General features: G+C 52.9%; 56 protein-coding genes (1 of these 56 running past the window's edge). 17 read left to right on the plus strand and 39 right to left on the minus strand.

The genetic code is table 11. The features are described 5' to 3' along the window. Positions 1–32 precede the first annotated feature (32 nt). From KO508_RS10420 to KO508_RS10435, 4 genes are all read right to left on the minus strand, one after another. Positions 33–2,063 carry a methyl-accepting chemotaxis protein gene (locus KO508_RS10420; protein ID WP_216008253.1) on the minus strand — a complete coding sequence of 677 codons (2,031 nt, stop codon included), beginning with the start codon at positions 2,061–2,063 and terminating at the stop codon, positions 33–35. 103 nt (positions 2,064–2,166) lie between these two features. Continuing rightward, positions 2,167–3,054, minus strand: coding sequence for a regulatory signaling modulator protein AmpE (gene ampE / locus KO508_RS10425; RefSeq protein ID WP_216008254.1), 888 nt, complete (start codon positions 3,052–3,054; stop codon positions 2,167–2,169). Continuing rightward, positions 3,055–3,705: a 1,6-anhydro-N-acetylmuramyl-L-alanine amidase AmpD gene (gene ampD / locus KO508_RS10430; protein ID WP_216008255.1), complete on the minus strand. Its 651-nt coding sequence runs from the start codon at positions 3,703–3,705 to the stop codon at positions 3,055–3,057. A gap of 72 nt (positions 3,706–3,777) precedes the next feature. Further along, positions 3,778–6,132 (minus strand): DUF1631 domain-containing protein, encoded by a 2,355-nt coding sequence (locus tag KO508_RS10435; protein WP_216008256.1) that lies wholly within the window; start codon positions 6,130–6,132, stop codon positions 3,778–3,780. 218 nt (positions 6,133–6,350) lie between these two features. Here KO508_RS10435 and nadC point away from each other — a divergent pair, with 218 nt between their 5' ends. Beyond that, entirely contained in the window at positions 6,351–7,190 is an 840-nt protein-coding gene (nadC, locus tag KO508_RS10440) for a carboxylating nicotinate-nucleotide diphosphorylase (RefSeq protein WP_216008257.1), read from the plus strand. A gap of 29 nt (positions 7,191–7,219) precedes the next feature. Here the strand turns inward: nadC and KO508_RS10445 are convergent, their stop codons facing one another. The 5 genes from KO508_RS10445 to KO508_RS10465 form a co-directional block, all read right to left on the minus strand. After that, positions 7,220–7,555: a YqcC family protein gene (locus KO508_RS10445; protein WP_216008258.1), complete on the minus strand. Its 336-nt coding sequence runs from the start codon at positions 7,553–7,555 to the stop codon at positions 7,220–7,222. A gap of 12 nt (positions 7,556–7,567) precedes the next feature. Then, complete coding sequence (locus KO508_RS10450) at positions 7,568–8,365, minus strand: ParA family protein (protein ID WP_216008259.1); 798 nt, start codon at positions 8,363–8,365, stop codon at positions 7,568–7,570. 81 nt (positions 8,366–8,446) lie between these two features. Continuing rightward, positions 8,447–9,163 carry a DnaA regulatory inactivator Hda gene (gene hda / locus KO508_RS10455; RefSeq protein WP_216008260.1) on the minus strand — a complete coding sequence of 239 codons (717 nt, stop codon included), beginning with the start codon at positions 9,161–9,163 and terminating at the stop codon, positions 8,447–8,449. Further along, positions 9,142–9,702 (minus strand): CDP-alcohol phosphatidyltransferase family protein, encoded by a 561-nt coding sequence (locus KO508_RS10460; RefSeq protein WP_216008261.1) that lies wholly within the window; start codon positions 9,700–9,702, stop codon positions 9,142–9,144. Before KO508_RS10460 ends, hda begins: the two co-directional genes overlap by 22 nt. 21 nt (positions 9,703–9,723) lie before the next feature. Further along, positions 9,724–11,058, minus strand: coding sequence for a DUF2066 domain-containing protein (locus tag KO508_RS10465; RefSeq protein ID WP_216008262.1), 1,335 nt, complete (start codon positions 11,056–11,058; stop codon positions 9,724–9,726). Between the two features lie 212 nt (positions 11,059–11,270). On the opposite strand from KO508_RS10465, the gene purM reads away from it, so the two are divergent. The 3 genes from purM to KO508_RS10480 all read left to right on the plus strand — a co-directional run bounded on the left by purM (position 11,271) and on the right by KO508_RS10480 (position 13,834). Next, positions 11,271–12,335 carry a phosphoribosylformylglycinamidine cyclo-ligase gene (purM, locus tag KO508_RS10470; RefSeq protein ID WP_216008263.1) on the plus strand — a complete coding sequence of 355 codons (1,065 nt, stop codon included), beginning with the start codon at positions 11,271–11,273 and terminating at the stop codon, positions 12,333–12,335. Further along, a complete protein-coding gene (purN, locus tag KO508_RS10475; protein WP_216008264.1) occupies positions 12,332–12,994 on the plus strand; it encodes a phosphoribosylglycinamide formyltransferase in 663 nt (220 codons plus the stop codon). The genes purM and purN overlap by 4 nt, the downstream gene beginning before the upstream one ends. An 84-nt stretch (positions 12,995–13,078) precedes the next feature. Continuing rightward, positions 13,079–13,834, plus strand: coding sequence for a DUF3108 domain-containing protein (locus KO508_RS10480; protein WP_252738054.1), 756 nt, complete (start codon positions 13,079–13,081; stop codon positions 13,832–13,834). On the opposite strand, the gene KO508_RS10485 is transcribed toward KO508_RS10480, so the two are convergent. From KO508_RS10485 to apbC, 4 genes are all read right to left on the minus strand, one after another. After that, on the minus strand, positions 13,831–15,108 hold the full coding sequence (locus KO508_RS10485; RefSeq protein ID WP_216008265.1) for a valine--pyruvate transaminase: 1,278 nt from the start codon (positions 15,106–15,108) through the stop codon (positions 13,831–13,833). The two genes, KO508_RS10480 and KO508_RS10485, sit on opposite strands and share 4 nt — an antisense overlap. Before the next feature lie 72 nt (positions 15,109–15,180). Further along, a complete protein-coding gene (locus KO508_RS10490) occupies positions 15,181–15,780 on the minus strand; it encodes a YjaG family protein (protein WP_216008266.1) in 600 nt (199 codons plus the stop codon). Further along, positions 15,777–16,343 carry a dCTP deaminase gene (gene dcd / locus KO508_RS10495; RefSeq protein ID WP_216008267.1) on the minus strand — a complete coding sequence of 189 codons (567 nt, stop codon included), beginning with the start codon at positions 16,341–16,343 and terminating at the stop codon, positions 15,777–15,779. Before dcd ends, KO508_RS10490 begins: the two co-directional genes overlap by 4 nt. Before the next feature lie 289 nt (positions 16,344–16,632). Beyond that, entirely contained in the window at positions 16,633–17,733 is a 1,101-nt protein-coding gene (apbC, locus tag KO508_RS10500; RefSeq protein ID WP_216008268.1) for an iron-sulfur cluster carrier protein ApbC, read from the minus strand. Between the two features lie 140 nt (positions 17,734–17,873). On the opposite strand from apbC, the gene metG reads away from it, so the two are divergent. Genes metG through nth form a run of 8 tightly spaced genes read left to right on the plus strand, consistent with a single transcriptional unit; the run spans position 17,874 to position 26,138 of the window. After that, positions 17,874–19,916, plus strand: a complete 2,043-nt coding sequence (metG, locus tag KO508_RS10505; protein ID WP_216008269.1) for a methionine--tRNA ligase — start codon at positions 17,874–17,876, stop codon at positions 19,914–19,916. 47 nt (positions 19,917–19,963) lie between these two features. Beyond that, positions 19,964–20,545: an electron transport complex subunit RsxA gene (gene rsxA / locus KO508_RS10510; protein WP_216008270.1), complete on the plus strand. Its 582-nt coding sequence runs from the start codon at positions 19,964–19,966 to the stop codon at positions 20,543–20,545. 15 nt (positions 20,546–20,560) lie between these two features. Continuing rightward, positions 20,561–21,133: an electron transport complex subunit RsxB gene (gene rsxB, locus KO508_RS10515; protein WP_216008271.1), complete on the plus strand. Its 573-nt coding sequence runs from the start codon at positions 20,561–20,563 to the stop codon at positions 21,131–21,133. Then, positions 21,133–22,977 carry an electron transport complex subunit RsxC gene (gene rsxC / locus KO508_RS10520; protein ID WP_216008272.1) on the plus strand — a complete coding sequence of 615 codons (1,845 nt, stop codon included), beginning with the start codon at positions 21,133–21,135 and terminating at the stop codon, positions 22,975–22,977. The genes rsxB and rsxC overlap by 1 nt, the downstream gene beginning before the upstream one ends. Positions 22,978–22,998: 21 nt before the next feature. After that, positions 22,999–24,051 (plus strand): electron transport complex subunit RsxD, encoded by a 1,053-nt coding sequence (gene rsxD / locus KO508_RS10525; protein WP_216008273.1) that lies wholly within the window; start codon positions 22,999–23,001, stop codon positions 24,049–24,051. A gap of 2 nt (positions 24,052–24,053) precedes the next feature. Continuing rightward, the gene (gene rsxG / locus KO508_RS10530; RefSeq protein WP_216008274.1) at positions 24,054–24,755 is read left to right on the plus strand and encodes an electron transport complex subunit RsxG; all 702 of its coding nucleotides are present in this window, start codon (positions 24,054–24,056) and stop codon (positions 24,753–24,755) included. Between the two features lie 2 nt (positions 24,756–24,757). Further along, on the plus strand, positions 24,758–25,471 hold the full coding sequence (locus tag KO508_RS10535; RefSeq protein WP_216008275.1) for an electron transport complex subunit E: 714 nt from the start codon (positions 24,758–24,760) through the stop codon (positions 25,469–25,471). Between the two features lie 28 nt (positions 25,472–25,499). After that, entirely contained in the window at positions 25,500–26,138 is a 639-nt protein-coding gene (gene nth, locus KO508_RS10540; RefSeq protein ID WP_216008276.1) for an endonuclease III, read from the plus strand. A 67-nt stretch (positions 26,139–26,205) separates the two neighbouring features. Here nth and KO508_RS10545 read toward each other — a convergent pair whose 3' ends face one another. The 17 genes from KO508_RS10545 to KO508_RS10625 form a co-directional block, all read right to left on the minus strand. Then, a complete protein-coding gene (locus tag KO508_RS10545; protein WP_216008277.1) occupies positions 26,206–26,778 on the minus strand; it encodes a chalcone isomerase family protein in 573 nt (190 codons plus the stop codon). Between the two features lie 220 nt (positions 26,779–26,998). Further along, a complete protein-coding gene (gene rpoS / locus KO508_RS10550) occupies positions 26,999–27,997 on the minus strand; it encodes an RNA polymerase sigma factor RpoS (protein ID WP_216008278.1) in 999 nt (332 codons plus the stop codon). A 151-nt stretch (positions 27,998–28,148) separates the two neighbouring features. After that, positions 28,149–28,913 carry a peptidoglycan DD-metalloendopeptidase family protein gene (locus KO508_RS10555; RefSeq protein WP_216008316.1) on the minus strand — a complete coding sequence of 255 codons (765 nt, stop codon included), beginning with the start codon at positions 28,911–28,913 and terminating at the stop codon, positions 28,149–28,151. Positions 28,914–29,255: 342 nt separating this feature from the next. Further along, positions 29,256–30,176, minus strand: coding sequence for a DUF368 domain-containing protein (locus KO508_RS10560; RefSeq protein WP_354668025.1), 921 nt, complete (start codon positions 30,174–30,176; stop codon positions 29,256–29,258). Positions 30,177–30,250: 74 nt separating this feature from the next. Then, positions 30,251–30,880: a protein-L-isoaspartate(D-aspartate) O-methyltransferase gene (locus tag KO508_RS10565; RefSeq protein WP_252738065.1), complete on the minus strand. Its 630-nt coding sequence runs from the start codon at positions 30,878–30,880 to the stop codon at positions 30,251–30,253. Positions 30,881–30,903: 23 nt separating this feature from the next. After that, positions 30,904–31,674 (minus strand): 5'/3'-nucleotidase SurE, encoded by a 771-nt coding sequence (surE, locus tag KO508_RS10570; RefSeq protein WP_216008280.1) that lies wholly within the window; start codon positions 31,672–31,674, stop codon positions 30,904–30,906. A 62-nt stretch (positions 31,675–31,736) separates the two neighbouring features. After that, the gene (gene truD, locus KO508_RS10575) at positions 31,737–32,837 is read right to left on the minus strand and encodes a tRNA pseudouridine(13) synthase TruD (RefSeq protein ID WP_216008281.1); all 1,101 of its coding nucleotides are present in this window, start codon (positions 32,835–32,837) and stop codon (positions 31,737–31,739) included. After that, the gene (gene ispF, locus KO508_RS10580) at positions 32,834–33,313 is read right to left on the minus strand and encodes a 2-C-methyl-D-erythritol 2,4-cyclodiphosphate synthase (RefSeq protein WP_216008282.1); all 480 of its coding nucleotides are present in this window, start codon (positions 33,311–33,313) and stop codon (positions 32,834–32,836) included. The genes truD and ispF overlap by 4 nt, the downstream gene beginning before the upstream one ends. Before the next feature lie 27 nt (positions 33,314–33,340). Next, a complete protein-coding gene (gene ispD / locus KO508_RS10585; RefSeq protein ID WP_216008283.1) occupies positions 33,341–34,042 on the minus strand; it encodes a 2-C-methyl-D-erythritol 4-phosphate cytidylyltransferase in 702 nt (233 codons plus the stop codon). Between the two features lie 149 nt (positions 34,043–34,191). After that, positions 34,192–34,464: a septum formation initiator family protein gene (locus KO508_RS10590; protein WP_216008284.1), complete on the minus strand. Its 273-nt coding sequence runs from the start codon at positions 34,462–34,464 to the stop codon at positions 34,192–34,194. Between the two features lie 207 nt (positions 34,465–34,671). Further along, positions 34,672–35,967, minus strand: coding sequence for a phosphopyruvate hydratase (eno, locus tag KO508_RS10595; RefSeq protein ID WP_216008285.1), 1,296 nt, complete (start codon positions 35,965–35,967; stop codon positions 34,672–34,674). Positions 35,968–36,078: 111 nt separating this feature from the next. Then, entirely contained in the window at positions 36,079–36,924 is an 846-nt protein-coding gene (gene kdsA, locus KO508_RS10600; protein WP_216008286.1) for a 3-deoxy-8-phosphooctulonate synthase, read from the minus strand. A gap of 2 nt (positions 36,925–36,926) precedes the next feature. Beyond that, positions 36,927–38,555 carry a CTP synthase gene (locus KO508_RS10605; protein ID WP_216008287.1) on the minus strand — a complete coding sequence of 543 codons (1,629 nt, stop codon included), beginning with the start codon at positions 38,553–38,555 and terminating at the stop codon, positions 36,927–36,929. Between the two features lie 87 nt (positions 38,556–38,642). Beyond that, positions 38,643–39,983 (minus strand): tRNA lysidine(34) synthetase TilS, encoded by a 1,341-nt coding sequence (gene tilS / locus KO508_RS10610; protein ID WP_216008288.1) that lies wholly within the window; start codon positions 39,981–39,983, stop codon positions 38,643–38,645. Continuing rightward, the gene (gene accA, locus KO508_RS10615; protein ID WP_216008289.1) at positions 39,967–40,920 is read right to left on the minus strand and encodes an acetyl-CoA carboxylase carboxyl transferase subunit alpha; all 954 of its coding nucleotides are present in this window, start codon (positions 40,918–40,920) and stop codon (positions 39,967–39,969) included. The genes tilS and accA overlap by 17 nt, the downstream gene beginning before the upstream one ends. A gap of 158 nt (positions 40,921–41,078) precedes the next feature. After that, positions 41,079–44,561 (minus strand): DNA polymerase III subunit alpha, encoded by a 3,483-nt coding sequence (dnaE, locus tag KO508_RS10620; RefSeq protein ID WP_216008290.1) that lies wholly within the window; start codon positions 44,559–44,561, stop codon positions 41,079–41,081. Between the two features lie 74 nt (positions 44,562–44,635). After that, positions 44,636–45,007, minus strand: coding sequence for a TlpA family protein disulfide reductase (locus tag KO508_RS10625; protein WP_252738066.1), 372 nt, complete (start codon positions 45,005–45,007; stop codon positions 44,636–44,638). A 164-nt stretch (positions 45,008–45,171) separates the two neighbouring features. Here KO508_RS10625 and arsC point away from each other — a divergent pair, with 164 nt between their 5' ends. From arsC to KO508_RS10645, 4 genes are read left to right on the plus strand one after another with little or no spacing between them, the layout of a single operon-like run. Further along, entirely contained in the window at positions 45,172–45,525 is a 354-nt protein-coding gene (arsC, locus tag KO508_RS10630) for an arsenate reductase (glutaredoxin) (RefSeq protein WP_216008292.1), read from the plus strand. A gap of 30 nt (positions 45,526–45,555) precedes the next feature. Continuing rightward, positions 45,556–46,161 carry an NAD(P)H:quinone oxidoreductase gene (gene wrbA, locus KO508_RS10635; RefSeq protein WP_216008293.1) on the plus strand — a complete coding sequence of 202 codons (606 nt, stop codon included), beginning with the start codon at positions 45,556–45,558 and terminating at the stop codon, positions 46,159–46,161. Positions 46,162–46,214: 53 nt separating this feature from the next. Continuing rightward, positions 46,215–46,574: a DUF2069 domain-containing protein gene (locus KO508_RS10640; RefSeq protein ID WP_216008294.1), complete on the plus strand. Its 360-nt coding sequence runs from the start codon at positions 46,215–46,217 to the stop codon at positions 46,572–46,574. 29 nt (positions 46,575–46,603) lie between these two features. Further along, a complete protein-coding gene (locus tag KO508_RS10645; RefSeq protein ID WP_216008295.1) occupies positions 46,604–48,430 on the plus strand; it encodes a GspE/PulE family protein in 1,827 nt (608 codons plus the stop codon). A gap of 39 nt (positions 48,431–48,469) precedes the next feature. Here KO508_RS10645 and KO508_RS10650 read toward each other — a convergent pair whose 3' ends face one another. The 9 genes from KO508_RS10650 to smrA all read right to left on the minus strand — a co-directional run bounded on the left by KO508_RS10650 (position 48,470) and on the right by smrA (position 56,125). Then, positions 48,470–49,525, minus strand: a complete 1,056-nt coding sequence (locus KO508_RS10650) for a DUF3080 domain-containing protein (protein ID WP_354668023.1) — start codon at positions 49,523–49,525, stop codon at positions 48,470–48,472. A gap of 41 nt (positions 49,526–49,566) precedes the next feature. Continuing rightward, positions 49,567–50,259 carry an acireductone synthase gene (gene mtnC / locus KO508_RS10655; protein ID WP_216008296.1) on the minus strand — a complete coding sequence of 231 codons (693 nt, stop codon included), beginning with the start codon at positions 50,257–50,259 and terminating at the stop codon, positions 49,567–49,569. Further along, positions 50,256–50,816: a 1,2-dihydroxy-3-keto-5-methylthiopentene dioxygenase gene (locus KO508_RS10660; RefSeq protein ID WP_216008297.1), complete on the minus strand. Its 561-nt coding sequence runs from the start codon at positions 50,814–50,816 to the stop codon at positions 50,256–50,258. The genes mtnC and KO508_RS10660 overlap by 4 nt, the downstream gene beginning before the upstream one ends. Beyond that, positions 50,813–51,439 (minus strand): methylthioribulose 1-phosphate dehydratase, encoded by a 627-nt coding sequence (locus tag KO508_RS10665; protein WP_216008319.1) that lies wholly within the window; start codon positions 51,437–51,439, stop codon positions 50,813–50,815. The genes KO508_RS10660 and KO508_RS10665 overlap by 4 nt, the downstream gene beginning before the upstream one ends. A gap of 4 nt (positions 51,440–51,443) precedes the next feature. Further along, positions 51,444–52,514 (minus strand): XdhC family protein, encoded by a 1,071-nt coding sequence (locus tag KO508_RS10670; protein ID WP_216008298.1) that lies wholly within the window; start codon positions 52,512–52,514, stop codon positions 51,444–51,446. Beyond that, positions 52,507–54,711, minus strand: a complete 2,205-nt coding sequence (locus tag KO508_RS10675; protein WP_216008299.1) for a xanthine dehydrogenase family protein molybdopterin-binding subunit — start codon at positions 54,709–54,711, stop codon at positions 52,507–52,509. Before KO508_RS10675 ends, KO508_RS10670 begins: the two co-directional genes overlap by 8 nt. A gap of 1 nt (position 54,712) precedes the next feature. Next, a complete protein-coding gene (locus KO508_RS10680; RefSeq protein ID WP_216008300.1) occupies positions 54,713–55,207 on the minus strand; it encodes a (2Fe-2S)-binding protein in 495 nt (164 codons plus the stop codon). A 77-nt stretch (positions 55,208–55,284) separates the two neighbouring features. Next, a complete protein-coding gene (locus KO508_RS10685; protein WP_216008301.1) occupies positions 55,285–55,476 on the minus strand; it encodes a membrane lipoprotein lipid attachment site-containing protein in 192 nt (63 codons plus the stop codon). Between the two features lie 67 nt (positions 55,477–55,543). Next, positions 55,544–56,125, minus strand: a complete 582-nt coding sequence (gene smrA / locus KO508_RS10690; RefSeq protein WP_216008302.1) for a DNA endonuclease SmrA — start codon at positions 56,123–56,125, stop codon at positions 55,544–55,546. A gap of 198 nt (positions 56,126–56,323) precedes the next feature. Between smrA and KO508_RS10695 the strand changes: the two genes are divergently transcribed. After that, positions 56,324–57,179 carry the beginning of a putative nucleotidyltransferase substrate binding domain-containing protein gene (locus tag KO508_RS10695; protein ID WP_216008303.1) on the plus strand. The gene runs 1,061 nt beyond the window's last position, so the window shows 856 of its 1,917 coding nt (coding positions 1–856); it begins with the start codon at positions 56,324–56,326; the stop codon falls past the right edge of the window.

Here is a 57,179-nt window from a genome sequence, read left to right on the forward strand (position 1 = left end):
GTCTCAGCGCCCCACTTGGCCGTCTAAAGAACTTAAACCTTAAACGCCTCAACAAGCCTCTGCAAAGAAGCCGTCAAATCCGACATTTCCCTAGACGAAGCCAGAGTTTCTTCCGCATTAGTGGCAGTGGAAGCCCCCAACTCGCCAATATGCGCAACGCTAGTATTCACATCCTTAGAAACAGCCGACTGCTCCTCAGCAGCCTGAGCAATCTGGTGACTCATATCCACAATCACCGAGATGCCCTGCGCAATCCGAGTCAACGCTTCTGTCACCTCTCCCGACTTTTGAACCGTTGCATGAGTAACATCGTGGCTATTGGTCATGGCTGACACAGCATCTTTCACGCCGCTCTGAAGACGCGTAATCATGCCCTCGATTTCTTCAGTAGACTTATGTGTGCGTTGCGACAAGGAACGCACTTCATCAGCAACCACAGCAAACCCACGCCCCTGCTCACCAGCTCTGGCTGCTTCAATGGCAGCATTGAGGGCTAAGAGGTTAGTCTGTTCGGCAATAGCTTTGATTTCTACCAAAACCTGACTGATATTATTGCTGTCTTCACTAACCCGGTTGATGACATCCACAGCGCCTGAAATCTCTGTCGCAAGGCGGTTGATGGTTTCCACGGTATCAGAGACAACGCCGCGGCCGGTTTCGGTATCCTGTTCCGCAGCGGTCGCGCTGTCTGCAACCCGGTGAGCGCTTTCAGTGACTTCACTCACCGCTTCCACCATCTGGCTCATGGCTTCATTAATTTGGCCACTTTCGGCCATTTGGCGCGCCACCGCTTCGCTGTTAGCAGACGCTGTCTCATTAACACGAGCGGCTTGCTGGTCAACGTCCGATGTTGTTTGGCCGACCGACCTAATAAGCTCAGCAATTCGATCGGTCATGTTATTGAACTCACCGGTAAGTTCGCCCAACTCATCACGGTTATCGAGGGAAATCCGAGTCGTCATATCGCCTGCTGCCACTTTACGAGCCGCTTCACTAAAGCGGTTGATTGCTGTGCGCACAGACATAAAGAAGCCGACGTAAAGATAAACAACAAATAGCAGCACCACAACCAATGCTACGACGATGAGGCGACGTTGACTCACTTCCTGTTCCAGTCTGGCGCTCAGGTTGGCATCGATCACATCAAACGCGGCACCCTTCAGCTCACCGTAACTCGCCAACTCTGCAGAAACACGAGATTCGAACTCCTGCCATGTCATCTCCAGCCGCATAGGAGTAATAATGTTTACATCAAGCAGTTCACGCACATTCAGAAGGCTCTCATCGACCCGTTCAAACGCTTGGCCTGCCTGAGATGCCAGGACAGGAGAAGCATCGGCGGTCAGTGTCAGCGCCGGAGAAAGGAGGGAGCTACGGTTGGTAAGACCGTCATAGATTTCGTTAAAGTTATCGCTAAGGGCATAGCCTACCTGACCGTCAACCAATGCAAACAAACTGTACGAACGAGCCTGCCCAATTACGCTACGGGCCTCAGGCAATGTTTCCCGGATAAGCCCCAAGATAAGTAGGTTCTCTCTTGAAGCACCCTGCCCCAATCCTGATGTCTCGATAGTAGCAGGTAGCAGAGCCAGTGCTTTCTGCACAAACTCATGAAAGTATTTGAATTGAGGATCAAAGTTGGTCTGGTAATTATCATCGGCACGAAGGGCTTTCCATTCAGCCTTGAGACCTTCGACTTGATCAGCCCAGGCTCCGGATACATCAAACGAGCGGGGCTGGGCCGTTAGCGTTTCAAAAACAGAACTGATCTCGCTTGCGGCTTCATCGGAGAGCTTTTTAATGGCATCTTCATTTTTGGCTACTGCCGGCGCACGGTAATCCCGGTAATCCATGGAAGCATCAACAAGGCGGTCGATGTGGCGCAACTGCTCTAACCCTTCTACGCCTCGAGTCATGGTCGCAACCGAGCGATTGAGTTCGGTCATCACAAGCCAGGACAAGCCACCAATCGGCAAAAGGAACAAGATGCTGATGAGACTGAACTTATACAGCATCGGCAACCGGTTCATCAGTGCTACTGCGGGATAAATGAGTTGCTTCACATCGGCCCTCTCTTTTGAAACGCGAACAAATGAATGCATGTTCTTTTTTTATTATCGCCCAAATACCGGAAAACTTTAGTTTTATTTACGGTGGTACTGATATTCAGACAACGCCTGCAATCACGAGCAAAGCCAGAGTGCAAATCCATACCAGCATACTCCGGTTGAGCAAATCCCTCACTGCGCTCAGGCTGCGTCCGCCATAATTGGCCCACTCATCCGGGTGAATTTGAGAAAACCTCGCTGGATCAAGCGCATAACCGGTTAACGACCCATTAGCAGAAATCATGAGGATTTCTGATGTCTTTTTCGTGATGCCCGCAATCGCCACTTTGGCTTCACCTAACCACCCCGACAGATCACCGGCAATACCAAAGGTTATTGAAAGCAGCCGCACAGGTATCCAGTTAAACCACTCACAAACAGCGACGTAGCGAGGTCTCGCGGCGGCCTGAGGCCACTGCTCCGTCAGCGCTACCAGCCCGCGCACAAAAATCGCAAATCCGATACCGCCCACCACGTACCAGAAGGCAATCAGGAAGAATCGATGAAATACTGATAACAATAGCGCTTTACTCAAAGAAAGATGCATAAGCTCAGGCGAGACCGCAGCTCCACGCTCGCTGGCAGGCAGGCGCTCCTGAATAAGGTGCCAAGCCGCCTGCATGTCTCCCTTATGCCAGGCCTGCGTATAGGGCTCAACCGATTGCCGCCACCCGGGCGTGCCCATCATCAAAACAAGTACGAGAATTTCGAGCGGATAGGCCGCGAGTCGCCAACCGTACAATGCCAAAACATAAACACCTAAGGCCATGAGCAAGGCTGGCACGAACACTATAATTAGGCCACTCCAGATCCCTGACTCGTGACCGGCTTTGACAACACTCCCCTGACGAAACCAGCGCCGCCAAAGCTCATCACTGGAGACCGCATTCACGCTATCAAGCCGACGCCGCACCAAATAGGCAATAAGAAATACCACCAAAATCATTCACACAGCTCCTTTATTGGGCGGTTCACCGCTGTGTTGGTCAGACTTGGCTTCTTCCAACGCAGTCCGGAAGTATAGCCACTCGAACGCAGGCCCAGGGTCAGTCTTGCGGCCTGGGGCAATATCGCAGTGGCCGGTAATACGGTCGCTGCTAATGTCCGGCCAGGCCAAGCTGATCACTGCCGAGAGCTCTGCCAGTGCCCGGTACTGCTCGGAGCTATACGGAATATGGTCCGCGCCCTCAAGCTCAACTCCGATGGAATAGTCGTTGCACTCTTCTACGCCCTGAAAGCAGGAGCGCCCAGCGTGCCAGGCCCTGTCGAGCAGGCTGACAAATTGAATCAAGCTTCCGTCTCGGCGGATCAGCACGTGAGCTGAAACGCGCATCTCGGCGATGGTTTCGAAGTAGGGGTGTTGTGCGGGATTAAGAGTGTTCGTGAAAAAATCTTCAATATAACCGCCGCCAAACTGGCCGGGGGGCAAGCTGATGCTGTGCACTACCAGAAGACTTATTGAAGCGCCGTCTGGACGCGGGCCGAAGTTAGGCGACGGACGCCAACGGGCAGATGAAAGACGCCCCGTCCGGCGAAGACCGCTTACATCTTCGCCGAAAGCGGTCGCACTTAGGGAATCTGGGGCTGAGTAGGGCAATATGAATCCATAGCTATCAGAGCGTTACAGTGTGGATTGATTGAATCACAAAGTAAGGCTTGTTACTACGGGTCAATCTCTTCGACTGCTGCGAAGATTATCGATAATGGACTCAAGCGCCCTGTCAAAAATGAGTCCATCATCAAGCATGCTTATGGCTCTATTTGCCATAGCAGTAGCCAACTCCCGACGATGGTACTCCGCAACCTTTGCACCGCTGCGATTAACAAAGATGTACTTGCCCGTTGCCCTTATAACGGCTGCCAGCTTACAACGGAGCTTGGCTCCATCTCGAGTGAGCTCAATCCATGCACCAACACGGAGGCTGTCTGCCTGAATTAGCCATTGTTCGGCAACCTCTTCCACTTCCGGTCCGGCCGAGGCGTCGGCCTGAGGCTCTGCTACATCGAACTGGGGTTGTGTTTCTGCCAGTGTCTCGCTCGGTTCACTCAGTGCGCCAAAGGGCTCATTGATGACCGTCAAAGCTGCTTCTGGATCTGAATTTTCAGAAGATTTAGACCAGACTTTAGTGCCAGCTTCTTCCGGAGCCGATGCCGCGGCACTGGAAGACGCTGTTGCTAAGCTCTGTAATACATCGACATGGGCCAACTCCAGATCCCGTACCGCCGTATCCGTTGCAAACGGGTCCCATGAAATCTCCTGAAGGGCTAGCCGGAAGTCGTCCACAATTGCGGGGATAGCACGGAGCAGATCGCTACGCGTGGAGCTTTCGATCGGCTGTGGATCAACGCTCCATACCAGATGTCCTGTGAGCTCTTTAGCGTCCGTCCAGCGCTCTCCGTGCTCACCTTCACGCAATACCACCCACTGCAAATACTTTTTCCAGGCTTCATTGAGCATCGCAAAAACAGGCTCGGGAATGTCTCTACCAAACGTGTGCTCCTTCACCAAAGACTCAGCAATCTGGGTGGCCTGCTCCTGACGTGCCCGGCCTTCTTCGGCATCTCGCAACCGCTGCTCTACAAGCTCTCGTCGGCGACGATCGAGATCGGTGAAATGGCAAAAGTCCTCTAGCAACTCGCTGAAAAGCGACACATTAGTGCTGAATTCACTCAATACCCGATCTACAACCGACTCAATTTTTTCATACAAAGGATCACGCTGACCGGGGCGCTTTTCGCTCCAACCAATGGCAGACAATGCCAACTCATTCAACAGCTTACGAACTGGATGCCCACCACGATTGAAGAAATTTTTATCGCTTAGGGCAACTTTCAACACAGGGATCTGGAGACGCCCGATGAGCGCCTTCATAACCGGGTGAAGCTGCCGGTCTTCCAAAATAAAATCGAACAGCATCGAGACTAGGTTGATAACATCATTATCCACCTGTCCAACACTTGCCTTTTGGCCATTAGCCGCCGTAAGAACAGACTGAAGACGTTGATCAAGTGAAGCAACTTCACCACCTTCCCATTGATCGTAAGAAGTCTGTGCCTCGCTGAGAAGTACCATCAACCGTTCCGTATCAAGGTAGGCTTCGTCAGTCTTATCTGGCTCAACCGTAGCTTGGGTTGCACCTCGCTGGTGCAGGAGCGCGCTCAACTCCGAAAACGTTGCATAGGAAGCACCGCCCTGAATCTCATCGTGACTATAATACTGGCTGCTGCCCTCTTCACTCGACACACCACCGGCTACCTCATGTTGCGAATTGCTTGGTGGCACAGGAGTCGAGGTTGCAGACCGAGCGCCTGAAGGGGCAATGGCTGAACGGGCCGGGGGGCGCTTTGCGTCCGGTAAGACCCCCTCTGCAGCCAAAGTCCGGTTCGCTTCTTGGTAGAAATCGCCGAGCTTATCTCCCAGCAACCGATCGAACAGCTTGAGCACCACAAGCTTTGCTCGGATATCTATATCGAGATCTGAACAGGCTTCTGCAAGACCTCCACAAATAACGTCCGGGCTCAGTGGCATCTGATTGTCTGCCAGCTCCACGCTTGGCACCAGATGGTTCACCCGCACAGACAAAAGCTGAATTGGGGTTTGATACTTGTTACGCATTTTTTTGGTTAAGTTGTCAATCGCGACCTGCTGCTCCAGATCCGAATGCTCAACAAGGCTCAAAGAGTCTTGATCAACCTCATCCAGTGCGCAACCGGACTGCTTGGGCCGAAATTGGCCAATGTCATTAAATGCCTGACTGACGTATTGCAACACCGAAACAACCATGGCTTTGCGCCTTAGCCGCAACTCCCGCATGGCATCAAAATAGACGGTTTGGTCTGTATTGGAACCGGCGCGATCTGCGAGCTCGAACAAGGTGTCGTCGGCACGTTCGAAAAAGCGTTCGAGAACGCCTTTTAGTATTTGTCCGGAGGTATCACGCAGGCGAACAAGAGCAGGCGGCAGATCAAACCGTGAGAACGGCTTCTGGCCTGAAAAGCTGACAACCTTGTTTTCCTGTTTCATCGACTGATCTCCCGGTCGAAGCATGTGACCACAAACTACTTTGATTGCACATCATACGACTAGACCGTGTCACCTTGTGTCAGAAATTGTCACCTTTTGTGTACGTCAGACTCAGATAACGTTTCTGGCATAATTTGGCGAAACCGTTGTCGAACTATAGAATCGTGCGTCCGGAATATTTCAGAACCATTTAGCCAGTCACAAGCGGATGCAAAACCATGAATTTCAGTGAACGCCAACGCCAGTCACTCATCGAAACAGTAGCCGCTAGCTTGCGCGAAGATATCGGTGATGGTGATATTACGGCCCAACTTATTCCTGCGGATAAACAGGCTTCTGGCCATGTAATAACGCGGGAACATGCAACAATAGCGGGGCGGGCATGGGTGAACGAAGTTTTTCGTCAGGTGGACACGTCAGTAGCGCTAGAGTGGCTGGTTGGGGATGGCGAGAGCGTGAGCCCCAATCAGGTTCTATTCCGCATGAAAGGAACCGCCAGAAGCCTGCTTACCGCCGAGAGGGCTGCGCTGAATTGGCTGCAAACGCTTTCAGGTGTTGCGACAAGCTGCGCTGGTTATGCCGAGCGGGTTGCACATACACCTGTGCGACTACTCGACACTAGAAAGACGCTACCCGGCTTACGGTTTGCACAAAAATATGCTGTGACTTGCGGCGGCTGCCACAACCATAGAAGTGGCCTGTGGGACGCTTTCTTGATCAAGGAAAACCATATTTCCGCATGCGGCTCCATCGCCGCAGCAATCGCAGAAGCCCACAACATCGCACCGGGCAAACCAGTCGAGGTGGAAACCGAGAATATGGCCGAGCTGGAGCAAGCGCTCCGCGCTGGCGCTGACATCATCATGCTCGATGAGTTTTCAATGGAGGATTTGCGGGCGGCAGTCGCAATAAACGAGGGACGCGCCAAACTGGAAGCTTCCGGGGGCATCAACTCAGACACACTGGTTCCCATTGCGGAAACCGGAGTCGATTATATTTCTATCGGCGCACTGACCAAAGACGTCAAAGCGGTAGACTTGTCTATGCGCCTAGACTGACGTGAATGGTCAGCATAAATAGGCGCTGGTCAGCTCCCCGAAAGTAGTTGATCGATCGCCTCAAGCTCTCGAATCAAACCCTGCCCTGATTCCGGGCGGCTGCGAAAGTACTCCTCAGCCATGGGTGCAATGCCAGAGACTGAAGGCAAAGGATGCCCGCTTTCAACGATCAGCTTCATGCGCTCAAGAAACACAAACTGAACCCACTGGGTGAACTCTAGGGTATCGATACAGAAAGGCTCGGTGCTTTGAAATGCCGCCTGTGGTGGACGCTCGGTTGCCCATAGGCCAATCGTGCGCAGCTCCATTTCAATGGCTAGAAGACCATCCGCTACCTGCCCTGCAATCTTATCGGAATCCGCCATAAAGCTCCCGGTTTAATCGGCCAAAGACTCTAGTTCTACCGCCTCGCCATTGAGTACGCGATACAGATCTTCGAACTGACGCGTGAGCGGGTGTTTTGGTGCCATGTGAATCAGCGGTTGCCGGCTCTGGTGTGACTCTTTCATTTTCACGGAGCTGGATAAACGCACGGGCAATACTGGCATCCCCTCTGCAATAAGCTCTTTAACCAACTGTTTTGGTAGACTGGCCCGAGGTTGAAACTGGTTTGCGACAATACCTTCAACCACAAGCTCCTCGTTGTGGTCTTCTTGCAAGTCGCGAATTTCACTAAGAATGTTATAAAGTGCCTGACGGGAAAAATCATCACAGTCAAACGGAATCAAGCACCGATGCGCAGCAATAAGCGCGGAGCGGGTATAAAAATTCAGGGCTGGCGCAGTATCAATGTATATTTCATCAAAAGACTCACCCAACTTCTTTAGCGCCTCTCTGAGCTTATAGATTTTGTGCTTTGCCTCAAGCTTGCGCTCAAGAAAATCCAGCTCAGGGCTGGAAGGCAAAACAAAGAGGTTTCTGAATGGCGAAGCATGAACAAACTCTTCAGGGCGACGATTGAATACCTTGAACGCTACCGTTTGCTCCAGCATATCTGCAACGGTATCTTGAAGCTCGCTAGCGGGCTTGCCCAACAAGTAATGCGTTGAGTTACCTTGGGGGTCAAGGTCAACCACCAAAGTGCGCTTGCCGCGTGCAGCGCTGATGGCTGCCAGATTGCAGGTAATACTGGATTTGCCGACTCCACCTTTCTGGTTGAATACTACCCGTCTCATGTCGTCTCTCCATCTGGCGCTTCATTCAGCGTCTTATCATTTAAGTTCTGTTTTGTGGTGTAACGCTTGGCTTGTATGTTCTTACCACCGCATGACCGTTTTCACGAATGGCACGGTAAGGCGCCTTTGCGCCTGCAAGGAGTTTTCATCGAGGGTGTCGAGAATGCCTAACAATTCGCCAAGTCGCCTTGGGGCCCTGCGCATAATAAAGCCTGCAACATCGTCCGTCATAGTCAGCCCACGCTTTTGTGCACGAGCCATCAAAATTTTCAGGCGATCATCGTCACGATAGGTTCCCAGTTGCACGATAAAGCCGTGGTGAAGCCGGGACACCAAATCCGGTAATACGAAAGGCAAAGACCCAGGAACTTCAGAAAGACTAACAACGAGCATATGACCGCCATCATGCAGCCGGTTATAGAGATGAAAAACCGCTTCTTCCCAGTCGGCCTTACCCGCTACCCGATCCAGATCATCGAGTGCAACCACATCCATGGTATCCAGTCCCGCCAGCGCTTCCGGGCCGAAGGGCTCTAGCTCGGCAATACTAATACAAACCGCCGTTTTCCCTTCCGCTTCTGCGTGATGGCAGGCCGCCTGCAGCAAATGGCTTTTGCCAGTATCCGAATCGCCACAAACTACGACCACTGGCAGGCCAGCCGGCTGGCTAAATACCGAAGACAGGCGCAACGCCGCTTCCCGGTTGCGATCACCATGAAAGTTGTCAAAACGTGCGTCGTCCCGAAGCCGGACGCCAAGCACCAGCTGAGAGTTGCTCACGGGTGTCTGGCCCTCCATGCGCGCTTACCCCAAACGACAATATAGTGCCCGCCACTGAAGACCGTTGAAACTGCGACCAACCAAATTCCAATATTCAACCATATCGGCTGCACCGGCAAACCGGCCAAAATAACAATAATGCCCAAAATGACAACAATCTGAACCAGCGTATTCAACTTGCCTGGTATGCTCGGCTCCATTTCGAAACGGCCGATACTGTAATGGTAAACCAGCGCACCTCCCACAATAAGAAGGTCTCGACCGACGATCAGTGCAAACAGCCACAGAGGTAAAACCGAGGTATAGGTCAGCACCAAATAGGCTGTAATCAGTAGCGCTTTATCGGCCAGTGGATCAACCACAGCACCGAAACGGGAGCGCCAATTAAAATGCCGCGCAAGAAAACCATCAAGACCATCTGTTACCGAGGCCACAGCAAAAATGAGCAAAGCGAGGCGGTACTCCTGCACCAGCAGCGCTCTGGCAAAGGGAGCTATCAATAGAATGCGCACAAACGTCAGAGCATTGGGTATCCAGCGCCAGGCGTGTGACCTCACTCAATTGCCTCCAGTATCGGCTTACTGCCCGCCATTATTTCCGATAGCTGGCACGGGTTGCCAGCGGTAGTATAGAACCTGATAAAGCGACTCGAACGCCTGCTCGGCCTCTTCTTCGTCTACGGGCGAGGGTTGGTAGCTAAACATAGTCTGCTCAGACGACTCCTTTTCCAACTTACCTTCCGGAATTGCTTCTTGCTGATTCTCGTTAGAATCAAGTTGTGTCGGTTTTGCCGAAGCGGCTGCTGACGACGGGAGTGATGACGAGCGAGCCGCTTGGCTTTCCTGTGATCCGCCTTCAACGGGCACAAACCGAGAATCCAGAGCAATATACTCTCTAAGCTGATCAAGCTCACCGGAAAAGCCAACTCTTAGTGTTAACTGCTCGCCCTTAACCCGGGATGCACCTACATTTTCAACTGGGGTTAAGCCCTCCAGAACTTGAGTGGCTTTGCCGTAGTCTGTAACGGTCTTAACACCGCGCAATACGATTTCCACCTGAGGTAGCTCCCCAACCTCACCGGCTGCGACAGCATATCGGTTGGCGTACAGCTCCGCCCAACGATCAACCAATGCCTCTGCAAGAGCTTCCCGCGTGTCAGCGCTAACCGACTCTTCGCTGCTATTGAGCTTTGCACCTTCAAATACCCAGCCTGCACGCCACTGATTGCCTGAGCGGTTAACACGAACCAGTGCAAGCACGTCATGCTCTACGCCCTCAGACGCTTTGAGAACGCGCCCGGTGAACTGCCCCCATATATCCGACAACAACTCTCTATTACCACTAAACCCCGCAGGAGGCAGGGCTACGGGGAGCCCACGCTCCTGAGCAGCGCGAGCAAATGCTGCCGACCAAACACCCGTTTCGGCAGAATTGGCTTGGTCTTCGCCAGCACCTGTTACCAGTTTGCGAACACCACGGTCTTCGACCGCCACCCAAGCGAGGGTTAAGGGTCGGTTGGCACCCCACACGGGAGCGTTGACTGATGCCAAAGCCCGATTAACGCCTACAGCACCAAACGCCATACTGAGGCGGCTTTCACCACTTGTGCCCCGAAGTATCTGATAGGACAGCAACAAGGATTCCGCATCTGCCAGCAGAGCGTCTACACCATCAAGCGCAAGTACCTCACGGGTGCCGGAAATCCTCACAAAAACCCGGGCCAAACCATCAGCGTAACCTTGGGTAAGAGCGGCTTGCCCGGAGCCAGACACAGGAACTTCGACTGAATAGAGCCCTGAGACTGTTACAGCAGTGGCAGACGTGGGCGTGAAAGCCAGTATGAGCGTACAAAAAACACCAAGCCATAGGGCTCGCAATGGTTTAAAAAACCGGATCTGGTCTGTTACTGGCATGAAACACCCTGCAGTTCGCATGAATGGCGCATAGGATACACCATGCCCCTATTCCTGAGTAGCCAGCCGGGGTTTCCGAAATGCAATCTTGCTTGCGCGAAAACGGCCGGATTCAAGAATCCGGAGCGGCGCAAGGCTTTTGCACTTGGAGCCCTACACTGCACCTGCTAAAATCCGCCGCCTGACCCATTGCCCAACGGTTTAAGAACACCATGAGCGAACAGAAGCCTTCCCTGACCTACCGCGATGCTGGCGTTGATATTGACGCCGGCAATGAACTTGTCAGCCGTATCAAGGAAACCGCCGCCCGCACGCGGCGACCCGAGGTTCTGGGAGGGCTTGGCGGGTTTGGTGCCATGGTCGCGATCCCTTCCGGGTATAAAGAGCCGGTTATGGTTTCTGGCACTGATGGCGTGGGCACCAAGTTGCGATTGGCGATGCAGCTTGAAAAGCACGACAGCATTGGCATTGATCTCGTTGCGATGTGCGTTAACGATCTTATTGTTGGTGGTGCAGAGCCGCTATTTTTCCTCGATTACTACGCTACCGGAAAGCTCAATGTTGATATAGCTGCAAACGTGGTTGCAGGAATTGGCCGAGGCTGTGAGTTGGCTGGCTGCGCGTTGGTGGGTGGTGAAACCGCCGAAATGCCCGGGATGTACGAGGGTGACGATTACGATCTTGCCGGTTTCTGCGTAGGTATCGCAGAGCGCAGCGAAATCATCGACGGCAGCAACGTTCAAGCAGGAGACGTGCTGCTCGCACTAGAATCTTCAGGCCCCCACTCCAACGGATACTCGCTGATCCGGAAGATTCTTGAAGTCAGCGAAGCCGACTTAGATCAACCAATCGGCGATACAACACTTGCGAATGCGCTGATGGCTCCTACACGCATCTACGTAAAAAGCCTGTTGCAACTTATTCGCGAAGTGGATGTAAACGCTCTTTCACACATCACTGGTGGTGGTTTGCCGGAGAACATCCCCAGAGTTCTGCCCAAGGGCGTAGTTGCAGCCATCGACACCGAAAGCTGGAAACTCCCCCCCGTATTTCAGTGGCTGAAAGACGCAGGCGGTGTTGCCAGTGAAGAAATGTACCGCACCTTTAACTGCGGAATTGGCATGATCATCTGTGTTCCCGAAAGCCAGAAAAGTTTGGCGATGGACACCTTGAAGGCCTTGGGTGAGAAAGCTTGGCAGGTAGGCATTATCGAGCGCGCTGAGGATTCCGAAAAAGATGCAGTGGTGCGTTATGCACCGGGGCTTTTGGCAGAATGAAGGCAGATCAACCCGCCCTGCCCAAAATTCTCGTCCTTGCCTCTGGCAGCGGAACCAACTTTCAGGCTCTTTTGGACGCAAGTCGCGGGCGGGATTTCCCCGGCCAAATTGTTGCTCTGGGCTGCAATCAGCCAAAAGCGTTTGCACTCGAGCGGGCCGCACAAGCCAACGTGGAAACCTTTGTGGTCAACCACAAGGAGTTCGGCTCTCGGGAAGAATTCGATGCCGCGCTTATGGCTCACATTCTCCGCTACAACCCGGATCTCATTGTGTTGGCGGGTTTCATGCGAATCCTGACCACAGATTTTGTCAGGGCATTCCGTGGCAAGCTGGTGAATATTCACCCCTCGCTGCTGCCGAAGTATACAGGCCTCAATACGCATCAAAGAGCACTGGATGCTGGCGACGCTGTTCATGGCGTCTCGATTCACTTCGTTACCGAAGAGCTTGATGGCGGGCCGGTTATCGCGCAGGCAGAAGTGACCGTTACTGCAGAAGACACCTGCGAAACACTCGCGGAAAAGGTGCAACAAAAAGAACACCTGCTCTACCCGATTGTTGTTCGCTGGTTCTGCGAAGGCAGAATCCAACTGGGCGATGAACAGGTGCTGTTTGATGGGCAAGCTATTGAAACACCCATGCGCCTCACGGACAACTGAGGCGCACCTTAACAGACTGTCACTAGGCAACACTCTCTGACCCGCTAAACTTCCAATCTACATGAAGGATTCGAGGTCAACGAAATGTTTGCAGCTAAACGGACTGTTCCCGTCCTCTTAAAGAGGGGGCGGGTTACCATCGCCAGCCTTATGTGCATGCTGGCATTAGCACTGAGTGCGGCCGCACGCGCGGAACCAGCTCCCGATCTCTTCCCCTTCGAAGTTAGCTATGACGCCTCCATGGAAAAGGGGCTCTCGCTCAATGGCAGCGCTAGACGCATACTCACATCCCAAGGCAATGACGTATGGCTGTACCGAACCGAGGTGAAGTCTTTCATCGCCGACCTCGACGAATCGCTAACCCTAAAATGGGAAGAGGGTCAGGTAACCCCCTTGAAATATCGATACAGCCTATCCGGTTTTCTTATCAAAGATAGAAAACAGTCTATCGATTTCGACTGGGAAGCTGGCATCGCTACGGGTAAATATAAAGACAAAGATTTCGAGGTGGAACTTGAGAAAGGCACGCTCGACCCACTAGGCTTTCAGGTGCAACTGCATCAGGACATTTTGAACGGCAAAAGGGAGATGGAATATCAGGTTCTGGACCGCGGCAAAATAGATAGCGAACGCTTTGCCGTCATAAACGACGATGCCTCTCTTTCCGATGACAGCCAATCCTCACTTCTTAAAGCCGAAAAGGTTCGCGAAGACTCAAAGCGGGAAACCCTGATGTGGTTTGACCCCGATAAAAACTTTGTACTGGTTCGCCTCCTTCAGGTTGAGCCCGATGGCAGCGAGTACAAATTGGAGTTGAAGAACGTGGGTTTGGGAGGTTAAACCTCCCGGTCTGCCTCAGCCCAAACGGCCTTAACTTCATCGGCAATAATTTGCAGTCCTTGAGCTACGCGCCCGTCGTCCTGTGAATAAGTTACGCGCAGGCACTCATCACGATGTTTCCATCCATCCTCGGGTAACCCCGGAAAGAAATAGTGGCCTGACACAACCAACACGCCACGAGCTTTCAAGCGTTGATAAAGCTCAAGGCTAGTAATGGGCAAATCTGGGAACCACAACCACAGGAACATGGCGCCTTCTGGCTTGTGAACATACCAGCGGCAACTGTCTTCGCCCATAGCGTCTCGAAACGCCGCCACAGCCCGCTGCATTTTCCGCTTATAAAACGGACACACCACTTCTCGGCTCAGGGACAAAATTTCGCCGGAGCGAACAAGCGGTTCAGCTAGCATGGCACCAAAGCTGCCCGTGGCCAGATTCATGATGGCATTTATTCCAGACAAGGCTTTTATCACCGGTGCCGCAGCAATAACGATGCCCGTGCGGGCGGCGGGTAAGCCGAGTTTGGATAAGCTGAGGCACAAAATAATCTGTTCATTCCAGGTTGGCTTCGCATCCACAAACAACAAACTAGGGAAAGGCGTTCCGTAGGCACCATCAACGATTAGCGGTACGTCATGCTGCCGCGCCATTTCCTCCAAGCGCGCCATCTCTTCGTCGGTAACCACATTCCCGGTCGGATTGGTTGGCCGGGATACACAGATGGCCCCGGTCTCCCCTGTTACCTCTACTGCATCGAAGTCCACCCGATATTTGAATTCGTGGGCATCGGTAAATGAGATATCTGGCTGCACTGCATGGAACAGGTCAGGCTCGATGCCCGCATCCGCATAGCCGATGTACTCCGGCGCCAGGGGCAAGAGTATGTGTTTGCGCTGGCCTTCGCCATAGTCGCCGCCAAACATATTAAACAGCATGAAGAAGGCCGCCTGACTGCCATTGGTAAGCGCGATATTCTCAGGCTTCAGATCCCAACCATATTCGCGGCTTAGCAGGTCGGCAAGCGAGGCAATAAACTGTTTTTCACCCTGAGGCGGATCATAAACACCCACGAGCCGGCGAACATCACTTTCGCTGCGGCTCATATCTGCCAATATTTCTTGCACCCGAGCCTGAATCTCGGGGATATGTCCGGGGTTGCCGCCCCCCATCATGATCATGTCGTCACCGGAAGCCATGGCATTACCAAGATCATCCATCAGAGAGGTTATGCCAGCATCTGCGGTAAACTTTCGGCCAAACGTGGAGAGTTTCATGAGCTCACATCCATAAGGTCAAAGCTGAATAATTAACGGGGCTGCGAGGTTGCACTACATGGCTGGGGCGCTTTAATCACCCAGCGAGATACCGAGATTACTGACGCCTTCGTTTGCCGCATTTACTCGGATTTCTTCAATAAATTGCTCCACTGGTGTGCGCTGGCGTTTCAGTGCCAATACGAGATCACGCTGGAAGGCTTTGTCTTCTTTCATCAAGGGGTGTGAGTCCAGCACGCGAACCAACTCATCTTCTTCAAGCCCCTCACCTTCCGACAGTTCAATAAAGCTCATAACGGTGCTTGTCGCCAACTGCGATGCTTCTGTTGCTCGATGCTTCGAGGGGTTCAGACGGTTAAGGAGCGCCTGCTCCAAAAGCTGACAAAAATCGAACGCGGGGTATACGCCGTAGGCGTCATAGGCCTCTACATCAGGAGACAAAGCTTCGAGCTTTACCAACAGTTGTGGGATAGCGGTTTCTGCTACATCCTCTTGAAGCGAGCCCCAGGCCAGCTCCAGAATTTGGTGCATCTTTCCGCCGGTTTTCAGGCCTACGGCTTCCGCAAACAGTGCATAATTCGGGAATGAGCGCTCGGCAAGTGCCAATAGGAAAGCGCATTCGCGCCATCCCTGCAGCTGGGAAACCGCTTTGAGAAACTGGTTGGCGTTCATGTTTTGGGTAGGGTCACGCCGGTTTGGCCAAAGTATTTGCCACCCCGATCCTTGTAGCTGGTTTCGCAGATTTCGTCAGACTCAAAGAAGAGCATCTGTGCGATACCTTCGTTTGCGTAGATTTTTGCTGGTAGGTTTGTGGTGTTAGAAAACTCGAGTGTTACGTGCCCTTCCCACTCGGGTTCCAGCGGGGTAACGTTTACGATGATACCGCAGCGTGCGTAGGTGGATTTGCCCAGACATACGGTGAGTACGCTGCGGGGGATGCGAAAGTACTCGACGGTACGCGCTAGGGCAAAGGAGTTCGGCGGTATGATGCAGACGTCGCCGGTGAAGTCTACGAAGCTTTTTTCGTCGAAGTTTTTGGGGTCGACGGTTACGGAGTGTACGTTGGTGAAGATTTTGAATTCGTTGCTGCAACGTACGTCGTAGCCGTAACTTGAGGTGCCGTAGGAGATGATTCGACCTTGTTCGGTTTCGCGGACCTGTCCGCTTTCGAAAGGTTCGATCATGCCGTGTTGTTCGGACATCCGGCGAATCCATTTATCGGCTTTGATGCTCATGGCGAAGTCTCGTATCCACTGGGAAAATTGGGGCGTAGTTTACCTGTTCAGTTTGGTTCTGTCGAAGCTTGGCGGTATGGCCTGAAGTCTTTTTGGTTTGGTGGCTGCAGTCACGGGAAAGGCGGTTCAAAAACCGCTTCGAGCACATCCCTGTGAGCTTGTCTCCGGCCTTCCCTGGCCTCCGACATTTTTGAACCGCCTTTCCCGCGCCTGCGATCAAATCAATGAGTTGCCTGCCGCGTCCATGAATTAGCCTATGTGCAGCACGCCGTCCAACCCACGTCTTAAGTTACCGCGTCTTTACAGACACACTTGAAATCGCGCCGCTAAGATTCCGCTCCCTTGTCGATAATTCAGCACCAACCCGGCGAGCAATATCCCGGTAGCGCAGTGCCACTTCGGAATCCGGCACGGCAACCACTGTAGGTTTACCTCCATCGGTCTGTTCGCGGATGGTCATGTGCAGGGGCAACTGGCCCAGCAGGGTTGTTTCGTATTCATCGGCAATCCGCTCACCGCCGCCGTCGCCAAACAGGTGCTCTTCGTGGCCGCAGTTGCTGCAGATATGTACGCTCATGTTTTCTACAACGCCCAGCACCGGAATTTCAACTTTGCGGAACATTTCTATGCCGCGTTTACCGTCAAGCAACGCTATGTCCTGAGGAGTGGTGACGATGACTGCACCGGTAACCGGGACTTTCTGGGCTAGGGTGAGCTGGATGTCGCCGGTGCCGGGGGGCATGTCGACGATTAAGTAATCGAGTTCATCCCAAAGGGTTTGCTGCAAGAGTTGCATAACCGCACCGCTGACCATAGGACCGCGCCATACCATGGGGGTTTTGTCGGTGGTTACGAAGGCCATGGACATGGTTTGGAGGCCGTGGGCTTCCATGGGCAGGAAGTATTTTTCTTCACGCACGCCGGGGCGTTTGCCTTCGGGGACACCGAGCATCATACCTATGCTGGGGCCGTAAATATCGGCGTCGAGTACGCCTACACGGGCGCCTTCTGCTTGCAACGCAAGGGCGAGGTTGACGGCGGTTGTGGATTTTCCGACGCCGCCTTTGCCGGAGGCAACTGCGATGATGTTTTTGACGCCGGGAACAGACGGCAGGTCTTTCTGGACTTTGTAGGCGTGTATTTTCTGGCCTACGTGTACTTCGGCGACCTCAACGCCGTCGACGTTTTCCAGAGCATTAGTCACCAGCTGTTTAAGGCCACCTGCGATGCCTTTTGATGGGTATGGTAGCTCGACCATCAGCGTTACTTTACCTGTCTCATCCGCCACCAGTGACTTTACGGCACCCAAGTCGTAAAGGTCTTTTTCTAGGTATGGGTCTCGGTATTCACGAACCGCCGCCTGCAGGGCCTGCTCTGAAATCTGTGTCATCTGGCTCTCCGGAATAAGCTCATGCTGCTTTTTCAGCATGAAAACAGGTGTTTCGGGTGAAAAATATCTGCTTGAAAGGTATCATCTGGGCCCGTTTCTGACCATACAACCCTTATTCTGATGAAAGGTTCGGACACACCATGACGCAAGCGAGTTCAAAGCAACAGCGCGATATTCTGGTTACCAGCGCCCTGCCCTACGCCAATGGCCCCATTCACCTAGGCCATCTGCTGGAATATATCCAGACGGATATCTGGGTGCGCTATCAGAATATGCGAGGCCAAACTTGCTACTACGTTTGCGCGGATGACGCCCACGGCACAGCGATTATGCTCCGTGCCGAGCGCGAGGGTATTACGCCCGAACGGCTGATCGACCGAATCCGTGAGGAGCACCAGCAGGATTTCAGCGGGTTTCATATCCGCTTTGACAACTACTACACCACCCATTCGGAAGAGAATCGCTACTTCTCCGAATATATTTACCGTCAGCTGCAGAAGAACGGCAACATTGCGACGCGCAAGATTACCCAGTCTTTTGATCCCGAGAAGAACATGTTTCTCGCAGATCGGTTTATCAAAGGCACCTGCCCGAAGTGCAAAGCAGTCGACCAGTATGGTGATAACTGCGAGGCCTGCGGTGCAACCTACACGCCTGCTGAGCTGATTGATCCGCGCTCTGCGGTATCCGGCGCTACACCCATCGAGAAGGAGTCGGAGCACTATTTCTTCAAGTTGCCGGAGTTTACCGACTTCCTGACCCAATGGACCCGCAGTGGGGCTTTGCAACCACAAGTTGCCAATAAGCTCGCTGAGTGGCTGGATGCAGGTTTGCAAGAGTGGGATATAAGCCGTGATGCACCCTATTTTGGTTTTGAAATCCCGGATGCTCCCGGTAAGTTTTTCTATGTTTGGTTGGATGCACCTATTGGCTATCTCGCCAGCTTCAAAAACTTCTGTAACCGGGAAGATGTAGATTTCGAGCATTTCTGGAAGGTGGATTCCAAGGCTGAGGTCTATCACTTCATTGGCAAGGACATCATCAACTTCCACGCTTTGTTTTGGCCAGCGATGCTCCATGACGCTGGTTTCCGCACGCCAACGGCGGTTTGGGCACATGGGTTTGTGACGGTTAATGGCAAAAAAATGTCCAAGTCCCGTGGCACTTTCATTATGGCTCGCACGTATTTGGACTACCTGAACCCTGAGTATCTGCGCTATTACTTCGCTGCCAAGCTAACCGGCGGTGTGGACGATATGGATCTTAATCTGGAGGACTTTGCCGCCAGAGTGAACTCGGATCTAGTGGGCAAGGTGGTCAACATCGCTAGCCGCAGTGCAGGCTTTATTACCAAGCGTTTCGATGGGAAGCTTGGAAAAGTGACCGAGCACGAAAAGCTGAAGGAGTTCATTGAGGCTGGTGAGGATCTGGAAGCCTTCTACGAGGCCCGGGAGTTTGGCCGTGCCATGCGCCGCATCATGGAGTTGGCCGATATCGCCAACCAATACGTAAATGATGAGCAGCCTTGGGTGGTCGCAAAGCAGGAGGGTCAAGATGAAAACTTGCAAGCTATCTGCACCAACGCCCTCAACATGTTCCACTTGCTAATGACCTATCTTGCGCCGGTATTGCCAGAGACAGCCAAAGCATCCGAGGAGTTCCTGAATGCAAAGCTGGACTGGAACAATCGCAGCGAGCGGCTTGAAGACCACAGCATCAGCAAGTTCAAGCCTCTAATGAGCCGGGTGGATATGGCGCAGATCGAGAAAATGCTGGATGCGTCGAAAGAAGAAATGCCTGCGGCGACCGGCAAACCGGCACAACCCGTCAAATCCGACAATAACGAAGCGATTTCAGACGAGATCGAATTCGATGATTTCGCAAAAGTGGATCTCAGGGTCGTCAAAATTGTCAAAGCCGAGCATGTTGAAGGTGCAGATAAGCTTCTTCGTCTAACGCTTGATCTAGGGCATGGCGAACGCAACGTGTTTGCTGGTATCAAGTCTGCGTATAAACCAGAAGATCTTGAGGGTCGTCTGACTGTGATGGTCGCCAACCTGAAACCCCGTAAGATGAAGTTCGGTATGTCTGAAGGCATGGTTCTGGCGGCAGGCCCCGGTGGTAAGGATATTTTTATCCTGTCTCCGGATTCGGGTGCGACACCCGGCATGCGGGTAATGTAAACAGAGGTCGCGGCAGCAGGCTCCGATAACGCAATGATGAAGCAACAATGACAGAGTACTTACTGATATTGGTCAGCACCATTCTGGTGAACAACTTTGTGTTGGTTCAGTTTCTTGGTTTGTGCCCCTTTATGGGGGTTTCAGGCAAGCTGGAAACGGCCATGGGCATGTCTTTGGCCACCACGTTTGTGCTAACTCTGTCATCCGTTTGCAGTTATCTTGCTTACACCTACTTGCTTGCTCCTCTGGATTTAGTGTTTCTGAAGACCATCACCTTCATTCTGGTTATTGCGGTGGTGGTTCAGTTCACTGAAATGGTTGTTCGTAAGACCAGCCCGCTGCTCTATCGCGTACTGGGTATTTTCCTGCCGTTGATTACCACCAACTGTGCGGTACTCGGCGTTGCACTTCTTAACCTGAACAAAAATAACAACTTCGTTGAATCAGTGCTCTACGGTTTTGGCGCCGCTGCCGGCTTTTCGCTGGTACTGGTGCTGTTCGCCGCGATGCGTGAGCGCATTGCCGTGGCCGATGCCCCTACCGCTTTCCGGGGGGCGGCTATCGGTATGGTTACCGCAGGGTTGATGTCACTGGCGTTTCTGGGCTTTACCGGCCTAGTCAGCGTTTAACGGAGACGCAGTTTTATGTGGACAGGCATTGTCATCGCCGTTCTGGCCCTGCTTGGCCTCGCCTTGGTATTTGGTGCCTTGCTGGGCTTTGCGTCAGAGCGATTCAAAGTCGAAGGCAACCCGCTGGTAGACCAGATTGATTCTTTGCTTCCCCAAACCCAATGCGGCCAGTGCGGGTATCCCGGCTGTCGTCCCTATGCCGAGTCCATTGCCGATGGTGGCGCTATCAACAAATGCCCACCCGGCGGTGAATCCACCATTAACGCACTTGCCGATCTTTTAGATGTAGAGCCCCAGCCTCTGGATGCCGAACACGGGGTGGAACAAGCCCGAACAGTTGCCGTAATTCGGGAAGATGAATGTATAGGCTGCACGAAGTGCATTCAGGCCTGCCCGGTGGATGCCATTCTCGGTGCCGCCAAACACATGCACACGGTTATCGAAAGTGAATGCACTGGCTGTGATTTATGCGTGGAGCCTTGCCCCGTTGACTGTATTGATATGATCACCATTGAGCCGGATATCCGCGGATGGACTTGGTCGCAGCCTCAAATAATCGCCACAGACAATCAGGAGGCGAACTCCTGATGTCCTCCACCATCAAGCTTTGGGACTTTAACGGTGGTATTCACCCCGCAGAAAACAAAGAGCTTTCGACCAGTCGGCCCATTCAATCCGCAGGCGTTCCCGCGCAACTTGTGCTGCCATTGCAACAGCATATCGGTGCGCCTACGGAGCCAACAGTTGCCGTTGGCGACGTTGTACTGAAAGGCCAAAAAATTGCTGACGTCAGCCACGGTATGGGTGTTCCTGTGCATGCTCCAACATCTGGCGTAATCGAAAGCATAGGCGACTACCCAGTACCCCACCCGTCCGGCATGGCCGACAGGTGCATTGTTTTAAAGCCCGATGGCAAAGATGAATGGTGCGAACGTTATCCTATTGCCGACTATCGCAGCCTCGAGCGGGATGAGGCTCTTGCCATCATTCATTCAGCGGGTATTTCGGGCATGGGCGGCGCTGGATTCCCAACGGATATAAAGCTGAGACCGCCCAGAGACCGCAAAGTGGACACGCTGATTCTCAATGGCGCCGAGTGCGAGCCCTATATTACCGCTGATGATATGACCATGCGTGAGCGGGCCAATGATGTTGTTGCGGGCTTGAAGGTGATGGCTTGGATCCTGCGCCCTGAGCGGTGTGTAATCGGCATTGAAGACAACAAACCGGAAGCTGCAGCGGCACTGCGTGAAGCAACTCAAGGTACACAAGTTGAACTAGCCGTTATCCCGACAAAATACCCTTCCGGCGGAGAAAAACAGCTCATCCAGATTCTCACCGGCATGGAAGTACCCAGCGGAGGTATTCCGGCAGACATTGGCGTCATGTGCCAGAACGTGGGCACCGCCGTTGCTGTGGCCAAGGCTATTTTTGAAGGCTCACCGCTTATCAGTCGAGTTGTAACGGTAACGGGGGAAGCCGTCATAAATCCGGGCAATTTTGAGGTTTTATTGGGCACGCCTTTGAATTACCTGCTGTATCAGGCAGGCCTGCAACAGGATCGCGTCAGCCGCCTGATTCTTGGCGGACCTATGATGGGCTATACCCTAACCACAACAGCGGTTCCGGTTATCAAAACCACTAACTGCATCATCGCAGCGGTTGCCTCCGAGTTGCCTGCACCTCCGCCGGAGCAAGCCTGCATCCGCTGTGGTCAGTGTGCAGAAGTTTGCCCCATGGAACTGCTGCCCCAGCAACTGTTCTGGCACGCCAAGGCAACCGAGTTTGAGAAAGCCGAACATCTAAACCTCTTCGACTGCATCGAATGTGGCGCCTGCTCTTATGTTTGCCCCAGCTCCATTCCGCTCGTGCAGTATTACCGTTACGCCAAAGGCGAGATACGTGTGCAGCGGGCGGAGCAACTCAAGGCAGACCGTGCACGTGAGCGCTTTGAAGCGCGTCAGCAAAGGCTTGAGCGCGAGCAACAAGAGAAAGAGCTACGCCGAAAAGAGCGCGCCAAGGCCGCGGCCGAAGCTCAGGCCAACAAAAAGGCGGAGGCTGAAAGAGCCGACGCCAACGGAGAAGCTGCGGACGAGCGAGCCGCAAAATCCGCTTTGGTGGAGCAGGCATTGGCACGGAAAAGAGCCAGCACCGAAGCCAATAACGCGAAGGTAGCCGCACCCACTGAGCCAGCTCAGAAAAAACCCGATATCGATATAAAGGCATTGGAAAAGCAGTTTGCCCAGGCACAGTCCAAACTGGAAACCATGCAGGCCATGCTTGAAGACGCAAAGGCGCAGCAAGCCGACAACGTGGACAAACTGGAACGTGCTGTCACCAAGAATCATGACCGGGTAAAGCGGGCAGAAGAGGCTTTAGCAGACGCACGCAAAATACAGGCGACTCCGCCCGAATCCCAATCTACCGAATAACCCGAATCAGGCTCGATCTTCATGGCGTTTGTTCAACAGTCTTCACCCCATGCCCACAGTGCGCGCCCAACATCGAAGGTGATGCTTTGGGTCATACTTGCAGCCCTACCCGGCTTACTTGCGCAGACTCTATTTTTTGGTTGGGGCAACATCATAAACGTTGTCTGGTGTATCGCCATTGCCTTGGCTTCAGAAGCCGCCATCCTCAAGCTACGCAACAAGCCAGTTGCATTTATTCTCAAGGACAATACTGCCGCTGTTACCGGTCTTTTGTTGGGTCTTTCCCTACCTCAGTTTGCGCCATGGTGGGTATCCGGGGTCGCGGTTACTTCCGCCATAGTGATCGCTAAACAACTTTATGGCGGCCTCGGCTCGAATCCGTTCAACCCTGCGATGGTAGGCTATGCGCTGGTGCTTATTTCATTCCCGGTTGCCATGACCACAAACTGGGCAGAGCCTGCACTACTCTGGGACAAGGCACCCAGTTTTGCAGAAACGCTTTCGGTAATCGCCTCGGCAAAACAAACAGCGATTGATGGCTGGACCATGGCCACACCGCTGGACGAATACAAACATAAGATTGCAACCCATACTGCAGATGAAGTTCTTGCCCACCCAACATTCGGGGAGGGCTTTGCCAAAGGCTGGGAGTGGGTCAACGCAGCTTTTCTAGTTGGCGGGCTTGTACTGATAGGCCTAAAAATCATCTCTTGGCATATTCCTGTCGCTTTTTTAGTTGCATTGGTCGTCATGAGTCTGGCGTTTGGTAGCAATGAGGACCTATACGCGCCTCTGTCACTGCACCTGCTGGCTGGCGGCACTATGCTAGGCGCATTTTTTATCGCCACCGACCCAGTCTCTGCTGCCACCAGCCATCAGGGAAAGTTGATTTATGGAGCGGGTATCGGCGTACTTATCTACCTAATCCGAATCTGGGGCAACTACCCCGATGCTGTGGCGTTTAGTGTTCTGTTAATGAACTTTGCTGTGCCCTTTATCGATCATTACACGCCACCAAGAACCTATGGCCATCATAAGGCCCGTCGCGGGCTGCCCGGCGGAGGCAGGAACTGACCATGACAACCATGACTCAATCCATTCGCCGCAGCGCTATCGGTCTTGGCATATTTGCAGTTATTACCGGCGGCACCATTGCGTTTACTCAGGCGCTCACCAACGAACGCATCAAGGAGCAGGCTGCTAGAGCAGAAGCCAAAGCCTTGTTTGAAATTATCCCTGAGAGCGATCACAACAACGATCTACTAAGAGACACTTTGATTCTCCCAGCCAGTGACCGGCTAGCAACTGATGGGCCGATCACCGTGTGGGTTGCACGTCAGGACGACGAGCCGGTTGGGATGATCATGCCTGCCACCGCGCCAGACGGCTATTCAGGCACCATCAAACTACTTGTAGGCATTGATCTCGAAGGCACTGTTCTGGGCGTGCGAGTGATTGAGCACAAAGAAACCCCGGGGTTGGGCGACCGGATTGAAACCCGAAAATCCGATTGGGTAAAAGGATTTGAAGGACGCTCATTGGGTAATCCAGCACCCAAAGAATGGAATGTTAAAAAGAACGGCGGCGTTTTCGACCAGTTCACCGGTGCTACCATTACTCCCAGAGCCGTGGTGAAAGCGGTACAAACATCACTGGTGTATTTCCGACAGAACCAACAGGCTATTCGGGCCCAACTGAATAGCGCCCCGTCAGGGCAACGCTCTGTGGTTACCCCCGGAGATTTGACCGATGAATCACTGAATGTGGAGCAACCCTAACAATGGCAACCAAGACCTCCAGTGAAATCGTTCGCGACGGGCTCTGGGACAACAACCCTGCTCTGGTGCAGGTATTAGGACTTTGCCCTCTTCTTGCGGTCACGAGCACCGTGGTAAACGCGATTGGCCTTGGGCTGGCAACCCTGATGGTGCTCATGGGTTCAAACCTCGCTGTTTCGCTGATTCGAAATTTTGTTAGCGAATCCGTGCGCTTACCTGCATTCGTGATGATCATCGCTTCCTTCGTCACCTGTGCAGAATTACTGATGCAGGCCTATACTTACGAGTTGTACCAGATTCTCGGCATATTTATCCCTCTCATTGTCACAAACTGTGCCATTCTTGGCCGTGCCGATGCCTTTGCCTCCCGCAATGCCCCAGGCCCTGCACTGCTTGACGGCGCCATGATGGGCGCTGGTTTTCTTGCGGTACTTATCATCTTAGGTGGCATGCGAGAACTGATCGGCCAGGGCACGCTGTTCGTTGATATGCACCTGCTGCTCGGCCCCATAGCTGCAGATTGGGTCATAAAGCCATTTGCCAAGTATCCAGATATGCTGTTCATGGTATTGCCACCCGGCGCTTTTGTGGGCCTCGGTTTGCTAATAGCGTTAAAAAACGGCATTGACCGCCACCTAAAAGAGCGCCAAAAAGCGGCTCAGCCCGCAGCAACGCCCGGTAGCAAGCGTGTGCGTGTTACCGGAAATGTTTCCTGATCTGCGGCCGGAGTGGTAACGAAACCCCATGAATAAAGCCAAACGTATTGAAATTTTTTCTCGGTTGCGGGAAGCCAACCCGCATCCGACAACAGAATTGAATTACAGCACCCCTTTTGAACTGCTAATTGCCGTTATTCTCTCTGCCCAAGCAACCGATGTTGGCGTTAACAAAGCGACAGACAAACTTTACCCGGTAGCCAATACCCCAGAAGCTATACTGGCACTGGGCGTAGATGGGCTGAAGCGATACATAAAGACCATTGGGCTGTTTAACAGCAAAGCGGAAAACGTTATCAAAACCTGCCGCATACTGATCGAAAAGCATGATAGCGTTGTGCCTGATAACCGTGAAGATCTAGAAGCTTTGCCCGGTGTTGGCCGAAAAACCGCAAACGTAGTGCTAAATACCGCTTTTGGGCAACCCGCCATGGCAGTAGACACCCATATTTTCCGGGTATCCAATCGTACGGGTATCGCACCGGGTAAAAACGTACTGGAGGTAGAAAAACGCTTGATGCGGCTGGTACCCAAGGAATTTCTAATGGATGCCCATCATTGGCTGATACTGCATGGACGTTATACCTGCGTGGCACGAAAGCCGAGATGCGGCGCCTGCATAATTGAAGACCTTTGCGAGTTCAAGGAAAAAAACGACTACCTGTAAACGACCGGATTACGTATTAAAAAGCCGGCTTCTGCCGGCTCTTTAATAAAGTACTGGCGCCGCTCTACTACTGACCCAGCATCTCTTCTTTCAGACTCTTCTGCGCAGGATCGTCAGAAAGCCAAATGCCAAACAAGGCTTTTTTGAAGGCTAGATCACCCACAGTGTCCTTTTGTTCACCGTTTTTCAGAACTTTTACGCCTTCTTTTGGCACGTAAACAAGATCAAATACGTCGCCTTCTTTGATTTCTTCTTTGAACACCGCCATAAACTGGTCGACTTCTGCTTTAACCGAAGACATATCACCATCGGTTGAGGCTTCAAACCCTTCCATAGTCGCTTCCGTCATACGATCACTGGTGATCATCCCAGATGTAATATGCAGCGTGATTGCCTGAGGCTCATCAGCTTCAACTACGGCACTGCCATCTTTCTGCATCTGAGACACATAAAGGCTACCAACATACAGATCCATGAAAAACTTGGAGCGTGTACCAGCGCCATTCAATTGAAGCTCGGTGCTGCCAGCAGTATAGGTATCCGGGACGTCGACACCGCCAACCGTTAGCGCCGAAGCAGGAGCTGAGAGTGTGGCTGCAAGCATCAGGGATGCAAAGCTCGTCAAAAACGCCTTCTTCATAGTCCTTTCCTTTTCAGTCATTATTATGAGAGTTCATTCGTCGCCGGGTACAGATCCTTAGCTCCCGACTTACCTATTCTAACAATGTCTTATTAGGACAAAGCGCCGTCTGGTTCTCATTTGCCGGGATACTTTTTCAGAGTTGTTTGTTCCGAACACCCAAAACAAAAAACGCCAGCCATGAGACATGGCTAGCGCTTTGAGCGAAGGAAGGGAAACGTTATTTGAACAATAGGTTTCCAGTCAGACCTTCTTTTTCCAGAATTTCACGTAAGCGCCGCAGCGCCTCCACCTGAATTTGGCGAACCCGCTCACGAGTTAGGCCAATTTCCTGTCCAACTTCTTCTAAGGTGCTGACCGGGTATCCCCGAAGCCCAAACCGTCGGGATAAAACTTCCTGCTGCTTTTCACTGAGTTGATCTATCCACTTGCCGATACAGGCGCTCATATTGTTGTCCTGCAACAGATCAGCAGGATCAGACGCCCCCTCATCGGCAACCGTGTCTAGTAGGGATTTTTCACCACCAGCGCCGATAGGCGTATCCATGGAAGCGACGCGCTCATTCAAACCCAGCATTCGCTTAACGTCGTTAACCGGCTTGTCCACCATCTTGGCGATTTCTTCCGCCGAAGGTTCATGGTCAAGCTTCTGCGTTAGCTCACGAGCCGCTCGCAAATAAAGATTCAGCTCCTTAACAACATGAATAGGCAACCGAATGGTGCGGGTCTGATTCATAATGGCCCGCTCGATTGTCTGGCGAATCCACCATGTTGCATAGGTTGAGAAACGAAAGCCTCGCTCCGGGTCAAACTTTTCAACCGCACGAATCAACCCAAGATTACCCTCTTCAATCAAATCCAACAGGGTAAGACCACGATTCACATAGCGGCGAGCAATTTTTACCACTAGCCGCAGGTTACTCTCAATCATTCGCTTACGGCCAGATTCCTCTCCTTTGCGCGCAAGGCGTGCAAAATAAACCTCTTCTTCCGGGGTTAGCAGTGGTGAAAAACCGATTTCATTAAGGTAAAGCTGAGTGGCGTCCAGCTGTTTAGCATTTGCACTGCTGTAATAGCGTGTTCTGGCGGATAGCTCTCCATCGACTTCGGCAGCCTCTGGGGCAACTTTGTCGGTTTTTTCTTCTGCGAGCAGCTGATCCTCGGGCTCATCAACATCCGCTACGCGATCGATAATGATATCTTCCTGTTCTGCTGACATATCTTTGCACCGCCTTTCAATAATCCTGGATTTTGCCCGATACTTTTATTGTTGCGGGCATTGGTTATTTCACTTTTTTCAGGACGTCTTCAATGGCTAGCTTAAACACCTTTGCCACCATTTTTTCTTATTTGTAGTGCCGTGGTTTTAGCTAGCGCGGCGGCAAGTAATGGGTTGGATCGACCGGATTTCCATTTTTCCGAATTTCAAAATGTAGCATCGGCCTTTCTGCACCACTGCTGCCAAGCTCCGCTATAACCTGCCCGGCTTTAACCCCCTCTCCTTCGCTTACCAAAATCTTCCGATTGTGCGCGTAAGCGCTCAGATATCGCTCGTTGTGATTCACAATAATCAAATTACCATAACCAAGCAAACCGTCGCCCGCGTAGACCACACTCCCGTCTGCGGAAGCTCTTACAGCATCCCCAGCTTTTCCGGCAATATCAACGCCTTTGTTGACTTTTCCGGATGCTGAATATCTAGCAATTACAGTGCCAGAGTGCGGCCAGCGCCATGAAATATTGGCTACCGTTTGAGTTCTGGAGACCAGAGGAGCAGAGGTATCAGGCTTGTGGGTGACAGCAGGTTTTCGGGAATTTTGCGGTGTTGGCACAGGTGGTTGTGCCCGAGGCGACCTTGCAGTAGTCGTCGCAGTCGGCCGAGAAGCCCGCGCCGTTGTACTTGATTTATTGCTGGATTGCGCCTTTCCGCGCAGATCCAAACGCAGAACTTGGCCAGGCTGAATCGTCCACGGCGGACTGATTCCATTGGCGCTACCCAGTTCTTTATAATCGCGACCGTAGGTCCAAGCAATACCGTACAGAGTCTCGCCTTGACGCACCACGTGGCGCCCCCAGTAAACCGGCGGGTTGTATATATCATCCTGATGAATCGCTTGAGTGTTGCAGCCACTCATCGCACCGGAAAGAAGCAAAAACGCGAGCAGAAAAAGCCAGAACTTACCGTTTTTAGAGACCCACAAGGGACGCTGGGCACCAAAAAGGAACCGCGGAAAAGCCGACAAAGCGGCTTGAGCTGGACCACGCAACAGTCTCACAGCATTACCACCGGCCCGATTATAATTGATCTGTACAGGCTCTGAATCTGATCAAAGAAGATCCTGAAGTTTCAAAAGTAACCCGCTAATTTATTGCACATTTTGATATCAAATCCAAGTGACTCACTGGCCATCTCTGTTACCCGGCATGGCTATTGTTACGGGCGGGAACAAAGGCATGCCTGAAAAGGTAACACCGCTTTAGCGCAGATTAGTGCCTTCTGCTAGCTCTGTTTGCGAGTAGCGCTCACCTAGCCATTCAACAAGCAAAACAAGCGCAATACCCACGCCAGCCATAACAACCGCCATGAAAATCTTCGGATCCTGATTGGTGAGATCCGCAAATGCCCAAGGGCCGATGCTGATCTCGCTTAAGGCTACCTGCTCCCCCGAACTGTTGGTTCGCCAACTTAAGGTTTCCTTCCATGGCCAGACTTTGTTCAAGGCACCAATCATGAAGCCTGTAAGCAGGGCCAGAACATGGTCATGGAACTTATGAAAAGCCCAAGTAATGAGCCTAGCAACCGACAATAGCCCCACCAAACAGCCTGCCATAAACAATAGCAAGTACGCGATATCAAGGGATTTGATGGCTGCAAGAACCGGGGCATACATGCCAATAATAACCAGAATGAAACTCCCCGAGATACCGGGCAAAATCATCGCGCATATTGCCACAGCGCCAGCTACAAAAAACGTCATAGCTGACGGGTTAAGCTGTCCAACAGTCAAGGTGGTAATCCACCAGGCAACCACAACACCTACCATGAGAGGAGCGAGCAGCGACGCTCGATAATGCCGAGTTTGGCGCCCGACATGCCAAACAGAGGCGAGAATTAACCCAAAGAAAAAGCTCCAGATCGAAATGGGATACTCTGCCAACAAGTAGGTGATCCCAGAGGCCAGCGTGACGATGCTAAGAAGAATACCCAGCAAAAGAGTGACGAGAAAACTACCATCGCAGGACTGCCAAAACGCTCTTACATTCCCCTTAAACAAATCCCTGTACACTGCGCCTGGAACCGCGCTCACAGCCTCCAGAAGCCGGAAGTAAATACCTGTAATGAACGCTATCGTGCCGCCGGATACGCCGGGGACAATATCCGCTGCCCCCATGGCCATACCCCTCAAAAACACCGAGGCAGGATGCTGTTTGCGGGCGGCACTTTCAACTAACCCTTCCTGTTGAGAGCTGATCAACGGACAACCCCGCCAAGCAAAGGAACGAAACGGACGGGCTCCAGCTCTCGTCGATCAAACTTATCGCCGTTACGTATCACTTCAACAAGCACCTGACGCTCTTCACCAACAGGCGCAACCAACACGCCGCCATCAGCAAGTTGCTCCAAAAGTTCCGCAGGAACCTCCATAGGAGCCGCAGTCACAATAATGCCGTCAAACGGGCCTCTTTCTGGCCATCCCATGCCGCCATCAGCATGCTTGAGCATCACATTTCGGATGCTGAGCTGCCGCAATCGATCCCGCGCACGATCCTGAAGTGGTTTTATCCGCTCAACACTATAAATTTGATCAAAAAGCTGGGATAGCACAGCTGTTTGATAGCCAGACCCGGTGCCCAACTCCAATACCCTGGCTGGCTGGTGTCGAAGAAGCAGCTCAGTCATGCGCGCCACAATATAAGGCTGCGATAGCGTCTGCCCATAGCCGATTGGCAGTGCCGTGTCTTCATAAGCCCGGTGCGACAAGGCCTCATCAAGAAAAATATGACGGGGCACCTCCCCCATGACTTCGAGTACCCAATCTGATTCGATACCTGATTCTTTGAGGCGCTGCACCAAACGCATACGTGTGCGCCGAGAGGTCATCCCTATGCCCTGAAGCTCTCCACTCACGCACCATCCCCCATGGAGGCCTGCAGGGAGTCCACCCAGGAACGGAGAGATACTAAGGCTTCATGGCGGGTCATATCGATGTGCACTGGCGTAAGCGACACATAGCCTTCTGCAACCGCATGAAAGTCGGTTCCGGGACCTGCATCGCCGCCTTTGCCTGCTGCTCCAATCCAGTAACGCTCCTTGCCTCTAGGGCAGGTCATAGGAACCGCACCCTCAGCACGCTCACGATCCCCCAGTCGGGTAACCCGAAATCCCGCAAGTTCTTCCCAAGGTACATCCGGCACATTCACATTGAGAATTGAGCGTGGCCCCAGCACAAGCGGGCGCGCGCCTTCGAGTAGCATGCGGACGACTCTTGCGGCCGTATCATAATGATTACGCCCCTCGCTCACTAATGAGACGGCAATAGCTGGCAACCCGAGATGGCGGCCCTCTGTGGCTGCGGCAACGGTGCCGGAATAGATAATGTCATCACCCAAATTAGCGTGAGTGTTGATACCAGAAACCACACGATCAAAAGGTTTTGAAAACAAGCCATTAACTGCAAGATGCACACAGTCTGTAGGCGTACCGTCGATGGAACGGAAACCATTGGGATGCTGTTCAACCGTTAGGGGCCGATTCAGCGTTAAAGCGTTGCTCGCTCCGCTGTGATCCCTATCCGGTGCGACTACTTCAAGATCACCTAGACCTTTGAGGCCTTCAAATAAGGCGATCAGCCCCGGTGAATGAACACCATCATCGTTTGACAACAGAATACGCACAGCGCTCTCCAATTAATCGCTAACCAAACCTTGCGGACCTTTGTTTTCTCAAGGAACGCAGTCTAGCCGTGTTGTTTGTTATGGTGGCCGAGGCTCATGTCCTCAAGCTCAAAAATATCGCTCAGAACCGTGGTCGCGTACTGCCCCGGTTCCAGGAAAAACTCCAGTTCCAAACTACCATCGTCCAGCCAGAGCCAGTTGAAATTCCGTGGCATGGACACCAAAGGGCGGCGCTCAGGCTTCATTCGGGTCGTTAGAAACAACGAAGCCAAGTTGGGTGTCTGGGCTACAATTTCACGCTCTCGCTGCTCAGCCTCACCACCAGCACTAGTGCCGCCATCGCCCCATAACGGGCCAGTTGCAATGTCTACCGGCTCTCCCGAAAGTGGGCTGCGCCAACTGCCATCAGCGACCCGTGAGGCAAGCACTTCGTTAAATAACCAAGAGCGAGCAGCCGAAAAGTACAATACGTTTTTCCGTCCGTCTCTGCCACCTCCAGCCCTACTTGACCCTCTCCCTCTGCGCTTACCTTGCCCGCTACGGCGGTTCAATGTGGAAGGATCAATATGAACTGCCCGATCCAGATTGCCACCGGCAAAGCCGAAACGCTGAGGACCAAAATAGTTGGGAGCACCCTGCGCCTTAAGACGAGCAAGGGCGCTTTCAATCACGTCACGCTCAGCTCCTACCTGCCGTAGCCTAATCACAAAGTGATTACCTTGATGGTCGCCACGGCGCAACTTGCGCACGCTACGGTAAGCGGACCTTACAGGCCAGTGCTCTGATACACGCTCAATCAGAGCAGCATCCTCGTCCATCATACCGGGGCGGTATATGCTGAACCATTGCCTGGTAACCGCGTGTCTATCCTTTAGCCCACAGAACCCCACATCAAACGACCGACAGCCAGCCAAATTTGAAAGCTCTCCGGCCAAAAATTCCGTGTTATCTCCGGTTTTTTCGATGTATAAACACAGGTGCTCCCCCTCGCCGGCAACACCATTTGATCCAGACGGCGTCGCTCGCTCCGCGGATTCCTCAAACACCTCACTTACGCGAAAATCCTCCGGTGCAGTTTTCAACTGGGCACTAGCTACGCGCCTCCCGCCAGATACGGGCCAGTCCAGCCGCCAATTTCCTACACCAGTATTTGCAAAGCTCAAGAGGTCACCGGCTCAAGTAAACAAACTGCCTGACAAGCAATGCCCTCACCTCGGCCGGTAAAGCCAAGCCGCTCACTAGTGGTCGCTTTAACGCTTACACGGCTGGCGGGAATACCCAGATCCTCCGCAACATTTAAACGCATAGCTTCAACGTGTGGAGCCATCTTGGGCGCTTGCGCGATAATCGTTGTATCAACATTGAGCACCGCAAAACCCTCCTCGGCGACTCGGGCCATAACCCGACGCAACAAATCCCGGCTATCAGCCCCAGCCCACTCATTACTCGTGTCCGGGAACAAATGACCAATGTCTCCCAAAGCAACCGCACCCAGCAGCGCATCCGCCAAAGCATGCAGCAACACATCACCATCAGAGTGGGCTTTCAGGCCCTGCTTGTAAGGAATGGAAACACCACCAATAATAATGGCATCGCCTTCGCCGAAGGCATGAACATCAAAGCCTTGACCAATACGCATAAACAACTCCGGGAAAATACAGAAAACTCAGAACCGGCTAAGAATAAAGCCAGCAAGATCCAGGTCAGCAGGTACAGTAATCTTGATATTATCCGGCCGACCTTCCACAAGAACCGGCATATTACCGGAAAACTCCATCGCAGAGGACTCATCCGTAACTGGCTGACTCTCTTGCAGAGCAGTCTCCAGCGCCGAAACTAACATAGAATAACGGAACATCTGCGGCGTAAGCGCCCGCCACAACTGGTTACGATCCACCGTTTCAGCAACTTCAGGTAAACCACCGGAATCCGCCCTTTTAAGCGTATCTGCAACCGGAGCCGCCAACAGGCCACCTACAGGATGTTCCGCCAGTGTTGAAACAAGATTCGCAAGATCGGCCGGGTGAACACAAGGACGAGCCGCATCGTGAACCAGCACCCAGTCATCGGCAGCCACCTGTTCTTTGAGAGCGTGCAGTGCCGAGAGCACAGAATCCGCCCGCTCCGCGCCGCCGCTACAGGTTTGAATACGATTATCATTATTCGCATCTGATTCTGGCCACCAATGATCTGAGGCATTCAACGGAACCATGCAACCGGTAAAACGACCGGTATCCAACAATCGCGACAGTGTGATATCCAGAATAAAACGATTATTAATACGGAGATATTGCTTAGGACATTCGGCCCGCATCCGCTGACCAATGCCTGCGGCGGGGACAATCAACCAGAGTTTAGAGTCACTCATGAGAGTTACGCACGTTGTTGAGAGAGTGGCAGGGAAGTTCTTTCCAAGACTGTCGGTGGCCAAGGATGGCCACCGTCAAGCGCACAGGGAAGTGTTCATAGCGTGTCTTGGAAAGAACTTCCCTGCCGCTCTGTGCTCAAATTAAAAAGTCACTGCTCAACAACAAGAAAAAAGGTCTCATCATCGCGAATCAACCCCAGATTCATCCGAGCTCGCTCTTCCACCGCACCTTGCTCATTACGAAGGTTACGCACCTCCGCATACAAACGCGCATTGCGTGTGGACAACTCAGCATTCTCCCCCCGCTGTTCCGCAATCGACTGCTCCAACGTCCAGACTTGCGCAAAGCTGCCCTCCCCAACCCACAAGCGCACCTGCAGAAGGAGAATGAGAACAACCATGAAAGCCCAGAGCAACTTCATTAATACCGTTTCCGTTCAGGAGTTAAAACGATCAAAAATCATACACCGAATGATAAGTATAGACCTTAGAGTAGATTCGCAACAAATTCTTCTAACTAATTGGACAAAAAGGCCGTCGTGATTGAATTTATATTCAAAACACGACGGCCTTAACATTCTGTTACCTAAAATCTAAAGGATTAAAGGCCAAAACGGAAGCTGTTATTCTCAGCCCTGCCCCTTGATTTCAATGAGGCCACGATAAGGAGCCTTACCTTCAAGCGCCTCTTCAATGCGCAGCAACTGGTTGTACTTAGCAACCCGATCCGAACGACACAAAGAACCGGTTTTGATCTGACCGGCACAGGTAGCAACCGCAAGATCTGCAATCGTTGTATCTTCCGTCTCACCGGAGCGGTGAGAAATAACCGCCGTAAACCCAGCATCCTGTGCCATCTTAATGGCATCCAGAGTTTCACTCAGGCTGCCAATCTGATTGAACTTGATCAGAATCGAATTGCCCACACCTGTGTCAATACCACGCTTGAGGATCTTGGTGTTGGTAACAAACAAATCATCGCCCACCAACTGTACTTTGTCGCCAATCTTGTCGGTCAGCACCTTCCAGCCATCCCAATCACTCTCGTCCATACCATCTTCAATAGACACGATCGGGTAACGCTCGGCCAAGCCAGCGAGGTAGTCAGCAAAACCGGCAGAATCGAAGCTCTTACCTTCTCCAGCCAGCACATACTGACCATCCTTATAGAACTCAGAAGCCGCGCAGTCCAAAGCCAGTGTGATGTCCGTACCAAGCTTGTAACCGGCTTTCTCTACCGCTTCCTTGATCACGGCCAGAGCCGCTTCATTGGACGGCAGGTTAGGCGCAAAGCCGCCCTCATCACCCACCGCTGTGTTCAAGCCCTGCGCCTGCAATACTTTTTTCAGGCTATGGAAAATCTCGGCACCGATGCGCAGAGCTTCAGAGAAACTCTTGGCAGCAACCGGCTGCACCATGAACTCCTGGATATCAACGTTGTTATCCGCGTGTTCACCACCATTCAGAATGTTCATCATCGGCACCGGCATACTGAACTTGCCAGAGGTAACGTTGATGTCAGCAATATGCTCGTAAAGAGGCTTACCCAGAGACTCTGCTGCTGCTTTTGCCGCTGCCAGTGACACCGCCAGAATAGCGTTAGCGCCCAAATTGGCTTTGTTTTCCGTGCCATCCAGCTCCAGCATGATGTTGTCCAGCACACGCTGGTCTGCAGCATCTATGCCTTTCAGTGCATCGTTGATCTTGCCATTAATAGCCGCAACTGCCTTCAGTACGCCCTTGCCCAGATACCGGGACGCATCACCATCCCGCAGCTCCAGCGCTTCGCGGGAACCCGTAGACGCACCAGAGGGCGCACAGGCACGACCAAGCGTTCCATCTTCAAGGACTACGTCTGCTTCTACCGTGGGGTTACCACGGGAATCCAGAACCTCACGGGCTTTAATGTTGGCAATCTTGGTCATGCTAGAAAGTCTCCAGATTTTCAATTTCAAAGGTCATTAACAAATTTCGGTGCAAGAGAGAGCGGGGAACGGCTCTCCCATAATTTGTACCCATAACGCGAAAACCGCCATTCAGGCGGTGTCGATAGGTTTAAAACTCTTCACAAGGTCATCAACAGCCTTAACTCGCTGCAGGAATGGTTCAAGTTGGCTCAAGCGCAGCGCACACGGCCCATCGCATTTTGCTTCATCCGGGTTCGGGTGAGCTTCCAGAAACAGCCCGGCCAAGCCCTGAGACATCCCGGCCAGCGCCAGATCTGTAACCTGCGCACGGCGACCACCGGCCGAATCGGAACGCCCACCCGGCATCTGTAGCGAGTGAGTTACATCAAACATCACAGGCACGTTCATGGCCTTCATTATGCCAAAGCCAAGCATATCGACCACAAGGTTGTTATAGCCGAAGCTACTGCCCCGCTCGCACAAAATAACACGGTCGTTTCCGGCTTCTGCACATTTGGTGATGATGTGCTTCATCTCCTGCGGTGCCAAAAACTGTGCTTTCTTGATATTGATCGCCGCGCCGGTTTTAGCCATGGCGACAACCAGATCAGTCTGCCGGCTGAGAAAAGCGGGCAACTGAATGATGTCACACACCTCAGCGGCAGGCGCTGCCTGTTCTGGCTCGTGTACATCAGAAATTATCGGAACACCGTATTTGCTTTTGATATCTGCCAGAATCTGCAAACCCTTTTCGAGACCCGGGCCTCTAAAAGAACTGACCGAAGAGCGATTGGCCTTGTCAAAAGAAGCCTTGAAGACGTAAGGAATGCCCAGCCTGTTGCAAACCTCCACATACTTCCCAGCAACCTCAAACGCCAGATCACGGGACTCCAGCACATTCATGCCACCAAACAAGACAAAGGGTTTGTCGTTGGCAATGTCTATATCAGCAACAGTAACGGTGCTCTGAGCCATGATCAGGATTCCTTACGCTTCGCCAACGCGGCTTCCACAAACCCCTTAAACAGTGGATGGCCGTCCCGTGGCGTGGAGGTAAACTCAGGGTGAAACTGACAGGCAACAAACCAGGGGTGCACAGGGTCCTCAACCACTTCTACCAGCTTGCCATCTGTAGAGCGCCCGGAAACCAGCAGCCCTGCATCTTCCAACTGGGGCAGGAAGTGGTTATTCACCTCATAGCGGTGGCGATGACGCTCGCGAATGGTTTTCCTGCCGTAGCAGTCGGCGATTGTGGAGCCTTCAGTCAGCACGCAGTCCTGAGCGCCCAGACGCATAGTACCACCAAGATCTGAATCACCTGAACGCTCTTCGCGCTCACCGGTCGCATCCAGCCACTCGGTAATCAAGCCAATGACCGGCTCCGGAGTATGCTCCCGGAACTCGGTGCTGTGGGCATCTGTGAGCCCTGCCTTGTTACGTGCGTACTCGATCACTGCAACCTGCATGCCCAGACATATTCCCAGATAAGGAACTTTATTCTCACGTGCGTACTGAACGGTGAGAATCTTACCCTCTACACCACGCTCGCCAAAGCCACCGGGAACCAGAATAGCATCGGCGCTCTCAAGTACCTGAGTACCATCACGTTCAATATCTTCGGAATCTATATAGTTGATCTTCACCTTGGTGCGGGTCTTGATACCGGCATGTAGCAGTGATTCGATCAATGATTTGTAGGCCTCAAGCAGTTCCATATACTTGCCAACCATGGCAATGGTCACTTCCTGCTCGGGATTCATCAGCGATTCGACTACATCGTCCCACTCGCTCAGATCTGCGTCTCGCGCATCCAGGTTGAAGCGTTCGATAACGAGTTGGTCCAGCCCGTGTTCATGCAGCATGCGGGGGATGGCATAAATGGATTTGGCATCACGCATCGGAATAACCGCGCGCTCTTCTACGTTCGTGAACAGTGCAATTTTCCGGCGTGAACTTGCATCTACTTCGTGCTCTGAGCGGCACAGCAAAATATCAGGCTGCAAACCGATAGAGCGCATTTCCTTAACGGAATGCTGAGTCGGCTTGGTTTTGATTTCGCCAGCAGTGGCAATGTAAGGCACCAACGTCAGGTGCATGAACAGCGCACGTGAAGAGCCCACTTCAACCTTCAGTTGGCGACAGGCTTCAAGGAACGGCAGGGATTCAATATCACCCACAGTGCCGCCCACTTCAACCAGAGCTACATCAGCACCGGCTGCGCCTTCGATGACGCGACGCTTGATCTCATCAGTAATGTGGGGAATAACCTGCACCGTACCACCAAGATAATCGCCGCGACGCTCTTTGCGTATAACCTCTTCATAAACACGTCCAGCCGTGAAGTTATTACGGCGGCTCATGGGTGTACGAATAAAACGCTCGTAGTGGCCAAGGTCGAGGTCGGTTTCAGCGCCGTCTTCGGTGACATACACCTCACCGTGCTGGAACGGGCTCATGGTGCCTGGATCCACGTTAATGTAAGGGTCCAGCTTGAGGATAGTGACCTTCAGGCCGCGTGCCTCAAGGATCGCAGCCAGAGAGGCTGATGCGATTCCTTTCCCCAGTGAAGACACAACACCGCCGGTGACGAAAATATAACGCGTCATGCAGATTCCATGATTATCAGGTTCTGTGAAGGAGGGAGATTGTCATCTCAAGATGGGACGCCAGACTACCAGAAAGCCCCTAGCGACTCAATCACAATCCCGCTCTACAATCAGCCGCAAGCCTGCGGCAGGGGCACTTCCGCAGTATTGCCCAGAACACCACAAATCGCCAATCGCAATGAGTTCCTCTTGCCCCGTCGCACCCAAGAAAATCAAGGGCAGACGCCCCCTTTCCCAAGGGGGAACCGCTTGCTCCTGAAACCACTTTTTAAGCGATTTAGACCGGCCATCTAGGTGAAAACGAACGCGCTCCCCTCCCTGCCTCGTACATATCCGTATAGGCGGCAAATCCGTTTTCGCAGTAGGAGTCCGACTCAACCGAATCGTCCACTCTGCCCAGTGCACCGTTTGGCCAGACTGAAGCTTTAGGGGCGCCTTAGGCAAAGATTGAGATTCGGGAACCAAGTACAGCTGTCCCTGAAAGCGTCGAAGGCTATAATGGTTTGCCCTCAGCTCCGGTGACCGGTCTTCCGCTGCCAACAATAGATCCTGCAGCACCTGCGACCAGTCGTTAACCGAGGGAGTGTGATATCCAGCCCGACGAATCCACCAGCGGAGAAGATTTGTCTGCTCCGCAAGCGAAAGAGTAATTAGCCCAGCAACCGGCAGGCGCCGCTCTTCTCCTCCGATCGTCTGCCATTGCAACTCCGCCAGCTGTTGGTTCAGAAAATCGCTCTCAGAGCAGGCTTTAGCGCTGTGTCGTAAGCGTTGGTTCAAGCCGGGCCAGCGCTCTTTAAGTGCCGGTAGAATGCTCAAACGTATAAAGTTGCGGTCGAACTTTGTATCAGTGTTACTGGGATCATCAACCCATGAAAGTCCAGCATTTTGGGCATGGCGTTCAAGCTCTGATCGTTCAACACCCAATAACGGCCGAGCCAAACGCCCCTCACCCAGCGGGCGACTCTCAGGCATGCCTGCAAGGCCCGCCACACCGCTGCCACGGAACATTCTAAACAGTACTGTTTCAGCCTGGTCATCACCATGATGAGCCATCAACAACACATCACCGGGATTAAGGAGTGCTTCAAACACGTTGTAACGAGCTTTGCGCGCAGCTTCCTCAAGCCCTTCACCCGGGCCTGTACCCAGCCCAACCGACACCGGCCGAATTATGAGAGGTATATTAAGTTCAGCGCACAGGTTTTCGCAGAAAGCTTCCGTTTCGTCCGCATTGGCCTGAAGCTGATGGTTGATATGCACTGCCCGCACTCCGGAATGGCAGCGCGCGGCAAGGTGCAGAAGAAGGGTGGAATCAAGGCCGCCACTGAGGGCGACCCAAAGCTGCCGGTAACCGGTAACGGCTTTTACCGGCGAGAGCAAGGACTCCGGAAACGAATACCCGTGGACGGGCTCAGCGCCCTGTATCATAGCGGGTTAACCGCTCATACCGTCGGGAGACCAGCTCATCCAGAGGCAGGCGACATAGTTCTGCCAGCCCGCCTGTAAGAGTCTCGCGCAAAGCCTCAGCCGTTTGTTCCGGATTACGGTGGGCGCCACCCAAGGGCTCGGTGATAACGTTATCCGCAAGCCCGAGATCCTTCAACCTGTCTGCCGTTACGCCCATGGCTTCAGCAGCCAAAGAGGCATACTCAGCACTTTTCCATAGGATGGAGGCACATCCTTCCGGCGATATCACCGCATAGGTGGAATACTGCAGCATATTCAACTGATCACACACACCAATGGCTAGAGCTCCGCCGGAACCACCCTCACCGATCACTGTTGAAATAATCGGCGTTTTTAGGCGCGACATAACAGCCAAATTAAAGGCAATGGCTTCACTTTGGCCACGCTCTTCCGCACCGATACCCGGATAGGCACCCGGCGTGTCTATAAACGTAAGAATGGGCATTCTAAAGCGCTCTGCCATTTCCATCAGGCGCAGGGCTTTACGGTAACCCTCGGGACGCGGCATACCGAAGTTGCGCTTCACTTTATCCCGCACTTCACGGCCTTTTTGATGGCCAATTACCATCACTGGCGTGTCGATCAAGCGGGCTGTGCCGCCCACAATGGCCTGATCATCCGCATAACGACGATCGCCGTGGAGTTCATCGAAATCTTCGAAGATCATCTCGATGTAATCAAGGGTATAAGGCCTGCGTGGGTGCCGTGCTAGGCGAGCCACATCCCACGGATGTAGATCAGAGAATATGTTCTCGGTCAGGCTGACACTTTTCTTTTTCAGCCGTGTAATCTCATCAGAGATGTTGATGTCAGTGTCGTTGCCGACCATTCGAAGCTCTTCTATTTTGGCTTCAAGATCGGCAATCGGCTGTTCGAAATCCAAATAATTAGGGTTCATGATGTTCCATCATTTTATCGCCAGGCGGGCCAGCGCTCCGCCAATAAAGAATTTGGGACAAAGATAGCAGCGCCAGAGTCACGGCTAAAGCGGACATTGGTATGAGCCCGCAACCTGACGAATATTTAATAATGCGTGCAACTCTTTGCCTTAATCATTCAATCATAGACCAGTTCTACGCACTGGTCGCCCACCAGATACTTCAATTCCAGCAACAAGTTGTCATCCGGCTGCACACGCCAAGCCTCTCCCAACTCAATTCTAGTACTTGCTTCCGGACTGCAGTATTCAATCCATACGGGGCTGCCGTCGCAACGAAAAGGCCGTAGGGTGCTGTCGATTTTATCCAACAGTCCATTCTGAAGCTGGTCAGCATGCAAGTTCAACTTCAAGCCCTTGCTGAACTGCTTGCGCGCACTAGGTACGTCCATGACCGAACTGACGCGCATTTTCATCTGCCCAGAGTAGTCATCGTGGCTTACCTGACCTTCAACCACAATCACCTGATCTGATTGCAACAACTCGCGGTTTTCAAAGAACGCCTCAGAAAACAGTGTTGCCTCAATTCGCGCGCTGCGGTCATCCAGTGTAATAAAGCACATGGTGGAGCCGGTGCGAGTTTTCATGGTTCGCTGAGCAATCACCAGCCCGGCGACTCGTTGCGGTGATTTATTGGGTTTTAAATCCGATATAGATGAGCGCACAAAGCGCCGAACTTCGCGTTCATATTCATCAAACGGATGGCCCGTAAGATACAGCCCCAGAGTGTCTTTCTCGCCTTTCAGGCGCTGCTTCTCGGGCCACTCGCGCACGCCCACCACATCAGCATAGGGATCGCCGCCGTCACCGGCTTCCAGCATATCGCCGAACATATCCACCATACCGACGGATTCATTGCGCGATTGTTGATCCGCCTGTTGAACAGCTTTGGGGATACTGGCCATCAGTTGGGCCCGACTAGCACCTAGCTTGTCCATGGCACCGGAACGAATCAAGGCTTCCATCGCCCGTTTGTTGATTTTTTTCAAATCCACCTTTCGGCAGAAGTCGAAAAGGTCCTGATAAGGTTCGCCGCTGGCTCGACCTTCTACTATGGCCTGAATCGGGCCTTCACCCAACCCTTTGATAGCACCGAGGCCATAGACAATCTGACCTTCATCATTAACGGTAAAGGTATACTCCGAGCGGCTTACATCCGGCAGTACCAAGTCCAGCTTGAGGTTGCGGCACTCTTCAACCAGCGTGACAACTTTGTCCGTATTCTGCATATCTGCGGTCAAAACTGCAGCCATGAACTCAGCGGTATAGTGGGCCTTCAACCACAGGGTCTGGTAAGACACCAATGCGTAGGCAGCAGAGTGAGACTTGTTAAAGCCGTAACCAGCAAACTTTTCAACCAAATCAAAAATGTTTTCAGCAAGGGTTTTATTGATCCCATTGCTTTCACACCCATCGAGGAAAAACTGCTTTTGCTTAGCCATTTCCTCGGGCTTTTTCTTACCCATGGCACGACGCAGCATATCCGCGTTACCCAGACTATAGCCACCCATCACCTGAGCAATCTGCATGACCTGCTCCTGATAAAGGATAACCCCATAGGTAGGCTCCAGAACCGGCTTCAAGCCTTCGTATTGATAATCAGGGTGGGGGAAAGACATCGGTTGCTTACCGTGCTTTCGGTCAATAAAGTCGTCCACCATGCCCGACTGCAATGGCCCGGGGCGGAACAGCGCAACCAAAGCGATCATGTCCTCTAGAGAGTCTGGCTGTAGGCGACGGATTAGATCCTTCATGCCTCGGGATTCCAGCTGGAATACGGCGGTGGTATCCGCTTTTTTCAGCATTACGAAGGAAGCCGGGTCATCCAGCGGGATTTCATTGATGTCCAGCGGCGGCAATCCCCGGCTCTCCCTCCGCGGATTAATCATTTTCAAAGCCCAGTCGATGATGGTCAGCGTACGCAGGCCCAAAAAGTCAAACTTCACCAGACCAGCGTCTTCCACATCGTTTTTATCGAACTGGGTCACCAAACTACCGCCATCATCGTCACAGTACAGCGGCGAGAAGTCGGTAATTTTGGTGGGTGCGATCACCACGCCACCGGCGTGTTTGCCGGCGTTCCGGCACACACCCTCAAGCTTTAGGGCCATCTCCCAAATTTCCTGAGCTTCTTCATCCTGCTCTAGGAATTCCTGAAGGCTTGGCTCCTGCTCAACCGCTTTACCCAAAGTCATTCCCACTTCGAAGGGAATCATTTTGGACAGCTTATCTGCGAGACCATAGGATTTGCCCTGCACACGGGCCACATCTCGCACTACCGCTTTCGCCGCCATGGTGCCGAATGTAATGATCTGGGAAACCGCCTCCCGGCCGTATTTTTCGGCTACGTAGGCAATAACCCGATCCCGCCCTTCCATACAGAAGTCGACGTCAAAGTCGGGCATGGATACCCGTTCCGGGTTAAGAAAGCGTTCGAACAGCAAGTCGTATTCTAGGGGATCCAAGTCGGTGATAAGCTGAGCGTAAGCAACCAACGAACCCGCACCGGAACCGCGGCCCGGACCAACGGGTACGCCGTTGTTCTTAGCCCACTTGATAAAGTCCATTACGATCAGGAAGTAGCCTGGGAATCCCATCTGGATGATGATATCCAGCTCGAAATTCAGCCGCTTGTAGTAGGCTTCGCGCTTACTGTCGTAATCGGGATCGTCTTTGGGCAAGGTTTTGGCCAGACGGTCTTCCAAACCATCCTCAGACACTTTGCGGAAGTATTCATCCATGGTCATGCCTTCCGGCACCGGATAATTGGGCAAGAAGTATTCGCCCAATCGCACGGTAACCGAGCAGCGCCGCGCTATCTCGACAGTGTTTTGGATGGCTTCGGGTACATCGCTGAACAACTCAATCATTTCTTCAGCGCTGCGCAAGTATTGTTGGTCGCTGAAGCGGCGATCACGTCGGGGGTCGTCTAGTGCACGGCTTTCACCGATACAGACCCGAGCCTCATGGGCTTCGAAGTCATCAGCCTCCAAAAAATGCACGTCGTTTGTCGCTACAACGGGAAGCCCTAGCTCCTGAGCAAGTTCGACACTCATGTGCAGGCAGTCTTCATCACCAGGCCGGCCGGTTCTTTGTAGCTCCAGATAATAAGAGCCAGGGTAAAGGTTCATCCAATACTCAGCCCGAGCTTTCGCCAGTTCGGGTTTGTCAGCCAGCAAAGCCTTACAGACATCACCCATTTTAGCCCCAGACATGGCAATCAAGCCTTCAGCTCTGGTCTCTAGCCATTTGCGTTGAACAATCGGCTTGCCAAAACGCTGACCCTCCGTGTACCCAAGGGAAATGATTTCTGTGAGATTGAGGTACCCTTGGTTGTCGCGGGCTAGCAAGGTTAGGCGGAACGGAATTTCCGGCTCGTCTGGGTTTTCTAACCAAAGGTCCGCACCGATAACCGGTTTGACGCCTGCCCCGGTTGTCGTTTTGTAGAACCGCACCAGCGAGCACATGTTCGACTGCTCCGTGAGACCTACAGCAGGCATACCAAGCTCCACAACTCGTTCGACCAGAGGCTTTACGCGAACGAGGCCGTCCACCATGGAATGTTCGGAGTGCACGCGAAGGTGTACAAAAGTCTGCGACATAGCGTCAGGTAATTCCTGCATGTGTATTCATTAAAAGGATTTGAGTGGTCGGGAACACCGTGCCCGAGAAGCGCTCACCCGCCAATCAATGCGCGTATATCGGCTTCCGTCTGAGGGCCGAAACGAGCCTCCACGAGATCCCCTTCGGGGTTAACAATGAAGGTTGCCGGTAAGGCAACCGGGAGCTTCCAGTCGAATTCGGGGCCCGGATCCTGACCAAGCATGGTGTATTCAATGCCCATTCGTTTACCGAGATCTACTAAAGCTTGTCCTTTCACATCGTCAAAGTTGATGCCAAGCACGGTAATATCCGGCGCTTTGTCCAGCTCGTTAAATTCCGGGATTTCTTCCAGACAAGGCTTACACCATTCAGCCCAGTAATTAACCAACACCCACTGGCCCCGCAGGTCATCCCAGACGAGTTTTGGGCCGTCGGCTCTTTCCAGCTCAACTTTTTGGCAACCGGCTAATGCAACCGTTAAAAATACCGCTGCCGTAACTACTGCTCTCCGAGTTAACCGGCGGATGACAGGGTTCTGCACGGGAAAACCTCCTGTTAGACTGCTTGCCACAAATAATTGCAGCTCCATTTCAACAAACAGGCACGAACATGACAGAACCCATCCGGATTTTCCACAACCCCCGCTGCTCAAAATCTCGCCAGACGCTCGAACTACTCACGGAACGAGGTATTGAACCGGAGATTATACGCTACCTGGAAACACCGCCAACAGAGCAAGAACTTTCCGATATTCTTGAGGCGCTCGGCCGCCAGCCGCGCGAACTAATGCGCACCGGCGAAAGTGAATTCAAAGATCAAGGTCTGGACAACCCGAGCCTTACCCGAGACCAACTGATTGCTGCTATGGTAGCTAGCCCAAAGTTGATTGAAAGACCCATTGTGATCGCCAACGGCAAAGCTGCCGTGGGACGCCCACCGGAAAATATTCTAACCATTCTTTGATTGTACGACCGCCGACTAAAGGAAGCCAAAGTGTCTGAGCAACTGCCTTATGTTCTAATTCTCTATTACAGCCGCAACGGACAGACTGCGGAGCTGGCAAGCCAGATAGGCCGTGGCGTCGCAAAGGTGAAGGGTATCGAGGCAAAACTGCGCTCCGTTCCCATGGTTTCGCCCGATACAGACGCATCCTTGCCTCCAGTTCCAGATACGGGTGCGCCTTATGCCAGCAAGTCTGACCTCGCTAATTGCGCAGGTCTGGCTATTGGCAGTCCCACCCGGTTTGGCAATATGGCAGCACCGCTCAAACACTTTCTCGACACCACTGGGGACCTATGGCTTGGCGGCGCTCTAGAGGGCAAGCCAGCGGGGGCATTTACCTCAACCGGAAGCTTGCACGGCGGCCAAGAGGCTACATTACTGACGATGATGATACCGTTGCTGCACCACGGCATGGTGTTATGTGGGCTTCCCTATACTGATGGAAACCTCAGTGAAACCACAACTGGCGGCACACCCTATGGCCCCACACACTGGGCTGGAACTGCGGAGCAACAACCGTTGAGCAAACATGAAAAGGCCCTCTGCCAGCTATTTGGTGAACGCCTTGCAAATCTGGCACTTAAGTTAGCTGATTGACACAAACACAGCCTCGCCACGTAAAGCACTTTATATTTTTCGGGAATTCAACAATGCTCCACAACCCCAAAGCCCGGCACACCGCCCACGCAACCCAGCTTCTGTATTTGGCGGTACTGGCAACCCTTTTGATCACCACCTTTTACCCGGCACCGGTTGCAGGCGTTTCCATAGCCCTTATGCTATCCGTTAAGCTGATACCGCTGCTCGCACTGGTGGTGCCAGTGTTCCGTGGCAATAATAGAGGCTATATTTGGTTAGCTTTTGCAGTAATTTTTTACTTTACTCAAGCAGTGGTTACCTCGTGGCTTAGTCAGGGTGCACCTGGTCCTGTCGTGCTTATGATCCTGACATTCCTGTTGTTCACTGTGGCCATGATTCATTTGAAAGTGAACCGGCCAGTTGCAGATTGATTCGCCCCAATTCCGAAAAGTGATCCTCCATGGCTGATTTCACGAAAGCAGAGCACACACCGTCACATTCTTCTAAGCCGCCTGCGCCTCCAAGAAGCATTCTAACATTGCGGGATATTTGTACGGCTCTGGTCAGCGACGGTGAAATCAATCAGGAGAGCGCTGAGCGGGTGCTCTCTGCCAATCTCGGCGCTGCCAGCAGTCAGACAGCAAAACGTCACCCTCTGGAACTTGTTGCTATTGCTGCGCTTACAAGCGAAAAGAGCGGCAAAACCCTCGATCTCGACCGTCTTACGCAGTGGCTTGCAGGATGGGCTGGCCAGCCCTATTACCACATTGATCCATTAAAAATAGACACACCCGCGATTGCCCGGGTTATGTCTTATGCATTCGCCCAACGCCACGGCATTCTTGCCGTTGAGATTGGGCCGGACGAAATAGTAGTGGCCAGTGCGGAGCCCTTCAAAATCGACTGGGAGGGCAACCTACACCAAGCAGTGCGCAAAGATATTCGTCGCGTAGTGGCAAACCCCGAAGATATTCGGCGCTACTCCGTCGAGTTCTATCAGCTCGCGAACTCTGTGAATAAAGCCAGTGGTGGTCAAGGCCCGAGCAACAGCGCAGGTCATCAGAACCTAGAACAACTACTGGACTTAGGCGCAAGCGACAGCGCAGATGCCAACGACCAACACGTTGTACGCATTGTCGACTGGCTACTCCAATATGCCTTTGATCAGCGCGCCTCTGACATTCACATTGAGCCAAGACGCACCCTAACCCACATACGCTTTCGGATCGATGGCGTGTTGCACAGCGTTTACGAGTTTCCTGAACATGTGGGTATGGCCATCACCAGCAGGCTAAAAATTCTGGGGCGACTGAATGTTGCCGAAAAACGCAGGCCTCAAGATGGCCGCCTAAAAACTCGCAAGCCCGATAACAGCGAAGTAGAGCTTCGTTTGGCTACCATGCCAACGGCGTTCGGCGAAAAAATGGTCATGCGAATATTCGACCCTGATGTGTTGCTGAAGTCCTATGAACAGCTGGGGTTCAGCCGCGAAGACCGGGAGCGCTGGCAGGAAGCAACCTCAAAGCCCCACGGAATTGTGTTAGTTACCGGCCCTACAGGGTCTGGTAAAACCACAACGCTGTACTCCACCCTGAAGCAGATCGCATCTGCCGAACTGAATGTTTGTACCATTGAAGACCCCATCGAAATGGTGGAGCCAGCATTCAATCAGATGCAAGTTCAAACCAATATTGACCTGAGCTTTGCTTCCGGCGTTCGGGCGTTACTGCGGCAAGACCCCGACATCATTATGATTGGGGAGATACGCGATTTGGAAACCGCTGAAATGGCGGTTCAAGCAGCCCTGACCGGACACTTAGTGCTCTCAACCCTGCACACCAACGACGCGCCAAGCGCGCTGACTCGAATGATGGAACTGGGCATTCCTCCCTATCTCATCCGAGCAACGGTATTAGGCGTTATGGCCCAACGCTTGGTTCGCACGCTCTGCCCACATTGCAAAGTCTCAGCGCCCGTTGACACGCAGGCCTGGCAGACGCTGACTAAACCCTGGAAAGCCCCACCACCAAAACACTTCCATAAACCTGTAGGTTGTCTGGAATGCCGCAATACCGGCTACCTTGGCCGTGCGGGCGTGTACGAAATCATGACGCTGTCGGGCGCACTCACGAGCCAGATTACTGACCACTGCGAACTTGAACAGCTAAGGCTGGACGCTTATCGAGAAGGCATGAAATCACTGAGGTTGAGCGGCGCGCAAAAAGTGGCCAGCGGCCAGACCACCGTTGAGGAAATTCTCCGAGTTACACCGGCAAGCCAACGCTGACTTCAAGGCGAGTGTTTGCTAAACAAATACAAGCAGCCGTTATGCTCCCGGCCTCAACCCACACTGTTCAAGCAGCGCTTGCCACGCTTTAGTGTGGGTAGTCACGGCATTATCCAGATTGGCCCACGCACTATCGTGGCCTTGTAAAGCCAGCGCCGAGCGGCTCCACTCTTGAAACACTTTCGGCATTACCTCTGCCTGCATGCTGGCAAGTTCAGATAAGGGCTCTATCAAATCTGTGCGGGCGCGACGTATATCGGCGAGGTAGGGTTGGATTTTTCCAATGTAGATACTGAAAAACATACTTTGAACGATATCAGACTGGCTATTTGGTTTGCCGCTGAAGCACAGCGGGCGAGCATTCAACCGCTGGCGAATGAGGCGTGTGCCGTCTTCGAGACGCGCCGCAACCAGTCGAGCGCTATTGAGCAACTGGCCTGCCCGGTATTCCGCTTGCCAGCGCTGGTGCACCTTGCCCCAGGAGCTCAAATCTACATCAAGATTCTGTTCAAGTAGTCCAGCCACCGATTTATTTAACTGGCGCGCATCGCGGGCAAGGTCCGAGAGTGCGTTTTTTGCTTCTACCGGGTACTCACCTTTGGCGAGCGTGAATAGTGTTTCAACCTCTTCCACGCTCCAGGTTGCGTTCCAAACCGCGACTGGAAGTGATTCACGCTTACTGGCAATAGCCTGCTTTAAGACGCCTTCAAGCTCTTGACCCTCTACCGTTTCCAAACACTCGGTAGCGGCCCGGATAAAGCGCACCTCATAACGCAACCGGTTAAGGGGTTGCATCACCTTGCCCATGACAGAATTTTTCTCCCCCACCACATACTGCAACTCACAGCCGTACAAGGATAGAAAATCGAGCATGCCCAATTCCAGCTCAGGCATTGGCAGCACACGGTTACGCCGTCTTGGAATGGGCTTTGCTGCAGGCACCTCCGACAATACCGGTTCTGTATCCAGCACCCGCCCAACCCGCTCTACATACTCCTCCATCATTGGGCGAGCATCCGAGAAAGGTTTGCAACCTGCCAGCAGCAGAGCGGCCAAGGTGGGAGTGAACAATCTGGCGGCGATGGATGCTGGCACATTTACCTCCTAGACCAGCCCGGATGGGGGCTGGAAACCAGTTACCGCTTTTGCAGCAGGGCGGCGTCCACCTCGGCAAACCCTCGGGCAACAAAACGCTCCGTTTCTGGCAAATCACCATCACGGACCAACCACGCCGTTTCCATACCCGTAGCCTCGGCCGCCTCAAGTTCGGCTTCAACATCTGAGAGGAACAGAACCGTTTCGGCCTCGACACCAAGCTCCTTGAGAATATTTCGGTAGGCTTCTGGTTCTTTTTTGCCACCAATTCTAGTGTCGAAATAGCCGGAAAAGAACGGTGTAAAGTCACCAGCCGTAGTAAAGCCAAAGATCAGTTTCTGAGCTTTCACCGAACCTGAAGAGTATACGTATAAACGCAAGCCACGGTCGTGCCAGTGTTGCAGGTACTGTGCGGCATCTTCATAGATATGGCCCTGCAGTTCGCCTTTCTGATACCCCTGCTCCCAAACCATTCCCTGAAGGGCCTTGAGCGATGTGACCTTACGGTCCTCGCGAATCCATGTTTGGAGAATTTCAATCAGCGCTTCGGTATCGCCTCTGTCCACGTCTGCATCCTTGGCTACCGAATCCAGTTGCCCGGACACCTCAGGTGTGTCGCAATACTCGCGGACAAAACCCGGCAAGTGCTCTGCCGCATAGGGAAACAGGACATCGTGCACAAAGGAGATTGAACTGGTCGTACCTTCAATATCCGTAAGAATGACCCGGATCATGCTGTCACCCCCTCTAATTCCTCAAAGCGCGGTAGGCGCGAGGAAATATCTTCTCCGGTAAAGTCTGCAACCCAGCCTTCAGGGTTGGTAAACAGGCGAATGCACGTAAACTCCGGCTCTGGCCCCATATCGAACCAGTGCCGAGTGCCCTGCGGCACGCTGATCAGATCGTTTTCCTGGCACTGAACAGCGAACACTTGATCGCCAAGGTGTAAGTAGAAAATGCCCAGCCCGCGCACGAAAAAGCGCACTTCGTCTTCACTGTGAATGTGCTCATCGAGAAACTTGTTTCGGAAAGCCTCTTTCTGAGGATTATCCGGATTCAGGCTTACCACATCGGCGGTTTGAAACCCGCTCTCGGACTTCAGCTTTGCAATCTCAGAGCGATAGGCTTCCAGAATCTGTTCTGGCGCTGCATCTGCTGGCAGATTCTGGGTTGGCCAACGCTCAAAGCGGACGCCCTTGCTGTTCAGTAACTCGCCGATTTCACCTGAGTCATGGGTTACGGTTGGTGCAGCTTTCGGGTTGTGTGCGTCAAAAATACTCAAAGTTGTCATGGGCGAACCCTCTTGGTTGCAAGCTCACATTCAAACAAAAATTCAAAGGCTTCCACATGCCGCAGGCAGTCCGCCATGGTATTGCCCCAGGTATACAGACCATGCCCGCGAATCAGGTAGCCGGGTTGCTCGGGGTGTTCCAGAAACCACTCTCGGGTTTCCCGGGCCAGAGTTTCAATATCCTGCGTGTTTTCAAAAACTGGAATCGTGACCGTCGACTCATGGGTTTCCACGCCATCGAAGGCTTTTTGCAGCTCGTAGCCTTTAAATGTTAAAAGCTCCCCAGCGGGAACGAGCCGACTGAGCACGGTTGCGTTAACCGAATGGGTATGCAGAACGGCCCCAACATCCGGGAACACCGGATACAGCACCGTATGCAGCAGCGTCTCAGCTGAGGCACGGCACTCGCTTTGCACAGGCTTGCCCTGCAGATCGACAACCATGACATCGCCCGCCCCCAATTGACCTTTGTGGCGGCCAGATACCGTAATGGCAATATGTTCGTGATCTATACGAGCAGAATAGTTGCTGCTTGTAGCCGGGGACCAGCCACGCCCGTACAGGAAGCGCCCGGCATCTACTATGGCTTCGGCAACAACAGCGTATCGGCTTACATCAAACACGGTTTTACTTTCCAAAAGATGAAGAGCATGGCTCATGGGGTGTTCGCAAATGATGCCGCGCGGCAATCAAATCAGCAACAACGGAAATGGCAATTTCTGCAGGGGTTTTACTGGGTATATCGATGCCGATAGGTGCGCGCAAACGCTGCAGCTCAGCACCACCAAGGCCAAGCGATGCCAAACGTTCACGCCGAGCCTCGGATGTTCGTTTTGAACCCATGGCACCCACATAAAACGCTGGCGACTGCAGCGCCGCCAGCAAGCCCATATCGTCTATTCGCGGGTCATGTGCCAGCGCCAACACGCCGCACCAGCTATCGCTAAAAGACTCGATTATCACATCATCCGGCAATCTCCGGTCTAGTGGCAGTTTCGGGTGCCCCCAGCCAGAAGCAAAGGTTTCGCGAGGCTCACAAAGCGTGACAGTAAAATCAGCCGCACCTGCAAACTCTGCCACATAGCGTGCGACTTCTCCGGCACCAATGAGCAGCAGCCGACATTCCGGCTGCAACGTATGACGCAACTCTTGTCCGTCAAACACAATGCTGGGCTCAGAGGCAGACTCAGGCAATTGCAGCGTCATACTGCTTTGATCCGTGCTTCGATAAGCGCTTTTGGAGGTATTTTGAAGGTTGTCTTGGAGAATGACGCGCCGGGCTACTGGGTTGCGATGACTCAAAGCGTCTGCCAACTGCCGCACATGCGCTATCGCATTGCTATTGGCTGAAGCGGCACCCAAGGGCTCCACTAGCAACCGGATGCGACCACCACAGGGCAGCCGAAAGTCATCACGGTCGTTGTCGGTAATACCGTAGTCGATAACCACAGGGTAGTCAGAGCCCTCGCGGGCGGTGCGACGCAGAAGATCTTCTTCCAGACAGCCGCCTGATACGGAACCACTCCATTGCCCCGTATCACTCACCGCTAGCCAGGAACCGGCGGGCCGGGGCGATGAGCCCCAGGTTTCCACAATCGTGCATAACCACACCCGCCAGCCTTGCTCAAGCCACGACAGGACATCCTTAATCACCGATTCATGGCTACCAGTCACCGGAGCGGTAGGGCTTTCAGGCATCGGCTTTCAAAGGCAGACTGCGCTGGCGCTTGCCCGTCAAGGCAAAAAGTGCATTGCCCAGAGCCGGAATAACCGGAGGCACGCCGGGCTCGCCCACGCCTGTTGGAGCTTCCGTGCTTTGAACAATGTCCACCGTTACCTCGGGCAGCTCATATTGCCGCAGCAGCTGATAATCGTGGAAGTTGCTCTGCTGCACTTGGCCATCTTCGTAGGTTATCTCGCCGTAAAGTGCCGCGGTCAGCCCGAAGACAATCCCGCCTTCAATTTGGTCTTCTACAATGCGCGGGTTCACCACTTGGCCGCAATCCACAGCACAGGCCACCTTGTAAACCTTAATGACACCATTCTCCACCCCGGCTTCTACGACCTGAGCCACAAAGGTTCCGAAGCTTTTGAACAGGGCTATGCCTCGGCCACGACCTTGTGCAACGGGCGTATCCCAATTGGCTAATCGCGCAGCTCTGTCGAGCACTTCCAGATGTCTGGGCTGGCCCGCCAGCAGTTTTCGACGAAACTGGTAGGGGTCTTCTCCGGTTTCATGAGCCAGCTCATCCATGAAGGTTTCGACAGCAAAACCATTGTGGGAGTACCCCACTGATCGCCAGAATGTGACCGGCACACCGGGGTCGGTATGGGTATGGCGAACATCTATGTTATCCACGTTGTAGGGGTACTCTATGGCCCCCTCTATGGCCGACATGTCCTTTGGGGTTGCGATACCTTCGGCAAGCAAGCCGACTTTACCCAAGGTGTCATACATGAACTTTGGCGCCCAAGGGTACTGGGCTGGCGCAGCATTTCGCACATACCAGTCCAGCAACTGGGGCCCAACGATTTGGTGGTGCCAACCGATTAGCTTGCTGCCTTCAAAGCCAGCTTGCATCCTGTGCAGCATGGCCGGGCGATATAAGTCGTGCTGGGTATCTTCTTCCCGCGACCAAATCAGTTTCACTGGCTTTTTAATCCGGTATGCAACCGCTGCAGCTTCTTCGACATAATCTTGAGTCAAGCGGCGACCAAACCCACCACCAAGAAATGTAGTGTTGATCGTAACATCGCTCGGAGAAAGGTCGGTTACCCTAGCCGCAGCAATACGACCAAGATCGGGAGCCTGTGTGGGCGCCCACACTTCAATGCTGTTGTCCCGGTACCAGACAGTAGCATTCATCGGCTCCAGAGTTGAGTGGGCCAAATACGGCTGACTGTATTCTGCTTCAAATACTCTCTCTGCTTTTTCAAGAGAATCTTCATAATCGCCTTCGCTACGCTCCGACTCGCCGCGATCCTCATCCCCCGCCTTTCGATAGGAGGCAAACACCTCATGGGTTGAAAGCGACAAAGCTTCCTCGTTATCCCATTCTACTTTCAAGGCATCCTGAGCTTTTCGGGCACGCCAATATTTGTCGGCAACAATTGCCACGCCGCGTTGGATTTCGAATACATCCAAAACTCCCGGCATAGCACTCACATCGCTCTCATTGAACGCTTTAACCCGTGCACCGTAACGGGGTGGACGGGTTACAACGCTGTAAACCATCCCGGGCAGCTCAACATCAATGCCATAAACCGCCGTGCCAGTGGATTTGGCACGCGCATCAAGTCGGCCGCGTTGTTTGCCAATGTACTTCCACTCGCTCGCCGGTTTGAGTGCTACATCATCGCTTATGGATTCTTTAGCCGCGAGTTCCACCAACTGCCCGTAGCGCAAGGAATCCCGGCCGTTGGGGTGAAGCACCCGCCCCTGAGCAGCAGAGCAATCCGCGGAGTCCACTTGCCATATTCTAGCCGCTGCCATGATCAGCATCTGCCGCGCCGAAGCCCCTGCTGTGCGCAACGGTTCCCAACTGGTAGAAATACTGGTACTGCCGCCCGTCAGTTGTAGCTTATATAGGGGGTTGCGGTATTCAGGCGCCACCGGTGCAAACTTGGGCGTGATCGCTTCTGGATCAACCTCCAGCTCTTCCGCAATCAATGTAGTAAGACCGGTGTAAGTACCCTGCCCCATTTCAACTCTGGCCAAAGTAAAGTGAATCTCGTCGGTATTGGTTACCTCAAGCCAGACATCCGGTTTCCATTCGCCAGTTTCCTGTGTGTACCCAGTGGGCATGCCAGAACAACCGGGGAGAGACAGGGACAACATTAGGGAGCCAGACGTACCAGCACTTACTTTCAGAAAGTCGCGTCGATTGATAGCCATATCACCTCTCCTCCCCGGCTGCCGACGCATCGTATGCGAGAGGGCCTCCAGCCACCGACTCTACAGCGGCGATAATGCGCGAGTAGGTACCACAGCGGCAGAGATTGCCAGTCATGGCTGCGACAATATCGTTTCGGGTTGGAGCCGGATTCGTTGCCAAAAGATGGGCTGCACTCATGATTTGGCCAGATTGACAGTAACCGCACTGTGGCACACCCTTGGCAATCCACGCTTTTTGTAGGGCATGGAGTTGCCCATCCTCAGCCAAGCCCTCTATGGTGGTTACTTCACCACCAACCGCGAACTCCACCGGGGTCGAACAGGACCGCACCGGCTGCCCATTCAGATGTACCGTGCAAGCGCCGCACAGCCCCGCACCACAGCCGAATTTGGTGCCCTTCAGCCCCAGTTCGTCACGCAATACCCATAACAAAGGGGTATCACCCTCAATATCCAACGAGCGCTGTTCGCCGTTAACTGTAAGGCTAAGTGCCATGCCTACTCTCTCCCTATTCTCAACACCGCATGTTGGGTTCTTGTTTTTGTATGGCCGATGGCGGCTTGAAGCAGGTATTACTTCACAACTTTTTCGCCGTCTTTATTTACCCACACTTCGCGCTCATCGGTTTTCATTTTTCCGTTGGAGTCCCACACCTCACGATTCTGGGTTTTCTCATCAACCTTGCCTTTGTCGTCCCAAATCACACGGTCTTTGCAGCCCGCTAAAGCCAAAACAACAAACAATATCAGAGCAATTTTTTTCATGAAAAATCCTCAATTCAGATCAGTATATATTTATTACCGCGTCAGACTTACAAATCGCATAGCAACATTAGCGTGTGCCGTGCATTTCTCGGTTGTGTTGTTTGTCCCGGTCACTCTTGCGCACCATGACATAGACCGCTCCGGTTCCACCGTGCCGTTTCTGGGCCGAGTGGAACGCCATTACGTCTGCGAGTTCCGGCAACCACTTTGCCAAATAGCTTTTGAGCTGAGCTATACCATCGGGATTACGCTCTCCCTTCCCATGAAGAATCATCACGGACCGTAAACCGTAATTAACGCAGTCTCCGATGAACTGAAAGACCTCTTTGCGCGCCTGCTCCACCGTCATTCGATGCAGGTCAAGCCTCGCCTCAATGGGATATTGGCCCAGCCTAAGCTTGCGGAAGACTCCGTTTTGTATACCGGGTCGCTGCCAACTGAGAATGTCGTGTGCGGTTAAGGGTTCAACTATGTCCGAGGTCAGTGGATTAGCATCTCGAAGCGGTTTTTCCACGGCAGCACGCTGACGCTCCAAGTGGCCGGGCGTCAGTTCGCGGGGGGTGGTTATCTCGGCGCGATTGGGCTTTCGGATACGCCGAACATCCTTCATTTCCTCAAGAAAACTGAGGCGATCATTTTTGGTAATCATAGCCGTGCATTCAATAAGCTGAAGAATGAAGGAACTCTACCACTCGGCACGCTTTCCATAAAGAAAGCCGAGGTTTGATCAGGCTTGCATCTGGCCCCCATCAAAACGCCCAAGATGCGACCAATATCGTAGAGTGAACATGGGCTCCTGTGTTCTACACTGTAAACTGACAATAATAACGAATGGACGGGACCGGCTATGGCAGCAGCAAACCAAGATACAACTCGCCCGCAGAATACTCGCGCCATCATGGTCTTCCTCCAGTCCCACGCGCCCTTTTCCAACATGGATGACGATCATCTCGCTCGCTTTGCGGAGCATGCAACGCTTCGGTTTTACGCTGATGGCGATGTCGTTTTGTCGACAGAAGATGGAATCGTTGACAAATTCTACGTTGTTAAACAGGGACGGATTCGTGGCGAACGACATAATGAGAAAGCCGACAAGACCGAAACCACATTTGAGATAAGCCAGGGCGAGTGTTTTCCCCTAGCGGCAATCATAGGTGAGCGTCCCACTCGAACTCTGCACCGCGCAGCTGGCGACACCTTCTGTTTAAGTATTGAGCAAGACGCGTTTATAACCCTGATATCCGAGAGCGAACCATTCCGGGATTTTTGCTTACGCGGTGTCAGCAGCTTGCTGGATCAGGTTAACCAACGCATACAAACCGGCGCCATGGCGTCTATGGGGTCTAGCATCTCTCTAAGCACCCCGCTTGAGCGCTACGCCCTGCGTAACCCCATTGTGTGTAATCCAGATTTGCCTGTGCGCAAAGCCGTTGCCCGCATGCATGAAAACAATGTTGGCAGCATCGTTATCACCGACGATGTCCGCCATCCCATAGGTATTTTTACACTTCGCGACCTGCGCACCATGATTGCCGAGGAAACTTGCAGCTTAGACGAGCCCGTGGGTCAAATCATGACCAAAAACCCCTGCTATCTACCTGTACAAGCAGACGCCTTTGACGCGGCCATGCTAATGGCAGAGCACCACTTCGCACACCTCTGCGTGGTGGATGAGCACAAGCGTCTAATAGGAATGGTATCGG

This window comes from Marinobacter salexigens, assembly GCF_018860765.1.
Taxonomy (GTDB): domain Bacteria; phylum Pseudomonadota; class Gammaproteobacteria; order Pseudomonadales; family Oleiphilaceae; genus Marinobacter; species Marinobacter salexigens_A.

What these genes read in the sequence shown, in the direction of transcription:
- ampE (WP_216008254.1), bottom strand. Translation starts at nt 3,054, where the DNA reads ATGATTTTGGTGGTATTTCTTATTGCCTATTTGGTGCGGCGTCGGCTT.
- KO508_RS10435 (WP_216008256.1), bottom strand. Translation starts at nt 6,132, where the DNA reads ATGAAACAGGAAAACAAGGTTGTCAGCTTTTCAGGCCAGAAGCCGTTC.
- nadC (WP_216008257.1), top strand. Translation starts at nt 6,351, where the DNA reads ATGAATTTCAGTGAACGCCAACGCCAGTCACTCATCGAAACAGTAGCC.
- KO508_RS10445 (WP_216008258.1), bottom strand. Translation starts at nt 7,555, where the DNA reads ATGGCGGATTCCGATAAGATTGCAGGGCAGGTAGCGGATGGTCTTCTA.
- KO508_RS10450 (WP_216008259.1), bottom strand. Translation starts at nt 8,365, where the DNA reads ATGAGACGGGTAGTATTCAACCAGAAAGGTGGAGTCGGCAAATCCAGT.
- hda (WP_216008260.1), bottom strand. Translation starts at nt 9,163, where the DNA reads ATGGAGGGCCAGACACCCGTGAGCAACTCTCAGCTGGTGCTTGGCGTC.
- KO508_RS10465 (WP_216008262.1), bottom strand. Translation starts at nt 11,058, where the DNA reads ATGCCAGTAACAGACCAGATCCGGTTTTTTAAACCATTGCGAGCCCTA.
- purM (WP_216008263.1), top strand. Translation starts at nt 11,271, where the DNA reads ATGAGCGAACAGAAGCCTTCCCTGACCTACCGCGATGCTGGCGTTGAT.
- purN (WP_216008264.1), top strand. Translation starts at nt 12,332, where the DNA reads ATGAAGGCAGATCAACCCGCCCTGCCCAAAATTCTCGTCCTTGCCTCT.
- KO508_RS10480 (WP_252738054.1), top strand. Translation starts at nt 13,079, where the DNA reads ATGTTTGCAGCTAAACGGACTGTTCCCGTCCTCTTAAAGAGGGGGCGG.
- KO508_RS10485 (WP_216008265.1), bottom strand. Translation starts at nt 15,108, where the DNA reads ATGAAACTCTCCACGTTTGGCCGAAAGTTTACCGCAGATGCTGGCATA.
- KO508_RS10490 (WP_216008266.1), bottom strand. Translation starts at nt 15,780, where the DNA reads ATGAACGCCAACCAGTTTCTCAAAGCGGTTTCCCAGCTGCAGGGATGG.
- dcd (WP_216008267.1), bottom strand. Translation starts at nt 16,343, where the DNA reads ATGAGCATCAAAGCCGATAAATGGATTCGCCGGATGTCCGAACAACAC.
- apbC (WP_216008268.1), bottom strand. Translation starts at nt 17,733, where the DNA reads ATGACACAGATTTCAGAGCAGGCCCTGCAGGCGGCGGTTCGTGAATAC.
- metG (WP_216008269.1), top strand. Translation starts at nt 17,874, where the DNA reads ATGACGCAAGCGAGTTCAAAGCAACAGCGCGATATTCTGGTTACCAGC.
- rsxA (WP_216008270.1), top strand. Translation starts at nt 19,964, where the DNA reads ATGACAGAGTACTTACTGATATTGGTCAGCACCATTCTGGTGAACAAC.
- rsxB (WP_216008271.1), top strand. Translation starts at nt 20,561, where the DNA reads ATGTGGACAGGCATTGTCATCGCCGTTCTGGCCCTGCTTGGCCTCGCC.
- rsxC (WP_216008272.1), top strand. Translation starts at nt 21,133, where the DNA reads ATGTCCTCCACCATCAAGCTTTGGGACTTTAACGGTGGTATTCACCCC.
- rsxD (WP_216008273.1), top strand. Translation starts at nt 22,999, where the DNA reads ATGGCGTTTGTTCAACAGTCTTCACCCCATGCCCACAGTGCGCGCCCA.
- rsxG (WP_216008274.1), top strand. Translation starts at nt 24,054, where the DNA reads ATGACAACCATGACTCAATCCATTCGCCGCAGCGCTATCGGTCTTGGC.
- KO508_RS10535 (WP_216008275.1), top strand. Translation starts at nt 24,758, where the DNA reads ATGGCAACCAAGACCTCCAGTGAAATCGTTCGCGACGGGCTCTGGGAC.
- nth (WP_216008276.1), top strand. Translation starts at nt 25,500, where the DNA reads ATGAATAAAGCCAAACGTATTGAAATTTTTTCTCGGTTGCGGGAAGCC.
- KO508_RS10545 (WP_216008277.1), bottom strand. Translation starts at nt 26,778, where the DNA reads ATGAAGAAGGCGTTTTTGACGAGCTTTGCATCCCTGATGCTTGCAGCC.
- rpoS (WP_216008278.1), bottom strand. Translation starts at nt 27,997, where the DNA reads ATGTCAGCAGAACAGGAAGATATCATTATCGATCGCGTAGCGGATGTT.
- KO508_RS10555 (WP_216008316.1), bottom strand. Translation starts at nt 28,913, where the DNA reads ATGAGTGGCTGCAACACTCAAGCGATTCATCAGGATGATATATACAAC.
- KO508_RS10560 (WP_354668025.1), bottom strand. Translation starts at nt 30,176, where the DNA reads ATGGCCATGGGGGCAGCGGATATTGTCCCCGGCGTATCCGGCGGCACG.
- KO508_RS10565 (WP_252738065.1), bottom strand. Translation starts at nt 30,880, where the DNA reads ATGACCTCTCGGCGCACACGTATGCGTTTGGTGCAGCGCCTCAAAGAA.
- ispF (WP_216008282.1), bottom strand. Translation starts at nt 33,313, where the DNA reads ATGCGTATTGGTCAAGGCTTTGATGTTCATGCCTTCGGCGAAGGCGAT.
- ispD (WP_216008283.1), bottom strand. Translation starts at nt 34,042, where the DNA reads ATGAGTGACTCTAAACTCTGGTTGATTGTCCCCGCCGCAGGCATTGGT.
- KO508_RS10590 (WP_216008284.1), bottom strand. Translation starts at nt 34,464, where the DNA reads ATGAAGTTGCTCTGGGCTTTCATGGTTGTTCTCATTCTCCTTCTGCAG.
- eno (WP_216008285.1), bottom strand. Translation starts at nt 35,967, where the DNA reads ATGACCAAGATTGCCAACATTAAAGCCCGTGAGGTTCTGGATTCCCGT.
- kdsA (WP_216008286.1), bottom strand. Translation starts at nt 36,924, where the DNA reads ATGGCTCAGAGCACCGTTACTGTTGCTGATATAGACATTGCCAACGAC.
- KO508_RS10605 (WP_216008287.1), bottom strand. Translation starts at nt 38,555, where the DNA reads ATGACGCGTTATATTTTCGTCACCGGCGGTGTTGTGTCTTCACTGGGG.
- tilS (WP_216008288.1), bottom strand. Translation starts at nt 39,983, where the DNA reads ATGATACAGGGCGCTGAGCCCGTCCACGGGTATTCGTTTCCGGAGTCC.
- accA (WP_216008289.1), bottom strand. Translation starts at nt 40,920, where the DNA reads ATGAACCCTAATTATTTGGATTTCGAACAGCCGATTGCCGATCTTGAA.
- dnaE (WP_216008290.1), bottom strand. Translation starts at nt 44,561, where the DNA reads ATGTCGCAGACTTTTGTACACCTTCGCGTGCACTCCGAACATTCCATG.
- arsC (WP_216008292.1), top strand. Translation starts at nt 45,172, where the DNA reads ATGACAGAACCCATCCGGATTTTCCACAACCCCCGCTGCTCAAAATCT.
- KO508_RS10640 (WP_216008294.1), top strand. Translation starts at nt 46,215, where the DNA reads ATGCTCCACAACCCCAAAGCCCGGCACACCGCCCACGCAACCCAGCTT.
- KO508_RS10645 (WP_216008295.1), top strand. Translation starts at nt 46,604, where the DNA reads ATGGCTGATTTCACGAAAGCAGAGCACACACCGTCACATTCTTCTAAG.
- mtnC (WP_216008296.1), bottom strand. Translation starts at nt 50,259, where the DNA reads ATGATCCGGGTCATTCTTACGGATATTGAAGGTACGACCAGTTCAATC.
- KO508_RS10660 (WP_216008297.1), bottom strand. Translation starts at nt 50,816, where the DNA reads ATGACAACTTTGAGTATTTTTGACGCACACAACCCGAAAGCTGCACCA.
- KO508_RS10670 (WP_216008298.1), bottom strand. Translation starts at nt 52,514, where the DNA reads ATGCCTGAAAGCCCTACCGCTCCGGTGACTGGTAGCCATGAATCGGTG.
- KO508_RS10675 (WP_216008299.1), bottom strand. Translation starts at nt 54,711, where the DNA reads ATGGCTATCAATCGACGCGACTTTCTGAAAGTAAGTGCTGGTACGTCT.
- KO508_RS10680 (WP_216008300.1), bottom strand. Translation starts at nt 55,207, where the DNA reads ATGGCACTTAGCCTTACAGTTAACGGCGAACAGCGCTCGTTGGATATT.
- KO508_RS10685 (WP_216008301.1), bottom strand. Translation starts at nt 55,476, where the DNA reads ATGAAAAAAATTGCTCTGATATTGTTTGTTGTTTTGGCTTTAGCGGGC.
- smrA (WP_216008302.1), bottom strand. Translation starts at nt 56,125, where the DNA reads ATGATTACCAAAAATGATCGCCTCAGTTTTCTTGAGGAAATGAAGGAT.